Annotated in this window: 29 protein-coding genes; 19 read left to right on the forward strand and 10 right to left on the reverse strand. The window is 67.7% G+C overall.

The features are described from left to right. The coding region (locus ACEE23_RS09860; RefSeq protein ID WP_448872368.1) for an HNH endonuclease signature motif containing protein at positions 1-703 on the forward strand (703 nt) is incomplete at its 5' end. Here the strand turns inward: ACEE23_RS09860 and ACEE23_RS09865 are convergent. Beyond that, complete coding sequence (locus ACEE23_RS09865) at positions 700-2,589, reverse strand: N-acetylmuramoyl-L-alanine amidase (protein WP_448872370.1); 1,890 nt, start codon at positions 2,587-2,589, stop codon at positions 700-702. The two genes, ACEE23_RS09860 and ACEE23_RS09865, sit on opposite strands and share 4 nt — an antisense overlap. Before the next feature lie 279 nt (positions 2,590-2,868). Here ACEE23_RS09865 and glf point away from each other — a divergent pair, with 279 nt between their 5' ends. Beyond that, complete coding sequence (gene glf, locus ACEE23_RS09870) at positions 2,869-4,065, forward strand: UDP-galactopyranose mutase (RefSeq protein ID WP_368520003.1); 1,197 nt, start codon at positions 2,869-2,871, stop codon at positions 4,063-4,065. 14 nt (positions 4,066-4,079) lie between these two features. Here glf and ACEE23_RS09875 read toward each other — a convergent pair whose 3' ends face one another. After that, on the reverse strand, positions 4,080-5,486 hold the full coding sequence (locus ACEE23_RS09875) for an NAD-dependent succinate-semialdehyde dehydrogenase (RefSeq protein ID WP_368521314.1): 1,407 nt from the start codon (positions 5,484-5,486) through the stop codon (positions 4,080-4,082). Between the two features lie 55 nt (positions 5,487-5,541). Between ACEE23_RS09875 and ACEE23_RS09880 the strand changes: the two genes are divergently transcribed. The 14 genes from ACEE23_RS09880 to ACEE23_RS09945 all read left to right on the forward strand — a co-directional run bounded on the left by ACEE23_RS09880 (position 5,542) and on the right by ACEE23_RS09945 (position 28,512). Next, positions 5,542-6,396, forward strand: a complete 855-nt coding sequence (locus ACEE23_RS09880) for a pyruvate, water dikinase regulatory protein (RefSeq protein WP_368520001.1) — start codon at positions 5,542-5,544, stop codon at positions 6,394-6,396. Between the two features lie 99 nt (positions 6,397-6,495). Beyond that, positions 6,496-8,862: a phosphoenolpyruvate synthase gene (ppsA, locus tag ACEE23_RS09885; protein WP_368520000.1), complete on the forward strand. Its 2,367-nt coding sequence runs from the start codon at positions 6,496-6,498 to the stop codon at positions 8,860-8,862. Positions 8,863-9,082: 220 nt separating this feature from the next. Further along, positions 9,083-9,688 (forward strand): three-helix bundle dimerization domain-containing protein, encoded by a 606-nt coding sequence (locus ACEE23_RS09890; RefSeq protein ID WP_409338214.1) that lies wholly within the window; start codon positions 9,083-9,085, stop codon positions 9,686-9,688. Between the two features lie 201 nt (positions 9,689-9,889). After that, positions 9,890-11,830: a glycosyltransferase gene (locus ACEE23_RS09895; RefSeq protein WP_368519999.1), complete on the forward strand. Its 1,941-nt coding sequence runs from the start codon at positions 9,890-9,892 to the stop codon at positions 11,828-11,830. After that, positions 11,823-12,347, forward strand: a complete 525-nt coding sequence (locus tag ACEE23_RS09900) for a phosphatase PAP2 family protein (protein WP_368519998.1) — start codon at positions 11,823-11,825, stop codon at positions 12,345-12,347. The genes ACEE23_RS09895 and ACEE23_RS09900 overlap by 8 nt, the downstream gene beginning before the upstream one ends. Continuing rightward, positions 12,344-13,339, forward strand: a complete 996-nt coding sequence (locus ACEE23_RS09905; RefSeq protein WP_296203425.1) for a decaprenyl-phosphate phosphoribosyltransferase — start codon at positions 12,344-12,346, stop codon at positions 13,337-13,339. Before ACEE23_RS09900 ends, ACEE23_RS09905 begins: the two co-directional genes overlap by 4 nt. Positions 13,340-13,369: 30 nt before the next feature. Continuing rightward, positions 13,370-15,106: a flagellar motor control protein ZomB gene (gene zomB / locus ACEE23_RS09910; RefSeq protein WP_448872375.1), complete on the forward strand. Its 1,737-nt coding sequence runs from the start codon at positions 13,370-13,372 to the stop codon at positions 15,104-15,106. 165 nt (positions 15,107-15,271) lie between these two features. Beyond that, positions 15,272-16,300: an alpha/beta hydrolase gene (locus ACEE23_RS09915; protein ID WP_368519996.1), complete on the forward strand. Its 1,029-nt coding sequence runs from the start codon at positions 15,272-15,274 to the stop codon at positions 16,298-16,300. A 296-nt stretch (positions 16,301-16,596) separates the two neighbouring features. Beyond that, positions 16,597-18,567: an alpha/beta hydrolase-fold protein gene (locus tag ACEE23_RS09920; protein ID WP_368519995.1), complete on the forward strand. Its 1,971-nt coding sequence runs from the start codon at positions 16,597-16,599 to the stop codon at positions 18,565-18,567. 30 nt (positions 18,568-18,597) lie between these two features. Beyond that, complete coding sequence (locus tag ACEE23_RS09925) at positions 18,598-19,095, forward strand: hypothetical protein (RefSeq protein WP_368519994.1); 498 nt, start codon at positions 18,598-18,600, stop codon at positions 19,093-19,095. Between the two features lie 18 nt (positions 19,096-19,113). Continuing rightward, complete coding sequence (locus tag ACEE23_RS09930; protein WP_448872378.1) at positions 19,114-20,043, forward strand: cutinase family protein; 930 nt, start codon at positions 19,114-19,116, stop codon at positions 20,041-20,043. A gap of 119 nt (positions 20,044-20,162) precedes the next feature. Beyond that, positions 20,163-22,019, forward strand: a complete 1,857-nt coding sequence (locus tag ACEE23_RS09935) for a FadD32-like long-chain-fatty-acid--AMP ligase (protein WP_448872380.1) — start codon at positions 20,163-20,165, stop codon at positions 22,017-22,019. Positions 22,020-22,181: 162 nt separating this feature from the next. Continuing rightward, entirely contained in the window at positions 22,182-26,981 is a 4,800-nt protein-coding gene (gene pks13 / locus ACEE23_RS09940; RefSeq protein ID WP_448872384.1) for a polyketide synthase Pks13, read from the forward strand. Next, a complete protein-coding gene (locus ACEE23_RS09945) occupies positions 26,965-28,512 on the forward strand; it encodes an acyl-CoA carboxylase subunit beta (protein WP_368519990.1) in 1,548 nt (515 codons plus the stop codon). The genes pks13 and ACEE23_RS09945 overlap by 17 nt, the downstream gene beginning before the upstream one ends. A 254-nt stretch (positions 28,513-28,766) precedes the next feature. On the opposite strand, the gene ACEE23_RS09950 is transcribed toward ACEE23_RS09945, so the two are convergent. Genes ACEE23_RS09950 through trmB form a run of 5 tightly spaced genes read right to left on the reverse strand, consistent with a single transcriptional unit; the run spans position 28,767 to position 33,966 of the window. Beyond that, the gene (locus tag ACEE23_RS09950; RefSeq protein WP_368519989.1) at positions 28,767-29,186 is read right to left on the reverse strand and encodes a DUF3054 domain-containing protein; all 420 of its coding nucleotides are present in this window, start codon (positions 29,184-29,186) and stop codon (positions 28,767-28,769) included. Next, positions 29,164-30,201, reverse strand: a complete 1,038-nt coding sequence (locus tag ACEE23_RS09955; protein ID WP_448872386.1) for a lysylphosphatidylglycerol synthase transmembrane domain-containing protein — start codon at positions 30,199-30,201, stop codon at positions 29,164-29,166. Before ACEE23_RS09955 ends, ACEE23_RS09950 begins: the two co-directional genes overlap by 23 nt. A gap of 3 nt (positions 30,202-30,204) precedes the next feature. After that, positions 30,205-32,592 carry an MMPL family transporter gene (locus ACEE23_RS09960; RefSeq protein WP_448872388.1) on the reverse strand — a complete coding sequence of 796 codons (2,388 nt, stop codon included), beginning with the start codon at positions 32,590-32,592 and terminating at the stop codon, positions 30,205-30,207. 7 nt (positions 32,593-32,599) lie between these two features. Continuing rightward, positions 32,600-33,199, reverse strand: a complete 600-nt coding sequence (locus ACEE23_RS09965; RefSeq protein WP_448872390.1) for an NYN domain-containing protein — start codon at positions 33,197-33,199, stop codon at positions 32,600-32,602. Next, positions 33,199-33,966 carry a tRNA (guanosine(46)-N7)-methyltransferase TrmB gene (trmB, locus tag ACEE23_RS09970; RefSeq protein ID WP_368519985.1) on the reverse strand — a complete coding sequence of 256 codons (768 nt, stop codon included), beginning with the start codon at positions 33,964-33,966 and terminating at the stop codon, positions 33,199-33,201. Before trmB ends, ACEE23_RS09965 begins: the two co-directional genes overlap by 1 nt. Before the next feature lie 439 nt (positions 33,967-34,405). On the opposite strand from trmB, the gene ACEE23_RS09975 reads away from it, so the two are divergent. Beyond that, positions 34,406-36,235: a phosphoenolpyruvate carboxykinase (GTP) gene (locus ACEE23_RS09975; protein WP_368519984.1), complete on the forward strand. Its 1,830-nt coding sequence runs from the start codon at positions 34,406-34,408 to the stop codon at positions 36,233-36,235. Positions 36,236-36,240: 5 nt separating this feature from the next. Here ACEE23_RS09975 and ACEE23_RS09980 read toward each other — a convergent pair whose 3' ends face one another. Continuing rightward, a complete protein-coding gene (locus ACEE23_RS09980) occupies positions 36,241-37,005 on the reverse strand; it encodes a class I SAM-dependent methyltransferase (protein WP_368519983.1) in 765 nt (254 codons plus the stop codon). Positions 37,006-37,028: 23 nt separating this feature from the next. Between ACEE23_RS09980 and ACEE23_RS09985 the strand changes: the two genes are divergently transcribed. Further along, complete coding sequence (locus tag ACEE23_RS09985; RefSeq protein WP_368521306.1) at positions 37,029-38,132, forward strand: glycosyltransferase family 4 protein; 1,104 nt, start codon at positions 37,029-37,031, stop codon at positions 38,130-38,132. Here the strand turns inward: ACEE23_RS09985 and ACEE23_RS09990 are convergent. Both ACEE23_RS09990 and ACEE23_RS09995 read right to left on the reverse strand, forming a co-directional pair. Further along, positions 38,086-39,675: a hypothetical protein gene (locus tag ACEE23_RS09990; protein ID WP_448873588.1), complete on the reverse strand. Its 1,590-nt coding sequence runs from the start codon at positions 39,673-39,675 to the stop codon at positions 38,086-38,088. The genes ACEE23_RS09985 and ACEE23_RS09990 overlap by 47 nt on opposite strands. Positions 39,676-39,693: 18 nt before the next feature. Beyond that, a complete protein-coding gene (locus ACEE23_RS09995; protein WP_368519980.1) occupies positions 39,694-40,866 on the reverse strand; it encodes a porin PorA family protein in 1,173 nt (390 codons plus the stop codon). A 101-nt stretch (positions 40,867-40,967) separates the two neighbouring features. Between ACEE23_RS09995 and ACEE23_RS10000 the strand changes: the two genes are divergently transcribed. Then, positions 40,968-42,173 (forward strand): acyltransferase family protein, encoded by a 1,206-nt coding sequence (locus ACEE23_RS10000; protein ID WP_448872987.1) that lies wholly within the window; start codon positions 40,968-40,970, stop codon positions 42,171-42,173. The last annotated feature ends 135 nt before the right edge of the window (positions 42,174-42,308 follow it).

Consider the following 42,308-nt stretch of genomic DNA (forward strand, 5'->3'; position numbering starts at 1 on the left):
CGACGCCGGCCTCGTCGCCGATATCAAAGCCCAAGTACGCACCGTCGAGGATGCCCGCGCGGTCTTCACCGGCGGCGATGGTGACGGCGACGGTGCCAAGGGTGCTGGGGTGCGCGCGTCGGTGACGACCAACGTGGTGTTAAACCTTCAGGATTTCGGGCACTTGGTCGGCGGTCAGGACGCCGCGGATATTACGGTGCAGCTAACCAACGGGGCGGTGATTAGTGGTGCGGAGTTGGTGACCCGGGCGTTTGAGCAGGTCGGCTACGTCGGGGTCTTTGACCCGGTAGCAGGGCCCGTTAATTGTTACCGAGATGAGCGTTTGGCGTCGTGGAAGCAGCGGCGTTTGGCGTTGATGGAGCACCCGGTGTGTGCCTGGCCGGAGTGTTTGGCCGGTGCCGATGAGTGCCAGGTCCATCACCTGCAGTCGTGGGACTCGGGTGGTCCGACGAATGCGGCGAACCTGGCGACGTTGTGTCCGCACCATAACGGTGCCAACGAGGACGGGCCCGGCCCGGCGCAGACTCGGGGCCGGATGGCGAGGGTCGGTGGCCGGGTGGTGTGGATACCACCCTACGCGTGCCGGCCTAGCGCGCCGGCGGCCCACCCAGCGGCAGACGCGCAGCAAAGCAGCAAGAACACGCGAAGAGGCGTCCACGGAACAGACCGTGAACGCCCATTCAGCGTGCCCGCCGGAGGCTAATCGTTGGTGTGGAGCTGCACCTGCTGGGTATCCGGGTCGTAGGTGATGTAGCCGCCTTCGAAGTCCACGCGGACGGCCTTGCCACCGACCGAGTACTGGTTCGTCGTCGGCATACCCAGCTGCTGGGCGTTGTCGCCCTCGGCCCAGACCTTGGCGATTTCGCCGACCAGAGCGTAGGCCTGCGAGTTATCGCCGGAGGAGAGCACGACGCCGTTCTCGAAGAGCTGGTAGAACGTGTCCTGATCCAGCACCTCGAGTCCGCCCTGCGGCAGGCCCAGGAGAGGCCCGAAGGCGTTGAGGATGGAACCCCACGACTGCTGCAGTGCCGGGTCGCCCAGGAAGCTGACGACCTTCGAGATAATCTCGGGCACCTGGCCCAGGGTCAGGCCCTCGACGACTTCCTGGTCCTTGTTCGGCACCGTCAGGGCGCCGGCGGTAATCGCCAGGCCGGCGACGGCGGCGGCGATGGTGGCGGCGGCCTGGATGTCGGCTGTCGACATGGAGGACCCGCCCACGGAGGACTCGACCGGGGTGCCGGCGCCGCCCGTGTTTCCGGCCGTGCCGGCGTTATCGCCGTTGCCGGAATTACCCGAATCGCCGGAGTTGTCGGTGGACGGGGCCGGCGTCGACGGCTGGTAGCTGCCGCCGCTCTTGACGGCCTCGTACTTCTTGTGCGCGTTGGAGCGGATCTGGGACCAGTAATTCATGGTGTTGTTGCCCGGGCACGCGGTGTTGTGCAGATCGTTGTGGCCGTGGAAGGCCGGCACGTAGGCGGTAGAGCCCGCGGGGAACTTGGAGCCGCGGAAGCCGCCGGAGTACAGGCCAACGGACTTGCCGGTCGGATCGAAGCCGGAGATAGCAGCCTTCCAGCCGCCGATCTCGGAGACGGAGTTAAGCATCGCCTGGGTGGGCTCGGCGGTGGAGTAGTTGCCGATCATCGAAATGCCCCAGGTATTCGAGTTGAAGCCGCCGACGTGGGCGCCCTGGACGGCCTTGTCTAGTCCGCCGTAGCGGCCCTCGTAGATGGTGCCGTACTTGTCGACGAGTGCGTTGTATCCGATATCGCACCAGCCCAGCGTCTGGGCGTGGTAGCTGAAGATGCCGCGGACCTGGGCGGCTGCCTGTGCACGGGTGTAGTTGTTGCTACCCGCGGTGTGGTGCAGGGTCAGCGCCTTGACGCGATCGTCGTAGGTCGGGCCCTGGCAGCGGATGCCCTCGTTGGCGCCCCAGCCGGCGCGGGAAACCACCTGCGGCGCCCCGTTGGAGGCGAAGGCGGTCGGCTCGATGCCGCCTTCCTGCGCGTTGCCGTCGATGAAGACGGCGTTCAGATCTGCGGCATCGATGCCCGCGGACTGGTCGACGGATTCGGCGACGGGAGCGATATCGCCATAGTTGGTCGGCAGCGGGCTCGTGGTTTCCTTTGTCGGGGCCTCGGCAGAATTGTCGCGGGAGTTGTCCGCAGGCTTCTCCTCGGCCGGGGCGCCGAGGTTGACGTTGCCCACGGAGACCTGGACGGCCTGGGTCTCACCGATGAAGATGAGCTCCGTGCCGTTGGTGCCGCCGGTCTCGATGCCCAGCGGCTCGGCGTCGTACCACTCGCCCCAGGTGCCGTCGGCAAGCTGCGGGCGCACAAAGGCCGCAAGATCCTTGTCGCCGCCTTCCCAGGTCAGCGCGAACTGGGAGAAGGGCTCGTCCTGGTGGAATTCCTTCACGGCGCGGGGGCCACCTTCGCCGCCTTGGGCGGCAATGGCCGGGTCGTCGACGACGACGGTCTCGCCGTCGCCGAAGTTCGCCTGGCTGGTGGTGGTCTCGATGAGCCCGTTACCCGCAGATTGGGTATTCAGGATGTCGTTGCCGGCGAAAACTGCGGCGGCAACCACAGACACCGAAGCGATGATAGCCACCACCGGGGTGGCCCACTTCGACTGCGTGGGGACAAGTCGACGTCGTAGTTGCACTGGTAATTCTCCCTAAAATTGTGGTGCCTGCCGGGCCTAGGGGGTGGCGGCAAGCATCAGTCAGATCTGAGTCCGCAGTAAAGCATAGTAAACAATTGAGAAAAATGATACCCGAGTGACAAATGTGACGAGTGGGAACAGTGCGGCGCGCCGTTTTCCCGTGTGGCAGACCTGCCGGGCCGGCGGGGCTCCTTTAGGCTAGGAGGCATGACTGACTATGACCTCATTATCGTTGGATCCGGCTTCTTTGGCCTGACAATCGCGGAACGAGCGGCCTCGCAGCTGGGCAAGAAGGTGCTCATCGTCGAACGCCGCAACCACCTGGGCGGCAACGCCTACTCGGAGCGGGAGCCGGAGACCGGCATCGAGGTGCATAAGTACGGCGCCCACCTGTTCCACACCTCCAACAAGCGCGTGTGGGACTACGTCAACCAGTTCACCGACTTCACGGACTACCAGCACCGCGTGTTCGCCATGCACGACGGCACCGCCTACCAGTTCCCGATGGGCCTGGGCCTTATCAACCAGTTCTTCGGCCGCTACTACAGCCCGGACGAGGCCCGCCAGCTCATCCAGGACCAGGCCGGCGAGTTCGACCCGAAGGAAGCGAAGAACCTCGAGGAGAAGGCGATCTCGCTCATCGGCCGCCCGCTCTACGAGGCCTTCATCAAGAACTACACGGCCAAGCAGTGGCAGACCGACCCGAAGAATCTGCCGGCGGCGAATATCACCCGCCTGCCGGTGCGCTACACCTTCAACAACCGCTACTTCAACGACACCTACGAGGGCCTGCCGGTCGACGGCTACACCGCCTGGCTGGAGAACATGGCCTCCCACGAGCTCATCGAGGTCCGCCTGGACACCGACTGGTTTGACGTGCGCGACGAGCTGCGCGCGGCCAACCCGGACGCGCCGGTGGTCTACACCGGCCCGCTCGACCGCTACTTCGACTACGTTGAGGGCGATCTGGGCTGGCGCACCCTGGACTTCGACATGGAGGTCCTGAACACCGGCGACTTCCAGGGCACCCCGGTGATGAACTACAACGATGCCGACGTGGACTACACCCGCATCCACGAGTTCCGCCACTTCCACCCCGAGCGCGGCGATGCCTACCCCAAGGACAAGACCGTCATCATGAAGGAATACTCGCGCTTCGCCGACAAGGGCGACGAGCCCTATTACCCGATTAACACCCCCGAGGATCGGAGCAAGCTGGAGGCCTACCGCAAGCTCGCCGCGGCCGAGGCCCGCGAGAACAAGGTGCTCTTCGGCGGGCGCCTAGGCACCTACCAGTACCTGGACATGCACATGGCCATCGGCTCGGCGCTGTCGATGTTCGACAACAAAATCGCGCCCTACTTCAACGACGGCAAGCCGTTGGAGCAGGAGCGCGGCCACTAGGAGACTAGCGGCGATTAGAGGGCGGGGGACTGGCCGGCATCGTCCTGCCCGCTGACGCGGTAGAGGTGCTCGTTGACGAATTCGCCCACACCCCAGCGGGCCAGCTCGCGGCCGTAGCCGGAGCGGTTGATGCCGCCGAAGGGCAGGCCCGCGGCGGTCACGGCGTGCTCGTTGACGAAGGTCATGCCGTCGTTAAGCCGGGCGGCCACGGCGCTGGCCTGCTCCAGGTCGGTCGACCACACGGAGCTGGACAGGCCGTAGTCGGAGTCGTTGGCGATCGCGATGGCCTCTTCGATGTCGCGGGCCTTGTAGATGACGGCCACCGGGCCGAAGATCTCGTTGCAGCCGATGTCGGCGTGGCGGTCGACGTCGGTCAGCAGGGTCGGCTCCATGTAGGCGCCGTCGCGGTCGACCTTGCCACCGCCCACGCGGATGGTGGCGGTGCCGTCGGCGGCGGCCTTGTCCAGCCGCTCGACGATCTCGTCGCGGGCGCCGATGGAGCTCAGCGGCCCGATGTCGGCGTTTTCGTCGTCGTAAGGCCCGACGGTCATGGCGCCGATCTTCTCGGTCAGGTACTCGACGGCGTGGTCGTAGAAGTCCTCCAGCACGATTAGCCGCTTCGGCGCGTTGCAGGCCTGGCCGGTGTTGTACATGCGGATGATGGCGAACTGGTCGAGGACCCAGTCGAGGTTGGCATCGTCAAGCACGAGGAACGGGTCGTTGCCGCCGAGCTCGAGGACGGACTTCTTGTAGTTCTCGCCGGCGGTCTTGGCCACGGCGGCGCCGGCGGCCTCGGAACCGGTCAGAGACACGCCCTTGATGCGGTCATCGGCGACAAACGCGTCCATCTGGGAGCCGGAGGCATAGACGTTCAGGTAGACGTCCTGCGGCAGGCCGGCCTCCTCGAGCAGGTCCTGGCAGGCCTGGGAGGACAGCGGGCAGATGGAGGCGTGCTTGAGCACGATGGTGTTGCCCAGCAGCAGGTTCGGCGCGGCGAAGCGCGCGACCTGGTAGTAGGGGAAGTTCCACGGCATGATGCCCAGCAGCGGGCCGAGCGGCTCCTTGCGCACGAAGGTGTGGTGCGCGCCCTGGGCCGGCAGGTGCTCGTCGGCCAGCAGCTCGTGGGCGTGCTCGGCGTACCAGCGGTAGATATCCGCCACGATCTGGATTTCGGCCTTGGCCCAGCGGGTCAGTTTGCCCATCTCGCGGCCGATGTGCTCGGCCAGCTTATCGATGCGCTCTTCGTACAGGTCCGCAGTCCGCGCCAGGATGGCGGCGCGCTCGTCGATGCTGGTCGTGCGCCACTCGTTAAAAGCGGCGGTGGAGCGGTCGAGGATGTCGTCGCGGGCGGCATCGTCGAGGCGGGGGAATTCTTCTTCGGAACGTCCGGTGTTCGGGTTCTCTAATGCAAAAGTGCTCATATGGCCCTGTATAGCGCGGGCCGCAGGCTTCTTCAAGGGGGACTAGGATGGGATCATGGATGCGATTAATCACCCTCCCGTCAACGGCGAGGACAAGCCGGTGGTGCCCGTCTTCTTCGTTTCGGACTCGACGGGTATCACCTCGGAGGCCATGGGTAACGCGCTGCTCGTGCAGTTCCCGCACCTGACGTTTACGCGCACCACGGTGCCGTTTCTGGGCAGCCTGGAGGCCGCGCGCGAGCTGGTGGCCCGGCTGGATAGGCAGGTCGCCGCCGGGCGCACGCCGCTGGTGTTTTCGACCGCGGTCGACGACGAGATCCGCGACTGCATCTTGAGCTCGAAGGCCACGGTCATCGACCTGCTGAGCGCCTACCTGGGCAGCGTCGAGCGGGCGCTGGGCACGACCAGCGTACGGCGGGCCAAGCAGCTGCACACCCTGGCCGACAGCCAGCGCTACAACAGCCGTATGCAGGCCATCGAGTTCGCCATCGAGCACGACGACGGGCAGTCCCTGCGCGCGCTGGAGCAGGCCGACATCATCCTGCTGGCGCCGTCGCGCTGCGGCAAGACGCCGACGTCGATGTACCTGGCGCTGCAGCACGGCCTGTTCGCGGCGAACTACCCCCTGGTGGACGAGGACTTCGATTCGACCACCCTGCCGCGGCCGGTGCGCAAGTACCAGGACCGGCTCTTCGGGATCGTCACCAGCACGGAGCGCCTGTGCCAGGTGCGCAACGAGCGCCGGCCGAATTCGCGCTACGCCTCCCGCCAGCAGGTCAGCTTCGAGCTGCGCGGCGCGAAGGCGATGATGAAGGCTAATGGGATTCCTTACGTGGATTCTTCGACAAAGTCTGTTGAAGAGATGTCCGCGATGATTCTGCAGCACCTATCCATAACGAGCGGTCGCTAGTGTGATTTTTTGCCCACGCGATTTTCGCCCGCGCGGGCCCACCCGGCGACTACAATGCTTGCCATCACTTACCCCGTTTAATACTAAGGATGCCTGAATATGAGCGATAATATTCGCTGGTTCTCCGAACTCGGAATGAACGACGTCGAGCAGGTAGGCGGCAAGAACGCCTCCCTGGGAGAGATGGTCTCCAACCTCGCCCGCCTCAACGTCAACGTCCCCGACGGCTTTGCCACCACGGCGGACGCCTACCGCGCTTTCCTGACGGAAACGCACCTGGACGAGCGGATCTCGAAGCTGCTCGAGGGCCTGGACACGGAGGACACGCGCCAGCTGGAGGCCGCCGGCAAGGCGATCCGCGCGGAGATTCTGGACACCCCGCTGCCGGAGGGCATCGAGAGCGATATCCGCGCTGCCTACGACAAGCTGGCCGCCGAGTCCGGTGACAAGGCCAGCTTTGCGGTGCGCTCCTCGGCCACGGCGGAGGACCTGCCGGAGGCCAGCTTCGCGGGCCAGCAGGAGACCTTCCTGAACATCCAGGGCATCGACGCGGTCCTGGTGGCCATCCGCGAGGTTTTCGCCAGCCTCTACAACGACCGCGCGATTGCCTACCGCGTCCACCACGGCTTCGACCACGACGCGGTAGCACTCAGCGCGGGCGTGCAGAAGATGGTGCGCTCGGACATCGGTAGCTCCGGCGTCATGTTCACCATGGACACCGAGTCCGGCTTCGACCAGGTCGTCTTCGTCACCAGCGCCTACGGCCTGGGCGAGGGCGTGGTTCAGGGCGCGGTCAACCCGGACGAGTTCTACGCCTACAAGCCGGCCCTGCGCGACGGCAAGCGTGCCGTCATTTCCCGCTCGCTGGGCGCGAAGGCGACCAAGATGGTCTACACCGACGACGCCAGCGTCGGGCGCACCACCGAGTTCGTCGACGCCCCCGAGGCCGACCGCGCGCGCTTTTCCCTGCAAGACGAGCAGGTGGAGGAGCTGGCCCGTCAGGCGCTTATCATCGAGGACCACTACGGCCGCCCGATGGACATCGAGTGGGGCCTGGACGGTGAGGACGGCCAGCTCTACATCCTGCAGGCCCGCCCGGAGACCGTGCAGTCCCGCCGCGGCTCCGTGCTGCAGAGCTTCAGCCTGGACAAGCGCGGCACCGTCGTGGCGGAGGGCCGCGCCATCGGCCAGAAGATCGGCGCCGGCAAGGTGCGCGTCTTCGACTCGCTGGAGCAGATGCACGGCTTCAACCCGGGCGAGGTCCTGGTCGCGGACATGACGGACCCGGACTGGGAGCCGATCATGAAGCGCGCCTCGGCGATTGTCACCAACCGCGGCGGTCGCACCTGCCACGCGGCGATCATCGCCCGCGAGCTGGGTATCCCGGCCGTCGTCGGCACCGGCGATGCCACCGAGGTCCTGGCCGAGGGCAGCGAGGTCACCGTCTCCTGCGCGGAGGGCGATACCGGCTACGTCTACGACGGCTCCCTGGACTTCGAGGTCACCGAGACCGACGTCGACCAGGTCCCGGAGATCGGCCCGAAGATCATGATGAACGTCGGCACGCCGGAGCAGGCCTTCGCCTTCTCCCGCCTGCCCAACGACGGCGTGGGCCTGGCGCGCTTGGAGTTCATCGTCAACCGGCAGATCGGCATCCACCCGCGCGCGCTGCTGGACTACCCCAACCTGGACGAGGAACTGAAGTCCGAGGTGGAGCTTCTGACCGGCGCATATGATTCGCCGCGCGACTTCTTCGTCCAGCGCGTGGCCGAGGGCGTGGCCACCATCGCGGCGGCGTTCGCCCCGAACCCGGTCATCCTGCGCATGTCCGACTTCAAGTCCAACGAGTACGCCAACCTGCTGGGCGGCAACCTCTACGAGCCGCACGAGGAAAACCCGATGCTGGGTTACCGCGGCGCCTCCCGGTACGTCTCCGAGGAGTTCGCGGAGTGCTTCGCCATGGAGTGTGAGGCGATGAAGATCGTGCGCGAGGAGATGGGCCTGGAAAACGTCAAGATCATGATCCCGTTCGTGCGCACGCCGGATGAGGCGCGCCGGGTGACCGAGGCCCTGGCCGCCAACGGCCTGCGCCGCGGCGAGAACGGCCTGGAGCTCATCATGATGTGTGAGGTCCCGTCCAACGCGCTTATCCCGGAGCAGTTCCTGGAGTACTTCGACGGCTTCTCCATCGGCTCGAACGACCTGACCCAGCTCACGCTGGGTCTGGACCGCGACTCGGGCGTGGTCTCCCACGATTTCGACGAGCGCAACCCGGCGGTCAAGGTGCTGCTGGGCCGGGCCATCGAGGCCTGCCGGAAGCAGGGCAAGTACGTCGGCATCTGCGGCCAAGGCCCCAGCGACCACCCGGACCTGGCGGACTGGCTGGTCGAGCAGGGGATTAGCTCGCTGTCGCTGAACCCGGACACCGTGGTCGATACCTGGCTGCGCCTGGCGGACAAGAAGTAGCCGGCACGCGGCATCGTGAGCGCCGTCGTTTCCACAGAGAAGCGGCGGCGCTTTCGCGATCCCACCCCGCGCTAAACACTTGGTTCAGGCCCATCATTTGCAATTGCCCAGCGATCTGCTAAGGTTAACGGCAGGTTAACTTTGAGGGAACAAAAGGTTCACTCGAGTGGTTGAAGACAATGAAACTTCGCCGTAATAACAAGAAATCAGGTGAATAGCGATGATGAATAACAACCGAGTTTTTGACACCCTGCGCGAGGATCTGCACGCGGCTTTCGGGCATGCGCACAGCGCCGAGGCGATTGATGCCAAGCTGGACGAGGTCATCGCCAAGCACTCCGCACGCGCGGTCTTGGAAGAGTTCGTCCCAGTCCTGGTGGAGCGGGAAGTGATGGAATACTTCGGCGAGCACCGCATTCACGTGCGCTTTGCCGCCGGTACCGACCACGCCCTGGCGGAGGCCGCCGTGGAGCTGACCAAGAAGCACGCCGGCGACGCCCTGCTGGTGGATGCGGCCGTGTCCCACCCGGAAAACGAGGACGCCAGCCACATGAGCCACGTCTTGGCCGAGCGGGGCCTCACCGAGGGCCAGCCGCGCCACTTCGACGATGCCCGGACGGTCACCATGCCGGACTTCATCGTCTACCTGGGCCGCGACGTTCACCGCGACGAGGCGGGCAAGGACGTCAAGATCTGGGACATCCTGCCGGCCGAAACGGTCGAGCAGACCCGTGAGCTGGCCGACGACCTGGAAGCCCGCGTGCTCTACATGCTGGGCAAGCTGGGCATCGACCTGGTGGACGAAAAGGTTGCCGTCGAGGCCTAAGGTGCACCCGAAACCGATCAAAACCCTGCTCCATCCCGGTTATCCCGGGGTGGCGGCGGGGTTTTTGTGTGCCTGCCGCATCCGGGCGGGCGGCTGTGAATTCGGACCCATGACCGTGTGTGAGAACGTGCTGGGCGCCTGGGGGCACTACCCTTACTCGCTAGAAGAGTGTAAAAAACGTTTGGAGAAAAAGAAGCCATCGTGACTTACCCCCAGGAATATGAAGCAGTGCAACGCGTCTTGCTGCCCAAGCGCGGCGAGCCGAACGACGTGCGCATGCTCTACCTCATTGAGTCTCCGCAGAACCGCCAGCGCCTGAGCTGGCACGACCGCACCACCCTGACCATCCCGGCCGGCGAAGAGGTCTCCTTCGAGACCTACTTCAACGCCTTCCCGGCGTCCTACTGGCGCCGCTGGTCGCAGCTGGACTCCATCGTGCTGTCGCTGCACGTGAACGGCCAGGCGAACGTCTCGGTGTACCGCTCCAAGGAAAACGGGCAGCGCATCGGCGTGGCCAACCACCTGGTCGAGGACGGCGAGCACCACTTCGAGCTGCCGCTGAAGAACTTCGAGGACGGCGGCTGGCTGTGGTTCGACGTCACCGCCGAGACCGAAACCGAGCTCTCCCAGGTCGCCTGGTGCGCCCCGCACGCCCCGGGCGAGCAGGTGCTGCCCGACGGCACCACCCAGCCGGCCGCGGACAAGCGCGTGGCCGTCGGCATCCCGACCTTCAACCGCCCGACCGACGCGGTGGCAGCGCTGCAGGCGCTGGCGGAGGACCCGGTCGTCGACGGCATCATCGACTACGTGCTCATGCCGGACCAGGGCAACCAGCACCCGGCGGATGAGCCGGGCTACGACGCCGCCGTCGCCCACTTCGGCGAGCGCTTCCGCGAGTTCCGCCAGGGCAACCTGGGCGGCTCCGGCGGGTATTCCCGCATCATGTTCGAGGCCATCGAGAACACCGACTCGCCGTTCATCCTCTACATGGACGACGACATCGCCATCGAGCCGGACTCCATCCTGCGCGCGGTGCAGGCGGCCCGCTACGCCGCCCGCCCCATCATCGTCGGCGGCCAGATGCTCAACCTGCAGGAGCGCAGCCAGCTGCGCACCACCGGCGAGCAGGTCAACAAGTCCGACTTCATGTGGGGCCCGGCCCCGCACGCGGTCTACGACCACGACTTCGCCAAGTACCCGCTGTCAGCTATTGGCGATGCCCAGTCGCACAAGGACCCCAACAAATACGACTCGCGTGCCCTGCACCGCCGCGTCGACGTCGAATACAACGGCTGGTGGATGTGCCTGTTCCCGCGCGTGGTGGCCGAAAAGATGGGCCAGCCGCTGCCGCTGTTTATCAAGTGGGACGACACCGAGTACTCCCTGCGCGCCGGGCGCGCCGGCTTCCCGACCGTGACCTGGCCGGGCGCGGCAATCTGGCACATGGCCTGGGCGGACAAGGACGACGCCATCGACTGGCAGGCCTATTTCCACCTGCGCAACCGACTGATCGTGGCCGCCATCTACCACGACGGCGACCCGCGCGGGATCACCCGCTCCATCTTCAAGTCCACGCTCAAGCACACCATGTGCATGGAGTACTCCACCATGGCCATCCAGCTGGAGGCCATGCGGGACTTTTTGGCCGGCCCGGACCAGCTCTTCGACATCCTGGAGTCCTCCCTGCCGCGGATCAACAAGATCCGCTCGCAGTACTCCGACGCGCAGATCCTGCCCTCGGCGGCGGAGCTGCCGGCCCCGACGGGCGCGCCGGGCGTGCCGACCCGCAACATCGGCGGCCGCCTGGGCAAGATCAAGAAGCTGCCCTGGCTGTTTAAGAGCATCAAGCACCTGGCCAGCAAGGAAGACCCGGCCCACCACGCGGCCCCGCAGCTGAACCTGACGCCGGAGGAGGCGCGCTGGTTCACGCTCTCGCGCCTGGACTCGGCGACGGTCTCGACCGCCGGCGGCACCGGCGTGGCCTTCCGCAAGCGCGACCGCGAGCTGGCCCAGGATCTGGTGGGGCAGACCCGCGAGCTGCTCAAGGAGATTGAAAACAACTTCGACGAGCTGCGCGCCACCTACCGCGCCGCCCTGCCGACGCTGACCAGCCGCGAATCCTGGAGGAAGATCTTTGAGTAGCATTTCTCAGCTCAACGATGCCGAGTCGCACGTCCTCAAGGCCATCCAGGACGTCGCCTTCGACGTGCCCTGCGTTTTGCCGACCGCGCGGGGCCTGAGCCACTTCGGTGAGCACGCGCTCGGCTGGATGGCGCTGTCGGCGCTGGCGGCGGGCATCGATAAGCCCCGGCGCCGCCAGTGGGCCGGGGTGGGCGTGGCGGCCTTTGGCGCGCACGCGGCATCGGTAGTCATTAAGCGCGTGGTGCGCCGGCGCCGCCCGGACTACAGCTACGTGCGGGTCGGGGTGAAAACGCCCTCGCGCCTGTCCTTCCCGTCCTCGCACTCGACGTCGACGACGGCCTTCCTCGTGGCGGCCGCCCGCGTGACCGGTAACCGCAGCTTCTGGCTGGGCGTGCCGGTGATGATGGCGTCGCGTATGGTGCTGGGGGTGCATTATCCCTCTGATACTGCCGTGGGCGCCCTGTTGGGCGCCACCACGGCGCAGGTTGTAAGCCGGCTGGAAAGGAAAACCGCATGAGCGCCCATCCGCACGATGACGGCAACCAGAGCTTCTTTCACTCGGAGCCTCACACCTCCGGCGTAGACACGGGTCGGAAGCGCAAGCCGCCGAAGAACCTCGCCGACGGCATGGTCAAGGCCCTGCGCCCCAAGCAGTGGGTCAAGAACGTGCTCGTGCTGGCCGCCCCGGCCGCCGCGGGCGCGGACGCGCTGTTCCACGGCCGCGTGCTGCTGGACGTCCTGCTGGCCTTCGTGGTCTTTTGCATGGGCGCGTCGTCCATCTACCTCATCAACGACGCCCGCGACGTCGAGGCGGACCGCGCGCACCCGACCAAGCGCTTCCGGCCCATTGCCGCCGGCGTGCTGCCGGTGCAGCTGGCCTACGTCATGGCGGCGGTGCTCATCGTCGGCGCCATCGGCCTGTCGCTGCTGGCCACCGCGGGCGTGGAGCTGGCGCTGGTCATCGCGGTCTATATCGCGCTGCAGCTGGGCTACTGCTTCGGCTGGAAGCACATGCCGGTGATCGACATCGCGCTGGTCTCCTCCGGCTTCATGCTGCGTACCATGGCCGGCGGTGTGGCTGCGGGCATCGAGCTGTCCCAGTGGTTCCTGCTGGTCGCCGCGTTCGGCTCCCTGTTCATGGCCTCCGGCAAGCGCTACTCGGAGATCCTGCTGGCGGAGAGCACCGGCGCGAAGATCCGCAAGTCCCTGGAAGGCTATACACCTACCTACCTGCGTTTCGTGTGGACCCTGGCGGCCACCGCCGTTGTGATGTCCTACACGCTGTGGGGCTTCGAGCTGTCCAGCCAGGCCGAGGGCGTGGCCGGCATCTGGTACCAGGTTTCGATGGTGCCGTTTACCATCGCTATCCTGCGCTACGCTGCGGACGTCGACCGCGGCCACGGCGGGGCGCCGGACGAGATCGCGCTGGAGGACCGCGTCCTGCAGATTCTGGCGCTGCTGTGGCTGGCTTGTATTGCCATGGCGGTCTACGTTTTCCCGATGATCTAATTCGGGGGACAACTGGTAACCTGCTCTGTTATGCAAAAAATCGGTAGTCCCCGCGCGGCCCACCTCTCGGTGGTTGCCAGCAGTGTAGCTATCGGGGCGATTACCTTCTTCGCGGCGTGGCAGCGCCGGTGGATGGCCGACGACGGCCTCATCGTGCTGCGCACCGTCCGCAACCTCTTGGCCGGCAACGGCCCGGTCTTCAACGCGGGGGAGCGGGTGGAGGCCAACACCTCCACCCTGTGGCAGTACCTGATTTACCTGGGCCGTCTGGTCACCGGCGCCCAGCTGGAAGCCATCGCAATGTGGCTGGCCATCGCGCTGTCCGTGGCCGCCCTGGTGGTCGGCACGTGGGCCACCGCCCAGGTACATAACACCGGCGGCCGGCACGCCACGCGCGCGGTGGTCCTGCCCGCCGGCGCGCTGGTCTACCTGGCGTTGCCGCCGGCCCGGGACTTTTTCACCTCCGGCCTGGAGTGGGGCCTGTCCATCTTCTACCTGGCGGTCTTGTGGTGGCTGCTGACCCGCTGGGTGCGCGGGGCGAACCCCTACCTGGTGGCCTTCTGGGCCGGCCTGTCCTGGCTGGTGCGCCCGGAGCTGGCGCTCTACGGCGGGCTGACCGGCATCGTCCTGCTGGTGGCCCACCGCCGCCCGGCGCACTGGGCGGGCATCCTGGGGGCGGCCCTGCCGCTGCCGCTGGCCTACCAGGTTTTCCGCATGGGCTACTACGGCCTGCTGACCCCGCACACGGCCGTGGCCAAGTCGGCTGCCGATGCCGCCTGGGGCGCCGGCTTCAACTACCTCGGCGACTTCGTCGGCCCCTACTGGCTCTGGCTACCTCTGCTGGTGCTGGCGGCGCTGGCGGTTTGCCAGTTCCGCGGCGACGCGCACTTTTCTGCGGTGCGCAGCCAGCCCGTCGTCGTCGTGCTCATGGTTATCTGCGCGCTGATCCACCTGCTCTACGTGCTGCGGGTGGGCGGCGACTTCATGCACGGGCGCATGCTGCTGCTGCCGCTTTTCGCGCTGCTGCTGCCGGTCTTCGTGCTGCCGGTGCGGGATTACTGGGTCGCCGCCGGCGTGGCCGGGATTGCGGTCTGGGCCGCGGTGGTGGCCTGGCGCGGGCACCCGGTGGACTGGAAAATCTACGAGGGCGAGATCTCCATCGTCGACGAGCGCGACTACTGGACCTACGCCACCAAGCGGGAACCCGGCAACCCGCCGAAGGACGCGGAGGACTTTAAGAAGATGCGCCTGCTGCGCGGCTTCGATGACGCGATCGACGGGCTGGAGCGTGGAGACGCGCTGGCCATCCGCTACCTGGACGGCGACTCGATCGAGGACAACGCCTGGACGACCGCGGGGCGCGATGACAGTCGCAACGACCCGCCGACGCTATACCTCATCAATATGGGCATGTCCTCGATGCATTCGCCGCTGAACGTGCGCGTGCTGGACAACATCGGGCTGGCCACGCCGCTGGCGGCGCGGCAGCCGCGGATCGAGGACGGGCGGATCGGCCACGACAAGTCCCTGCCGCTTACCTGGCAGGCCGCGGACTCCGCGGTGGACATCGAGGAGCTGCCGGCGTGGTACGACAAGGATGAGGTCGCTGAGAACCGCCGGGCCCTCGAGCACCCGGATTTCCAGAAGCTTTTCGCGACCTACCGCGACCCGTTGGACACGGGGCGGTTCTTCGAAAACATCAAGTTCTCCCTGACCGACGGGCGGACGCTGCAGTTTACAGACAACGCTCAGGACTACCTCAAGTAGTCCCCAGGCAGCTGCCGGAATGAGACAAATTGACAGCAATCGTCTAGAATCTCAGGCACTGTTATAAATTCGTGATTGTTAACGCAACTTCGCTTGCGTTCGATACGTACTGAAGGAACCCTTCGGTAAAAACTGAAACAAAAAAGTACACAAGCAAGGAGAGACATGACACTGACGTCTTTCGCCTCCCGCGCGTCCCGCCGGGTCACCGCAGTGGTCGCGGCCATCCTCATGGTCGTCACCATGCTCGCCGTGGCTGGCCCGCAGCGGGCCGAAGCCGCCCCGCGTGACTACCTGCGTGCCGACGCCACCGGCCACTGTGACTGGGACCGTGTGGGCTGGTGGGTCCAGCGCTGCGACGTGTGGTCCCAGTCCATGGGCCGCAACATCCCGGTCCAGATCCAGCCGGCCAAGCGCGGAGGCAACGCCGGCCTCTACCTGCTGGACGGCCTGCGCGCGACCGACCGCACCAACGCCTGGGTCAACGACGTGAACGCCGCGGCCACCTACGAGCCGCACAACATCACCCTGGTCATGCCGGTCGGCGGCGAGTCCTCCTTCTACGCTGACTGGGAAGGCCCGGCCACCTACGACCTGACCAACCCGGTCAACTACAAGTGGGAGACCTTCCTGACCCAGGAGCTGCCGGGCTACCTGGAGCGCAACTTCGGCGTTGCCCGCAACAACAACTCCATCGCGGGCCTGTCCATGGGCGCCACCTCGGCCATGGTCCTAGCCAGCAAGCACCCGAACCAGTTCCGTCAGGCCATGTCCTTCTCCGGCTACCTGACCACCACGCTGCCGGGCGCCCAGACCTTCATGCGCCTGGCCATGCTGGACGCCGGCGGGTTTAACATCAACGCCATGTACGGCACCCTGATCAGCCCGCGCCGCTTCGCGAACGACCCGTTCCACCTGACCTCCGGCCTGCGCGGCAAGGACGTCTACGTCTCCGCGGCCTCCGGTATCCCGGGCCCGGGCGATGAGAAGTACCTGCCGCAGCACCAGGCATCGGGTGCGGCGCTGGAGGCCTTCGCCATGGTCTCGACCCGCCTGTACGAGCTCAAGGCCCGCGCCGACGGCGTCAACCTGACCACGGACTACCCGAACGTCGGCCTCCACAACTGGAACCAGTTCGGCCGCCAGCTGGACAAGACCAAGCCGCGCGTCCTCAACGTGATGAACGCTTGGTAAGCCGGTCCTAGACCCGCACCAGAACTAAACCAAATCCCCGCGCTAGCCCTAGCGCGGGGATTTTTCTATTTCCGGATAAGAATGTGACTTCGGGCGTGTCGGCTAGGAAAAGTCTCAAGTTGAACTTAAACTTGAGCGCACAACAACCCAGATACGTGCTCCGGAGGAGGGGAACCTTCGGATTGCGTGAGTTTCCGGGTGCGCTAGCCGTGTTTTCGGCGGGCGCTGCCTCGTTGGCTCTTTTGGCTGGGACTCCATCGCTGTCTGTCTACTAGTCGAACGTCAAGGATACCTCCATGCGCACATCCGCTCCGAAGCCCTCCCCGCGCCAGGCGCGCAACACGTACCAGACTCGTACCCGCCGCGGGCTAGCCGCCGCGGCCCTGCCCACGGCGCTGGCCGTCGGCATCGCCCTGCTGCCTAACGCCACCGCCCAGCAGGGCCTGGGGGACCTCAGCTCCTCCTCGTCCGGGTCGAGCCTGTCGGATTCCTTCGCGCCGTCGGCCCCGCCGGAGCGCACCCCGATTGACACCACCTACCCGGACGTCGAAGGCCTGCCGGAGGGCGTGGACATCGAGCGCGTGGAATACCTGACCAACCGCCACCTGATGGTCTACATCAAGTCCGCGGCCATGCCGGACAAGCTGCAGAAGGTCCAGATCCAGCTGGCGCGTGACTGGTACTCCAACCCGGAGGCCACCTTCCCGGAGGTCTGGGCCCTGGACGGCCTGCGCGCCCGCGACGACGAGTCCGGCTGGACCATCGAGACCAACATCCTGAACCAGTACGCCGACCGCAACGTCAACCTGATCATGCCGGTGGGCGGCGAGTCCTCCTTCTACGCTGACTGGCAGCGCCCGGACAACGGCACCCACTACCAGTGGGAGACCTTCCTGACCCAGGAACTGGTGCCGATCCTGGACAACGAGTACCGCTCCAACCACAAGCGCGCCGTGACGGGTATCTCCATGGGCGGTACCGCCGCGGTCAACCTGGCCGAGCGCAACCCGCACCTGTTCGACTTCGTGGGCTCCTTCTCCGGCTACCTGGACACCACCAGCAGCGGCATGCCGGCCGCAATCCGCGCCGCGCAGATGGACGCCGGCGGGTACAACTCGGACGCCATGTGGGGCCCGCCGGGCTCCCAGGACTGGATCGACCACGACCCGAAGCTGGGCATCGAAAACCTGAAGGACATGAAGGTCTACATCTCCGCCGGCTCCGGCAAGGACGACTTCGGCAACCCCGAGTCCGTCGCCAAGGGCCCGGCCAACATGGCCGGCATCGGCCTGGAGGCCATCTCGCGCATGTCCGGCGAGACCTTCATGAGCTACGCCAAGCGCGCCGGCGTGGAGCCGGAGGCGCACTTCCGCCCGTCCGGCGTCCACAGCTGGGAATACTGGCAGTTTGAGATGCAGCAGGCCTGGCCGTCCATCGCGGACGCCCTGGCTATCCCCAAGGAAGACCGCGGGGCGGACTGCCAGGCCATCGGCGCCATCGGCGCGGCCACCAAGTCCGGCACCATCGGCGAGTGCGTGAACAACGAATACGACGCCGGCGACAACGGCAAGGCACAGGACTTCAGCGCGGGCACCGCGTACTGGTCCCCGGAGACTGGTGCCAAGGCCCTGGTCGGTCGCATCAACGCCCGCTACAGCGAGATGGGTGGCCCGGGCTCCTGGCTGGGCTTCCCGCTGACCAACGAGGAAAAGACCCCGGACCAGCGCGGCCGCTTCGTCCACTTTGAGAACGGTTCCATCTACTGGACCGCCCAGACCGGCGCCTATGCCATCCCGAAGGACATGGTCGAGGCCTGGGGCAAGAACGGCTGGGAAGGCGGGGATCTCAAGTACCCGACCTCCGCGCCGCAGGAAGTCAACGGCGGCTTCCAGCAGAAGTTCGAGAACGGCATCCTGACCCGTAACCCGGACAACTCCCACCACATCGTCCACGGTGCCATCGGCGCCAAGTACAAGGAGATGGGTGGCGCGACCACCGGCCTGGGCTTCCCGACCAGCGACGAGATCAAGATCAAGGGCGGCGCCTTCCAGGAGTTCGAGCACGGCAACATCTACTGGTCCCCGAAGACCGGCGCGCACTTCATCATGCACGGCAAGATCTTCGAAGACTGGGGCAAGCGCGGCTACGAGCAGGGCGAGATGGGCTACCCGACCTCGGACACGGAGCAGATCCCGGCCGGCGGCCTGACCCAGAAGTTCCAGAAGGGCACCCTGAGCGAGATCTTCGGCCGCGTGCAGAAGTCCTAAACGCCAGCCGGAAGGAGTACCATCAGCGCCATGCGAAAATTGATTGCGGGTCTGGCCGTCGCGGCATCGTTGGGCCTGGCGGCCTGCGGTTCCGCCACCGTCGACAACGATAACGAGGCCGCGGCCCCGACCTCGGTGGCGCCGTTGGAGCGCGGCTCGGAGACCGAGTCGGCATCCGCCTCCGAGTCGGAGTCGGCCGAAAGCAGCTCGAAGCCTTCCGCCGCCGCGCCGGCCGGCGACCGCGCCCCGGAGGACCGCGGTGCCGAAGAGATCTCCGAAATCCCCTTCCCGGAGGCCGATGCCTCTGCGGGCGATGCCGACTTCCTCGGCGCGGTCGGCGAGCGCGATATCGACGCGGCCGGCGTGGAAACGCAGCTGGTCTCCGCCGCGCAGCGGGTCTGCGTGGAGGAAGAGCCCATCACCCTGAACGCGATTGCCGGCCAGCTCATCGAGCAGGGCCGCACGGAGCTGGACTACGAAGAGCTGACCCGGTTCCTGACGGACGAAGCGCGCTCCGTCTACTGCTAGACGAGACAGGCACAACACATGAAAAAGACCCTTACTGCGGTGGCAGTAGTGATCCTGCTGGTGATCCTGGGCGCCTCCGCGGTGCACTATTTCAACAGCACCTCCTCGAGCAACCTGTCGGAGCCGCCGGCCACGCAGCCCGGCGAGGACGAGCCGGCCGCCCCGGAGCAGCCGGACTGGTGCCCGCGAGTCGAGGTCATCTCCGCGCCCGGCACCTGGGAATCCAAGGCGGACGACGATCCCATCAACCCGACCGCCAACCCGCGCTCGTTCATGCTCTCGATCTCCCAGCCGCTGCAGCAGGCCTACGCCCCGCAGGACGTGAAGGTGTGGACCCTGCCGTACACCGCGCAGTTTAAGAACATTAACTCCCAGGAGGAGATGTCCTACGACGACTCCCGCCAGGAGGGCACCTCCACCCTGGAGGGCGAGCTGCGCTATATGCACGAGGCCTGCCCGGCGACGAAGTTCGTCATGGCCGGTTTCTCGCAGGGCGCGGTCATCCTGGGCGACGTCGCCGACCAGATCGGCGCGGGCACGGGCGCGGTCCCGGCCGAGTCGGTGGCCGGCGTGGCGCTTATCGCCGACGGCCGCCGCGAGCCCGGCGTGGGCATCAACCCGGGCGTCGAGGTTCACGGCATCGGCGCGGAGATCGCCCTGGAGCCGATCAGCAAGCTGGTTCAGCCCATCGTGCCGGGCGCGACCATGCGCGGCGCGCGCCCCAACGGCTTCGGCGAGCTGGCGGACCGCACCTTCCAGATCTGCGCGCCGGACGACTCCATCTGCGACGCGCCGCGCGATGCCGCCAACGGCCTGGATCGCGCCCGCGATCTCATCGCCGCCAACGGCGTGCACGCCCAGTACGCCTCCAACCCGCACGTGGTGGAGGGGACCACCGCCAACGACTGGGTGGTCGGCTGGGCCCGCGGAATCATCGACGGCATCTAAGAACGGCCCGCGGCAATGCTGCGGGCAACCGGCCGCCTTTGGTGTAACACGGCGGCCGCCTAGTCTGATAATTTTAGTAGCAAAATAAACCGAATCGGATTTCAAGGAGCGTTACTGTCATGGATTTGCACGCCGCCATGGGCCAGTTCTTCAACGACCAAGGGGAGATCACCCTCGCGCCGCAGCTGACCCTCGTCGGGCTCGCGGAATTGCTCTACCAGGGCGATCTGCAGACCGGCGGCGGTGACCGGAAGGTCCTGCGCTTCTGGGACTACTCCGAGAGCCGGGAGGGCCAGCTGGTGACCTACTCGCGCCAGGAGGTCAACACCCGCATCAAGTCCGTGGCGGCCCGCCTGCAGCAGGTCGGCAAGCTGGGCGACCGGGTGGCCATCCTGGCCGGCAACTCCCCGGAGTACCTCTTCGGCTTCCTGGGCGGCCTGTACGCCGGCATGACGCCCATTCCGCTCTACGATCCGAACGAGCCGGGCCACGCGGACCACCTGAAGGCGGTCTTCGCCGACGCCCAGCCGAAGCTGGTGCTGACCAACCGGGCATCGGCGGCCGCGGTGCGCAAGCACTTCGCCGACCTGCCCTCCCGGGAGCGCCCGCGCGTGCTCTCCGTCGACTCCCTGCCGGACAGCCTGGCGGCGTCCTACCAGAACCCGGCGTCGACCCTGGAGGGCCAGCAGCAGCTGGCGATGTCCACGGTCATGCCCCTGGACCAGCCCGCCTTCCTGCAGTACACCTCCGGCTCCACCCGCACCCCGGCCGGCGTGATCCTGACCAACCGCTCCATTCTGACCAACGTGCTGCAGATCTTCCGCGCCGCGCAGCTGAAGATGCCGCTGCGCCTGGTCACCTGGCTGCCGCTGCACCACGACATGGGCATTATCCTCACGGTGTTTGTGACCATCCTGGGCCTGCCTTTCGAGCTGATGTCCCCGCGCGATTTCATCCAGCAGCCGAAGCGCTGGGTGGGCCAGCTCAACCGCAAGCCGATCGATGACAAGCTGCAGGCCACCTACGGCGTGGTCCCGAACTTCGCGCTCGAGCTGGCCGCGCGCTACGGCGCCCCGGCCGACGGCGAGGAGCTGGACCTGTCCCACATCGACGGCCTCATCGTCGGCTCCGAGCCGGTCACCGAGTCCGCCGTGGACAACTTCCTGAACACCTTCGAGCCCTACGGCTTCAAGCGCACCGCGCTGCGCCCGTCCTACGGCCTGGCGGAGGCCTCCCTCCTGGTGAGCACCCCGCAGACCGACGAGCGCCCGCTGATTACCCACTTCGACCGCGCCGCGCTGGCCGAGGGCCGCGCCGAGGTGGCGGAGGCTTCCGAGAACACCGTGGCCTTCGCTTCCGTCGGCCAGGTGGTGCAGCCGCAGTACCTGACCATCGTCGACCCGGAGACCCGGGCCGAGGTCGCCGACGGCGTCATCGGCGAGCTGTGGGCTCACGGCGAGAACATGGCCGCCGGCTACCTGGAGCGCGACGAGGACACCGCCGCGACCTTCCGCAACACCCTGGGCGAGCGCCTGGCGGATAGCCGCGTGGCCGGCGCCCCGGACGACGATCGCTGGATGGCCTCCGGCGACCTGGGCACCATCCTGGACGGCCACCTCTACATCACCGGCCGCCTGAAGGACCTTATCGTCGTGGCCGGCCGCAACCACTACCCGCAGGACATCGAGTCCACCGTCCAGGAGGCCAGCGAGCACGTGCGCCCGGACTCCGTGGCGGCGTTCTCCGTCGAAGGCGCGGACACCGAGCAGCTGGTGCTGCTGGTCGAGCGCGCCGATACGGCTGAGCCCTCCGGCGACGCCGCCGCGGCCGAGGCCATCCGCTCGGCGGTCTCCGCCCACCACGGCCTGACCCCGGACGACATCGTCTTCAAGCAGGCCCACGAGATCAACCGGACCTCCTCGGGCAAGATCGCCCGCCGCGTGGCCAAGAAGCACTACCTGGCCCAGCGCGGTTAATCCCCGGCAGGGCTTGGCCAAAGTCCTGCACATCCGCCTGGCCGGCGCTTGCTACTAACGTTTTGGGGTCCGAGTTCGATAGCCTAAGGTGGAGCATTTTCACCAAAGACGATTATTCTTTGTGATCCCCTTAATGAACGTAAGCGAAAGAAAGCATGGCGTATGACCGTAGAGCAGTTGCGTGATTGGATCCGTCATTGGGTAGCCCAGACCACGGGCGTTCCCGCGGAGGAAATTACCGACTCTAAGCCGCTGGAAAACTTCGGCCTGTCCTCCCGCGACGCCGTGGTGCTGTCAGGCGAGCTGGAAAACCTGGTGGGCGTGGATCTTGACCCCACGGTCGCCTACGAATACCCGACCATCGCCCAGCTGGCTGACCGCCTGATTAACGGCCCGGCCCAGCAGTCGGCGCCGGCGTCCGCCCCGCGCCGGATCACCCCGGCCGGCGGCCACGAGGACATCGCCGTCATCGGCCTGGCCGGCCGCTTCCCGGGCGCCAACAACGCGGACGAGTTCTGGGACATGCTGGTCGAAGGCCGCGGCGCGACGGGGCCGCTGCCCATTGGCCGCTGGTCCGACTACGCCGCCGATCCGGTGATGCCCCAGAAGATGGCCGAGCAGAACCTCGCCGGCGGCTACCTGGACGACATCGCCAGCTTCGACGCGGAATTCTTCGGCCTGTCCCCGGTGGAGGCCACCAACATGGACCCGCAGCAGCGCATCCTGCTGGAGCTGGTCTGGGAGGCGCTCGAGGACGCCCACCTGCCGGCCAACGAGCTGCGCGGGACCGCCACCGGCGTCTACATGGGCTCGTCGAACAACGACTACGGGATGCTGATCACCGCCGACCCGGCGGAGGCGCACCCGTACGCGCTGACCGGCACCTCCTCGGCGATCATCTCCAACCGGATCTCCTACGCGCTGGACCTGCGCGGACCCTCGGTCAACGTGGACACCGCCTGCTCGTCCTCGCTGGTCTCCGTCCACCAGGCCGTACGCGGCCTGCGCGAGGGCGACGCCGACGTCGCCGTGGCCGGCGGCATCAACATCATGGCCTCCCCGTTCGTGTCCACCGCCTTCGGCGAACTCGGCGTCATCTCGCCCACGGGCTGCATCCACGCCTTCTCCGACGACGCGGACGGCTTCGTGCGCGCGGACGCCGGCGGCGTGCTGGTGCTCAAGCGGCTCAGCGACGCCGAGGCCGCCGGCGATAACATCCTCGCCGTCATCAAGGGCTCGGCCATCAACTCCGACGGCCACTCCAACGGCCTGACCGCCCCCAACCCGGAGGCGCAGGTCGACGTGCTGCACCGCGCCTACGCCGACGCCGAGGTCGATCCGGCCACGGTCGACTACGTCGAGGCCCACGGCACGGGCACCATCCTGGGAGATCCCATCGAGGCCACCGCCCTGGGTGAGGTCCTAGGGGCCAACCGCGGCGCGGAAAACCCGACGCTGCTGGGCTCGGCCAAGTCCAATATCGGCCACTCCGAGTCCGCCGCCGGCGTGGTGGGCCTTATCAAGGTCATCCAGGCCATGCGCCACGACACCCTGCCGCCGAGCATCAACTTCTCCGCGCCGAACCGCTACATCGACTTCGACGCGGAAAAGCTCGAGGTCGTCGAGGATCCCCGCGAGTGGCCCGAGTACTCCGGCCACAAGCTGGCCGGCGTGTCCGGCTTCGGCTTCGGCGGCACCAACGCCCACGTCGTGCTCAGCGACTACCAGGGCACCACCCACGCCCGCGCCGCCCAGGTCGCCACCGACACCACCACCGACACCGCTGACGATGCCACCGCTGCCACCGTCAGCCTGCCGGTCTCTGGCCTGCTGCCGTCGCGCCGGGCCCAGGCGGCCGCCACGCTGGCCGATTTCATCGAGGACCAGCAGCTGGGAACCGCGGATCTCTTCGCGCTGGCCCGCTCCCTGGCCGGGCGCAACCACGCCCGCTCCCGCGCGGTGGTCAACGCCACCAACCCGGAGGAGGCCATCTCCCGCCTGCGGCAGGTCGCCGCCGGCAAGATCTCGGTCGGGGTCACCGCCGCGGATTCCCCGTCGGTGCCGGGCCCGGTCTTCGTCTACTCCGGCTTCGGCTCCCAGCACCGCAAGATGGTCAAGGACCTCATCGCCGTCTCCCCGGATTTCCTGGCCCGCCTGGAGGAGCTGGACCAGATCGTGGACTTCGAGTCCGGCTGGTCCATCCTAGACATCGTCCGCGACGACGAGCAGACCTACAACACCGAGACCGCCCAGGTGGCCATCACCGCGATCCAGATCGCGCTGACGGATCTGCTGGCCAGCTTCGGCGCCCGCCCGGCCGGCGTTATTGGCATGTCGATGGGCGAAATCGCCGCGGCTTATGCCGCCGGCGGCATCAGCGCTGACGACGCCATGCTGATCGCCTGCCACCGCGCCCGCCTCATGGGCGAGGGCGAGGCCCAGCTGACCGAGGAAACCCAGGGCGCGATGGCCGTCGTCGAGCTGACCGCGGACGACATCGCGGCCCTGGACGGCAACATCGAGCCGGCCGTCTACACCGGCCCGGGCATGACCACCGTGGGTGGGCCGCGCCAGGAGGTCCTGGACCTGGTGGAGAAGCTCGAGGGCGAGGGCAAGTTCGCCCGCGCGCTCAACGTCAAGGGCGCCGGGCACACCTCGGCCGTGGACCCGATCCTCGGCGAGCTCGCCGGCGACATCGCGGGCATTACCGCCCGCCCGCTGCACACCACGCTGTTTAGCTCCGTCGACCGCGGCGAGGTCTACCGCCCGGGCGCCACCGTCCACGACGAGGACTACTGGCTGCGCATGACCCGCCAGCCGGTCTTCCTGGAGGACGCCACCCGCGCGGCCTTTGCCGCCGGCCACACCCAGCTGGTGGAGATCGCCCCGAACCCGGTGGCGCTGATGGGCATGATGTCCACCGCCTTCGCCGTCGGCAAGGCGGACGCGCAGCTGCTCTACGCGCTCAAGCGCAAGGTCGATCCGAGCGTGTCCCTGCTGGACCTGCTGGCCAAGCTCTACGTCGCCGGCGCGCCGGTGGACTACCGCGCCGTCTTCGGCGACGGGCCCGTGCGCGACGCGCCGCACACCCACTTCAAGCGCCAGCGCTACTGGACCCACGCCCGCCCGTCCTCCGGGGTTACCGGCCTGCCGGGCACGCGCGTGAACCTGCCGGAGGGCAAGACCGCCTTTTCCACCAACGCCGACCAGGCCCCGAGCGCCCTGGCGCTGCTGGAAGCGGCTATCGATGCCGTGTCCCCGGGCGCCCACCTCGTCGCCGTGGAAGAACCCGGCACGCTGCCCGCCCAGGGTGAGGTCACCACCGTGGTGACCAAGTCGCTCGGCGGCGTGGCCGTCGCCGCCTATGCCGTCAGCGACGGCGCGACGACCCTGGTCGCGGAAGGCTTCGCCACCTCCCTGGACCTAGGGACCAAGGCCGTGCCCGGCGTGGCCGACCTGCCGGACTCCGCCTCGCTGAAGGCGACCCCGGACCAGTCCGCCGACGCGGACATTGAGGCCGTGCGCTGGGACTCGGCCACGGAGACCGTGGAGGACCGCCTGGCGGCTATCGTCTCGGAATCTATGGGCTACGACGTGACCGACCTGCCGCGTGAGCTGCCGCTAATCGATCTCGGCCTGGACTCGCTGATGGGCATGCGCATCAAGAACCGCGTGGAAAACGACTTCCAGATCCCGCCGCTGCAGGTCCAGGCGCTGCGCGATGCCTCCCTGGCCGACGTCATCGACATGGTCACCGCCGCCGTGGAAGGCCGCGAGACCGACGGCGTGGAGACCGCCGCAGCCGCAACCGGCAACGCCGAAAAGACGGAAAAGAACGCTGAGGCCGACGAGGCCGCAGACGCCGAGGCCACCACTGGCACCGGCGTGGGCGTGGCCCCGCGCGACGCCTCCGAGCGCATGGTCTTCGGCACCTGGGCCTCGATCACCGGGAAGGCGGCGGCTGGCGTGACCAGCCCGCTGCCGGAGCTGACCGAGGAACAGGCCACCCAGATTGCCGAGCGGCTTTCCGAGCGCGCCGGCGTCGAGGTCACCACCGCGGCCGTGCGCGAGGCAGAAACGCTGGAGCCGCTGGCGGACCTGGTCCGCGAGGGCCTGGAGACCGAGGTCGAGGGCAACATCCGCGTGCTACGGGAGGCCGACGGCCCGGCCGTGTTTATGTTCCACCCGGCCGGCGGGACCACGGTGGTCTACCAGCCGCTGGTGCGCCGCCTGCCCGAGGACGTCGCCGTCTACGGCGTCGAGCGCCTCGAGGGCAGCCTGGAAGACCGCGCGCAGGCCTACATCGACGACATCGTCAAGCACGCCCGCGGCCGCAAGGTCGTCCTCGGCGGCTGGTCGTTCGGCGGTGCGCTGGCCTACGAGGTCGCGCACCAGCTGCGTGACAAGGACCTCGAGGTCGCGTTCATCGCGCTGCTGGATACCACCCAGCCCTCCGATCCGGCGCCGGACACCCTGGAAGAGACCAAGGCCCGCTGGGAGCGCTACGCCGCTTTTGCGGAAAAGACCTACGGGCTGGAGTTCCCGGTGCCCTACGAGCTGCTGGAGACCGCCGGCGAGGACGCAGTGATGGATATGCTCGCGCAGTTCCTGGCCACCACGGACGCCTCGGAGCACGGCCTGGCGGCCGGCGTGCTGGAGCACCAGCGCGCCTCCTTCGTGGACAACCAGATCCTGGGCAAGCTGGACATGCGCCGCTGGGCGGACGTCGACGTGCCGGTGCTGCTGTTCCGCTCGGAGCGCATGCACGACGGCGCGATCGAGCTCGAGCCGCGCTACGCGGAGATTGACCCGGACGGCGGTTGGGGCGCTATCGTGGAGGATCTAGAGATCGTCCAGCTGCCCGGCGACCACCTGGCCGTGCCGGACGAGCCCGCAATCGGCATTGTGGGCAAGCACATCGAGGATTGGATCGAGGTAAAGATTCGTGGCAACCACCGCTGAGAAACTCGCGGATCTGCGCGCCCGGCTGGACAAGGCCCAGGACCCGGGCAGCGAACGCTCCCGCGCCCGCCGCGATGAGGCCGGCCGCACCACCCCGCGCCAGCGCATCGAGGAACTGCTCGACGACGGCTCCTTCGTGGAGACCGGCGCCCTGGGCAAAACCCCGGGGGATCCGAAGGCCATCTACTCCGACGGCGTGGTCACCGGCTACGGCCGCATCAACGGCCGGCAGGTGTGCATCTACGCGCACGACAAGACCGTCTACGGCGGCTCGGTGGGCGTGACCTTCGGTAAGAAGGTCACCGAGGTCATGGACATGGCCATCAAGATCGGCTGCCCGGTCATCGGCATCCAGGACTCGGGCGGCGCCCGCATCCAGGACGCGGTGACCTCCCTGGCCATGTACTCGGAGATCGCCCGCCGCCAGCTGCCGCTGTCCGGCCGCAGCCCGCAGATCTCCATCATGCTGGGCAAGTCCGCCGGCGGCGCGGTCTACGCCCCGGTGACCACCGACTTCGTCATCGCCGTCGACGGCGAGGCGGAAATGTATGTCACCGGCCCCAACGTCATCCGGGAGGTCACCGGTGAGGACGTGACCTCCGCGGAGCTGGGCAGCGCCCGCCAGCAGGAGCAAAACGGCAACGTCTCCGCCGTGGTCGAGTCGGAGGACGAGGCCTTCGACCTGGTCCGCGACCTGCTGGACCACCTGCCGCTGACCTGCTACGACCCGGCGCCCGTCTTCGCCGCCCCCAGCGACGAGGAGGTCGCCGAGGACGACGAGCTCAACGCATTTATGCCCGATGACACGAACGCCGGCTACGACATGGAGGAGCTCCTGCGCCAGCTGGGCGACGATGACGAGCTCATCGAGCTGCAGGAGAACTTCGCGCCGAACATGATCACCGCCTTCGGGCGGATCGACGGCCAGGCCGTCGGGTTCGTGGCGAACAACCCCATGCACTTGGCCGGCTGCATCGACGCCGATGCCGCGGACAAGGGCGCGCGTTTCATCCGCATCTGCGACGCCTACAACATCCCGCTGGTCTTCGTGGTCGACACCCCCGGCTACCTGCCGGGCGTGGACCAGGAAAAGGCCGGGCTGATTCACCGCGGCGCGAAGTTCGCCTTCGCCGTGGTGGAGGCAACCGTCCCGAAGGTCTCGCTGATTGTCCGCAAGGCCTACGGCGGCGCCTACGCCGTCATGGGCTCGAAGAACCTGACCGGCGATATCAACCTGGCGTGGCCGACCGCGCAGATCGCCGTGATGGGTTCGGCCGCGGCCGTGGTCATGATCGCCGGCAAGCAGCTGGAGGCCGCCGAGACCCCGGAGCAGCGCGCGATGACCAAGAAGATGTTCATGGACTTCTACGACGAGACCATGACCGCGCCTTACGTGGCCGCCGAACGCGGCTACCTGGACGCGATGATCCAGCCGAACCAGTCGCGGCTGGCCCTGCGCCAGGCCCTGCGCCAGCTGGCCACCAAGGACGTGCGGGACCTGCCGAAGAAGCACACCATCGCCCCGATGTAACGAAACCGGGCGCCGGGGACGATATGTCTAAAGTAATCTCCGGCACCCGTGGCCGGCTCGCCGAGTAATAGTGGAGGAAACATGCTTCTGAGCAGCGCTTTGGACATCGTCAGCGAGATCGTCGGTCTGGTCATTGCCATCGGCAACCAGCTGGCGCACATCTTCGGCTAATTTCCCGCCGAAAGGCCAAAGGCCGGCGCTGCGCCCTTCCCAGGGTTCGCAGCGCCGGCCTATTTTTTCGTATTAACGCCCGGTTAGCGACGCGGCGGGCGGGTGGCGGTCCGGGTGCGGGCGCGCTGTGCTCGCTGGGCGTTGATCTCGGCGACCTCGGCGCGGCGGGCGCGGAAGGCGGCGATGGCGCGCCAACCGAACATCAGCAGGGCGGACATGATGGAGGCGACCAGCAGGAAGCTGTAGTGCGGCAGCTGGCTGTTGACGATGGACCACAGGATCATGCCGCCGACGATGGTGGAGCACCACACGATGGCACCCTCGATCCAGCGGCCGGGCGAGGCCTTGATGCTGGTGATGAAGACCCAGCCCAGCAGCGCGCCCACGGCCCAGGGCCAGAAGGCGGCCAGCAGCCCGGTGAAGGTGAAAGGCGGGTGGGCGATTCGCGCGAAGAGCGCGAAGAGCATGATGGCGACGATATCAAGCAGCGGTGCGGGACGCATCGGCGTGATCCTTTCGGTTGAGGGCGGCATAGGTCAGTCCATTTCGAGCATAGTGCCAGAAGTAGACGATCCAGCCGATGACGGTGATGAGGGCAAAAGAAATCAGGCGGTAGACGACGGCGGCGCCGGTGGCATCGATAGCCGTCATGCCGGTGGCCACCAGCGTGGCGATGATGGCGGCCTCGACCGTGCCAAGTCCGGCCGGGGTGACCTGTGCGGAGCCGGCCAGCTTGGCGGTCAGGTAGGCCAGGGCGATGCCGGCCAGGGTGGTCTGGTCCTCCCCGGCGTGCAGGGCCGGGACGTCCCCGGTGATAGCCCACACGCACGCCCACAGGGAGGCCATGTCCAGCAGCCGGTTGGCCAGGGAATACCCGGCGACCTGCGCGAACTGCCAGCGGTTCAGGTGGACCTCGGAGAGGTTGCGCACCTGCTTGATGAGCGCGTCGCGCTTGCCGCCGCGCAGGAGTTTCTGCCGGGACAGCCAGCGCTCAATCGCGCGCGGGTGGTTGGATACCCAGAAGACCAGACCGCACAGCGCCACCACCGCGGTAAGGGTCAGCAGCAGGGAGAGCACCTGCATCTGGGCGTTGAGGAAGACCACCCCGCCCAGGCCGATGAGCACCAGCCACATGGTGGACACGGCCGAGGAGAGCACGAAGAACCAGCCGGCCAGGGCCAACGAGGTGCCCCAGCCGCGCTGGACGTGGAAGGTGAGGATGGCGGAAAACGCCGGCCCGGCCGGCAGGGTAGTGGACCAGGCGTTGGAGGCCAGCGTGATGGCGGTGGTCTCCTTCAGCGGGACGGGCACGCCGCCGGCCCGGATGAGCAGGCGCATGACTTCCGCCATGGCGACGATGGCGCCGAGGGAGGCGACTACCACCAGCCCCGCGGCAAGAGGATCGGCGGTGCGCAGCCGCCGGAACCCGTCCTGGAGGAAGTCCAGCTCATCGCGAAAGACCCAGATGAGCACCGCGAGAATCACAAGCGCGGCGACCCACTGCAGCCATTTTTTCAACGCCTAGTCCCTTCCCTGGTCCTTGTTTAGTCTTTTCATTAGCTCGCTAAACGGTACCAGGGAATCATCGGTGGACGTGTTGCGGTTGCCCCGCGCCGGGTAATCGCGGTCATCTTCCACGGCCGGCTGGGTCGTGGGCTCCTCCTGCGGTGCGGACTCGCGCGCGGATTCGCGCTCGTAGTCGGTGGAGTCATCGGCATCGGTAGCCAGGACGGCCTCGGACTGGGCCGGCATCTCCTCCCAGTGGCCTTCCTCCCGCGTGGCGCGCTGCGGGGCAGCTGCGGGTGCAGCGGCCGGCTCCTTGCCGTGGCCGAGCTTCTCGTAGGCGCGGTGGATGAACTGCGGGGCCCACCAGTTGTCCTCGCGCAGCAGGTGCATGACGGCCGGCACCAGGAGCATGCGCACGATGGTCGCGTCGATGAACAGGGCGAAGATCATGCCGAAGGCGATGTACTTCATCATCACGATGTCGGAGAAGCCGAACGCGCCGGCCACCACGATCATGATCAGCGCGGCGGCGGTGATGATGCCGCCGGTGTGCGCGGTGCCGTAGGAGATGGCCTCGTCCGTGGTTGCGCCCTTCTTGCGGGCCTCGACCATGCGGGAGACCAGGAAGACCTCGTAGTCGGTGGACAGGCCGTAGATGATGGCGATGATGAGCACCAGGATCGGGCTCATCAGCGGGCCCGGCGTGAAGTTGAGCAGGTCCGCGCCGACGCCGCTGACGAACATGGCCGTCAGGATGCCCAGGGTCGCGCCCAGGGTCAGCAGCGTCATGATGATGGCCTTGGCGGGCAGGACCACCGAGCCGAAGACCAGCGCCATGAGGATGAAGGTGGCCACGACGATGTAGATGGCCATCCACGGCAGCTTGTCGAAGAGGGCGTCGAGGGACTCGACCTCCATCGCCGGTGTGCCGCCGACGTAAAGGTTCACGCCCTCCGGGGCGTCGACGGCCTCGAGCTGGTGGACGATGTCCGCATAGTCGTCGCGGTCCTGGATGCCGGCGGAGAGCACCGTGATGCCGTCCTTGGTGGCCGTGGACGGGCTCATCGGCTCGGTCAGGCCGTCCATGTCGCGCACCTGGAGGTAGACGTCGGCCAGCTGCTGGTTATCGGCGCCCTCCACCACCAGCTTGACCGGCTCGGTGCGGAAGGTGGGGAATTCCTCGTTGAAGGTGTCCTGGGCGACGCGGGTGTCCTGGCTGGGCGGCAGGTAGGTCTCGTTGATGCCGCCGAAGGCGATGTTGATCAGCGGGATGGTCAGCGCGATGAGCAGGGCGCAGATACCCACGGTCATCAGCTTGGCCCGGCCCATGGCCCACGCCGGCAGCTTGTACCACCAGGTGTCTTCCAGGCGGCGGGCGGTGCGCTTGGTGCGCCGGATGGACCACTTGTCGATGTTCTTGCCCAGCAGGCCGAACAGCGACGGCAGCACGGTCACGGACAGCAGCGCGGCCAGGCCCACGGCGGAAATCGAGCCGTAGGCCACGGATTTCAGGAAGGCCTGCGGGAAGATGAAGAGGCCGGACAGGGCCACGGCCACCATGGCCGCGGAGAAGACCACCGTCTGGCCGGCGGTGGCGGTGGTAATCGCCACGGCGTCTTGGGTGCTGCGGCCGCGGTCGAGCTCCTCGCGGAAGCGGGAGACCATAAACAGGCCGTAGTCGATGGCCAGGCCCAGGCCCAGCAGCGTGACGACGGCCTGGGCGAAGACGTTGACCTGCAGGAAACCGGCCAGGATCGACAAAATGCCCAGCGAGCCGAGGATGGACAGGCCGCCGACGATAAGCGGCATGAACGCTGCCACGACGGAGCCGAAGACCACCAGCAGCAACAGGCCGACCAGCGGCAGGGCGGCCTTCTCCGCGCGGGAGATGTCGTTGGACATGCCGTCGTCCAGGGCATCGGCCACCGCGGTCGCGCCGGCGACCTGCACGGGCAGGTCGGTTTCGTGCAGCGCCGGCTCGATGGTGCGGAAGTCCTTGAGCGTTTGCTCCGCGTCGCCTTTGAGCCCGATGGCTGTGAAGGCGTAGGTCCCGTCCTCGTTGATGAAATTCGGGTTCTTCTTGTCGAAGTAGCCGTTGAGGTGGGAAATCTGGTCCGGGTACTGCGCCTTGATGTCGGCGAAGTACTGCTGGGCGGCGTCGAAGTTCTCGTCCGGGTTTTCCACCATGACGATGACGTCGCCGTTGTTGTCGCGCCCGAAGGTGGTTTGCTCGAGCTCGGCGGCCACGGTGGAGGCCGCGCCCGGATCCTCCCAGCCTTCCTGGCTCATGCGGTCTTCCAGGCGGGTGCCGAAGATAGCGAACAGAGCCAGGATCAGCGCGATCAGGATAACGGGGATGAGCTTGCGGTGGGCATAAGAAAAACGGCCCCAGCTATAAAACATGCGGCTCCTAGCGTTCGTCGAGCAAGGCAGAAAGCGGGCGGAAAGGCTGCAGCCAGGCGCCGCCGTCGGGCAGGTTGTCCAGGTTGACTCGGGGCAGCGGCTCGCGGAAGACGCCGTCGATGTCCTCCAAGTCCACGAAGTCGATGACCGGGTGGGTCACGGCCCAGGAGGCGTGCTCCTGGAAGCCGACCACCGTGACCGGCACGCCCTCGTTTGCCAGGTCCTCCAGGGTCTCCTGGAAATTCTGGCCGTCGGCGGAGGCGACCACCAGCCCGGCGAGCTCGTCGCGGTTTGCGGCGATGTAGTCGAGCATGTCCGGGTCCACGTCCGTGTCGTCGTGGACCTTGGGCTTGGCGAAGACGGCGAAACCGACGTTGCGGATGGCCTCGACCCAGGGGCGGATGACGTCCGCCCCGCCCGGGGTGACGTTGGTAAAGACCGCGGCGTGCGGCTGGGCGTCTAGGTCCCAGGCCTCGCGCACGGTCCAGCGGCCGATGGCGTCGAAGCGCGGGCGGAAGGCGGCGGTCGGGCGCCCGCCCAGGATGGCGCCCAGGCCCATGTCCATGTTGGGCGCGTCCCAGACGAGCAGCAGCTTGCGGGTAGTCATTACTGCGGCCTCTTTTCCCAGAGGTATTCCTTAATAACGTGGTCCTTATCCAGGCCCTTGCCCTCGAACTTGGTGATGACCTGGCGGTCGGTCAGCTGCGGGCATTCGGGCCACGGCCAGCCGCGGTAGCGCAGGATGGGCTCGACCTCGACGAGCTCGTCGATCCACTCGGCGTAGCCGGCGTGGTCCGTGGCCACGTGCAGCACGCCGCCCGGCTTGAGGCGGGAGGCGAACAGGTTGAGCGGCCCGGACTGGATGATCCGGCGCTTGTGGTGGCGGGCCTTGGGCCACGGATCCGGGAAGAAGACGCGGATGCCGTCCAGGGACTCCGGCGCGAACATGCGGGCGAGCACCTCGATGCCGTCGCCGCGCACCATGCGGATGTTGTCGATGTCCTGGCGCACCACCTGGCCCAGCAACTTGGCCAGGCCCGGCTTGTAGAGCTCCACGGCGACGATGTTGGTGTCCTGCTCCAGCGGGGCCATCGCCGCGGTCGAGGTGCCGGTGCCCGAGCCGATCTCCACCACGGTCTTGGCGCCGCTGCGCCCGAACCATTCCTCTATATCAATCCGTTCGTCCGCCAGCACCCGGCCCAGGCGGGGCCAGTGCTCGGCGAAAAGTGCCTGCTGGTTGTCGGTCAGGCTGCCACGACGGAAGGTCACGTTACCCAGGCGCGGGTAGTCCAGGCCGTCGTTAAACTCGGTCTGCAGCGGGCGGCCCGGCGGCATCTCGCCCACGGCGGTAGGGGTGTTACTAGAGTTATCCATCGTGGTCTATTGTTCACTTAGCCAGCGCAGTTGGCAATTTGCCGCGCCGCCGACGGCAGCAATGCCGGCCGCAGAGCCGGCAGTGGGGAAAGAACATAAGGAATAGGCCGCAAGTTCTGACCGAACTCGGGCGCGGAGGGGTGCCGGTTATGACCAGCCGGGCGAAGGCGGGCTGCTTGGGGGTGGCGCCGTGAGTAGGGCGGCGGCTTGGCCCGCCGGGTCGATCCCCCGGACGGGGGTACGAAAACTATGAGATTGCCGGTGACGGTATGGCGTACCCTCGGTTAAGTTGTGGTAAACAGTGTGGATATATCCAGTGCCCGGCGAATTGTCGGTACTTGCGCCGGCCGGCGCGTTACGCTGGAGGTGGAATGCCCTCTAAGACATAAGTCATGGCTTAAGTCTGACAACGTGAAGAATTAACCCCAGGAGACTTTAGATGACCGCCGAAATTAAAGGCCTTGTTGGACAACTTCCGACTGACAACCCGGAGCTTATCGCGTGGATCAATGAGAACGTGGAGCTCTTTCAGCCGGACCAAGTGGTCTTTGTAGACGGCTCTCAGGAAGAAGCCGACCGGCTCGCCGGCGAGCTGGTGGAGAAGGGGACCCTGCTCAAGCTCAACGAGGAAAAGCGCCCGAACTCCTACCTGGCCCGCTCCAACCCCTCGGACGTCGCCCGCGTCGAGTCCCGCACCTTCATCTGCTCGGAGAACGAGGAAGACGCCGGCCCGACCAACAACTGGGCCCCGCCGGCCGCGATGAAGGAAGAGATGACCGACGCCTTCCGCGGCGCCATGCGCGGCCGCACGATGTACGTCGTGCCTTTCTGCATGGGCCCCATTAGCGACCTGGACCCGAAGCTCGGCGTGCAGCTGACCGACTCGGCCTACGTGGTCCTGTCCATGCGCATCATGACCCGCATGGGCGCGGAAGCGCTGGAGAAGATCGGCACCGATGGAGCCTTCGTGCAGGCCCTGCACTCCGTCGGCGCCCCGCTGGCCGAGGGCGAGGAGGACGTCGCCTGGCCGTGCAACGAGACCAAGTACATCACCCACTTCCCGGAGACCAAGGAGATCTGGTCCTACGGCTCCGGCTACGGCGGCAACGCCATCCTGGCGAAGAAGTGCTACGCGCTGCGTATCGCCTCCGTCATGGCCCGCGAAGAGGGCTGGATGGCCGAGCACATGCTCATCCTGAAGCTGACCAACCCGGAAGGCAAGAACTACCACATCGCGGCCGCCTTCCCGTCGGCCTGCGGTAAGACCAACCTCGCGATGATCACGCCCACCATCCCGGGCTGGAGCGCCGAGGTCGTCGGCGACGACATCGCCTGGCTGCACCTGCGCGAGGACGGCCTGTACGCCGTGAACCCGGAGAACGGCTTCTTCGGCGTGGCCCCGGGCACCAACTACGCCTCCAACCCGATTGCCATGAAGACCATGGAGCCGGGCAACACCCTGTTCACCAACGTCGCGCTCACCGACGACGGCGACGTCTGGTGGGAGGGCATGGACGGCGACGCCCCAGCCCACCTCATCGACTGGACCGGCGAGGACTGGACCCCGGACTCGGCCACCAAGGCCGCCCACCCGAACTCTCGCTACTGCGTGCCGATCTCCCAGTGCCCGACCGCCGCGCCGGAGTACGACGACTGGCAGGGCGTGAAGATCGACGCCATCCTCTTCGGCGGCCGCCGCGCCGACACCGTCCCGCTGGTCACCCAGGCCTTCGACTGGAACCACGGCACGATGATCGGCTCCCTGCTGGCCTCCGGCCAGACCGCCGCGGCCGAGGGTAAGGTCGGCGCCCTGCGCCACGACCCGATGGCCATGCTGCCGTTCATCGGCTACAACGCTGGCGACTACCTGCAGCACTGGGTCAACATGGGCGAAAAGGGCGGCGACCGCATGCCGGCCATCTTCCTGGTCAACTGGTTCCGCAAGGGCGACGACGGCAAGATGCTGTGGCCGGGCTTCGGCGAAAACTCCCGCGTGCTCAAGTGGATCATCGACCGCATCGAGGGCAACGTCGGCGCCGAGGAGACCATCATCGGTTCCACCGCGCGCGCCGAGGACCTGGACCTGCACGGCCTGGACGTGGAGATCGACAAGGTCAAGCAGGCCCTGGCCGTCCACGCCGAGGACTGGTCCGGCGACATCCAGGACAACTCCGACTACCTGAACTTCCTGGGCTCCCGCGTCCCGCAGGAGGTCTGGGACCAGTTCGACGCCCTGAAGTCGCGCGTGGAGGAGCACCAGAGCGCCTAAAGGGTCTAGGCGCTGGCGCGTAGCACCAGCACCAGGTTGCTGACCAGAAACTCCCGCAACCCGGGAACGCGGGTCAGCCACCACGCCCACCGCGGGTGATAGCGCGGGAACGCCAACAACAGCTCGGCGTCCCCGCGCTTTTGCGCGTTTTCGGCCCACCGCAGCCCGCGCGCGCAGCTGACCGCGAAGAGCGAGGTGCCGTAGACGTTCTTGGGCGGGTGGCCGTGGCGGCGAGTGTAGTAATCCCGGGCAAAGGCCCCGCCCACGTAGTGCTGCCACAGGCCGGTCTCGTGCCCGCCGAAAGGCCCCAGCCACACGGTGTAGCTGAGCACCACCAGGCCGCCGGGGCGGGTCACCCGTAGCATCTCCTCGGCCAGCGCTTCCGGGTCGGGGACGTGCTCGGCCACGTTGGAGGAATAGACCACGTCGAAGGTCCCGTCGGCAAAGGGCATCCGGGTGCCGTCGCCGCGCACGCTGTTGGCCAGCGTGAGTCCCGCCGCGGACATCTCCCCGGCGTCGGGCTCCAGCCCGATGTAGCGGGCGCCGCGGCGGTCGAAGGCGGCGGCGAAATAGCCCGGGCCGCCGCCGACGTCGAGGACTAAGGAGCCGCGGAGGGCGAGCCCGGCATCGTGAGCCAGCCGCCCGATGAGCTCGGCGGTGTCCTCGGCCAGGGGTCCGTAGAAGGCGGCGGGGTGGGTCTGCTCCTGCGGGAAGGCCCGCAGGAGTTGCCAGGATCTCCTCAGCGTGGCCAGGGCTCGGGTGTAGCGCATAGCCACTAGGCTAGTAGCTCGACATGAAAATACTTCTACTCTGTTGGCGCGATTCCACCCACCCCCAGGGCGGCGGCTCCGAACGCTACCTGGAGCGGGTCGGCGAATACCTCGCCGCTCACGGCCACCAGGTCATCTACTGGACCTCCCGGCACATGAACGGCGCCCGCCACGACAAGCGCGACGGCGTGAACTACTGGCGCGTGGGCGGCAAGTACAGCGTCTACCCTTATGCCCTGGCCGCCATCCTGGCCGGCCGGGTGGGGCTGGGCCCGCTGCGCGGCATCGACGTGGTGGTGGATACCCAGAACGGCATCCCGTTTTTCGCCCGTCCCGTCGCCGGCGTGCCGACGGTCCTTTTGACCCACCACCTCCACAAGGAGCAGTGGCCCGTGGCCGGCCCGGTGCTGGCCCGCCTGGGCTGGTGGTTGGAGTCCCGCGTGGCGCCGGCGGTCTACCGCGGCGCGCCGTACGTGACCGTCTCGCCGGCGTCCCGCCAGGACTTGGAGACCCTGGGCGTGCAGGGGGCCGAGATCATCGAAAACGGCGTGGATCCAATCCCGCCGCACGTGCCGCGCCTGGAGCGCGAGGCCGCCATCCACCTGGTGACCCTGTCGCGCCTGGTGCCGCACAAGCAGATCGAGCACGCCATGGACACCGTCGCGCAGATCCCGGAGGCGGTCTTGGACATCGTCGGCTCCGGTTGGTGGGAACACAGCCTGCGCGAGTACGCCGAAAAGCTGGGGCTGGGCGAGCGCGTGCGTTTCCGCGGCCAGGTAACCGAGGACTACAAGCACGCCCTGCTGGCCCAGGCGGACCTGCACCTTATGCCCTCCCGCAAGGAAGGATGGGGACTAGCAGTCATGGAGGCGGCCCAACATAGGGTGCCCACAGTGGGGTATTCCTTCGGCCTGCGCGACAGCGTCCACGACCAGGCCACCGGCCGGCTGGTGGAGACCCCGGCGCAGCTACTCCAGGCCACCCGCGAGCTTATCGCCGACCCGGCCGAGCGCGACCGCCTCGGTGCCGGGGCGCAAGAATTCGCCGCCCAGTTTTCCTGGGAGACCACCGGCCGCCGGTTTATGGATTTGCTCGCGCGCGTGACCGGGAAAACCAGCGCGCGATAAGCCCGGCCGCCAGCGGGGTGAGCAGCCAGGCCACGACCAGGCCCCAGGGCCGCGGCTGCGGGCCGGCGCCGGTCTCGGCAACAACCTGGCCGCCCTCGACGACCGCGCCCACGCCGAGGTGCTCCAACCGTCCCAAGTCCCGCTCCTGCCACGCGCGCTGGGCGGCCACCCAGCGCGGCGCCGGGTAGTCCAGGAGAGCGCCGTCGACGCGCAAGGCGCCGGATTGGACCTTCGCCGCAACCTTGGAATACGGATCCACGGCCACGCCGCCGGGGGCCTCCACCAGCTCCGGCCGGTCGACGAAGAGGGCGTCCCGGCCGCCCAGCTGGTGGACCAGGGCGCTGTCCGTGCCCGCCGGCCGCGGCTGCAGCGGCGCCACCGCCCGGGCGGCATCGGGAACCAAGAGTGCCACGGCCACCAGCCCGGCCGTGGCACTCGGGCCGCGCACCGCGCCCAGGCCCACCGCGTAGGCGGGCACGGCCAGGGCCAGGAATTTCTGGCTGTCGCGCAGCAGCCCGCCGCCCGGCACCGTGTCCACGACCCAGGCCAGCGCGCCGGGGAATAACGCAGCCAGCAGAACCCCGCCCAGCCCGAGCGCGGCCAGGACAAGTAGCGCCCCGGCGCCGGCCGGCCAGCGCACGGAGCCCGCGCCCCGGCCCGCACCGAAAAGCCGGGCCCAGCCGAGCGTCACCACGGCGATAAGCAGCACGCCGACCAGGGCGAAACCGGCCTGGCGGGAGGCGGGCACGGCGTCCGCGTTCCAAATGCCGCCCAGACCGAGCACGGTGACCAGCAGCCCGGCGTGGGCCTCAGCGCGCGGCGCGAAGGCCGCCACGGCGGCGGCCGCATCCATCCCCGGCGCGGTGCCGCGCACGACCCCCAGCAGGCCGGGCAGGGCCCATGGCAGGCACAGCGCCAGGCCGTAGCAGGCCGTGGCTAGCCGCTGCCGCGCGGTGGCGATGCCCGTCAGCGCGCCCAACAGCGCGCCGGTCGGCGTCAGCGAGGAGACGAACATGGCCGCCCACTGCCCGGGCCGCCGCCCCGCCAGGCCCGCCGCGGCGATGGCAGGGCCCAGCCAGGCGGCCGCCGCGATGGACCACTGGCCCTGCAGGAGCCGCTCGATCACCAAGGGGTTGGCCACGCACAAGGCGATGGCCGCGGCCGGGCCCAGCAGGTGCCGGTCCGCCACAACTTCCGGAGATTGCCCTGCCGCCGGCGCGCACAACCTGGTCAGCCGCCAGCCGCCCCAGGCGGCGGCGACTGCCGAGCCGATGACCAGCGCGCGCACGAGCCAGTGCGCCGGCACGAGCTGGGCGGCTAGGGCGAGCAGCCCGTCCTGGGGAACAGCCCGGGCGGGCAGGTCCCCGCCGCCGAAATTGGCGGGGCTGAACGCCATATCCGCGGGCACGACCATGTCCCGCCAGACAAGCTCGCCCGGCAGGACAAAAGGCCAGGTAACGCTAGCGATGCACGCGGCGGCGACCGCGATCAAGCAGGCCGCGCGCACCGCGGCGGGGCGGCTGGCGGGAAGAAGGCGCGGCATGGGCGGACCTGCGGGCGGTTAGTTCGCCTCGCCGGCGCGGCGGCGCATGTACATCCGCGCGGCAATGATGAGCAGGACCACGCCCAGGGCCTTGCCGCCCCAGCCGAGAATCGACATCGCCTTGGTCATGTTGACCGTGCTGGCGACCTTGTCCAGGGCGCGCTGCTGGCTGTCCGGGCTCCACTCGAGGCGCGCGTTGACCACGGCCCGCTCGCGCGCCGGGTCGGTGGCGTCGAGCTGGGCGGCTTCCTGCGGGGAGGTCGCAAAGCTGATGTCCACGTGGGTCACGGCGTTAACGATGGTGCCCGTGGTGGACTCGACCCAGACCGTGCGGCTGACCGAGTAATACGGCTCCAGCACGACCGTGTCCTCCGGGTGGTAGCCGAAGCGTTCCATGTCGGCCTGCGAATAGAAGTTCCCCGCCGGGCCGACGACCTCGGTGGCCTCTTCCGCGTCCGCGCTCGCGCCGGCGAGGGAGGAAAACAGCAGCTTTTCCACCTCCGGGTCGAGCTCACGGCCGTGCAGGTCCTGCTGGAAGGTGTAGGTGGGGATGCCGTCTACCTTCTCGGTGCCGGAGAAATCCAGCGGCTCCGAGCCGTGCAGGAGCGGGTCGTAGAGCGGGTAGGAGCGCTGTTCGGTGTCGGCGGGGAAGAAGTATTGCAGCCCGTCGCGCTCGAAGCCGGGGTCCGTGATCTCGTCGCCGCCCTCACCCAGCGACAGCGTCAGCGCGGTCGAAGGCCCGGAGGCCGGGAAGGTCGACTCCCGGTTCAGCACCGAAGACTCGCTCACGCGCGCGGCCAGGTGGTCGTCGATGAGGGTGGTGACCTCGGATTCGGAGCTGGCCAGCGTGGAGTCGTCCGCCTTGCCGGTCTGGGTGTGGCGCTCGACCTCCATCGGCACGTCCCGGATGAAGCAGGCCAGCGGGTACTGCGTCTGGCCGTTGGCTAGCTTTGCCGGCTCGCACGCGGGGCTGGCGGAGCGCTGCGAGTTCGGCTTCCCGGCGCGGAAGGCCTGGTAGTCCAGCACCATCGACTCCCGGGAGGTAGCCGTTACCTGGTAGTCGATGTCGCGGGAAAGCTGGCGCGTCTGGTTCTCATACATCGCGGGGACCATCGCGCCGATAATAAGCGCGCAGGCTGCCGCCACCACGGTCCAGAACAGGCGGCCGCGGAGCCGGAGGAAGCGCTTCATTGCAGTATCATGTCCAATCACGGAAAGTTACAGGTTCTGGTTGCACGGACGCTTGCGGTGAAGCCCCAAGCGACCATGCCCCGGCGAGGGAAGGAGGCAGCGTGCCGCACGCTCACGCGAAGCACCGCCAGCCCGCCGCGCCCCACACCGGCGTGCATAACACCTTACCGCAGCGGCTCGACGCCCTAGACGGTCTGCGGGCGGTCGCGTCGCTGGGCATCATCGTCACCCACGTCAGCTTCCAGACCGGCACCGGCTGGGGCTGGGCCGAGCGCTTCGATTATTTCGTGGCGGTTTTCTTCGCGCTCAGCGCCTTCGTCCTGTGGCGCCGGCGGGAGCGCTACGCCGCCCGCGGCTGGTCGCGCTACTACCGCAGCCGCACCGCCCGCATCGCGCCGGCTTACCTGGCCTGCGTGATCGCGGTCTTGGCCTTCCTGCCCTCGGCCGCCGGGGTGAGCCTCCAGCAGGTTGTAGCCAACCTCACCTCGACCCAGATCTTCTGGCCAGACGGCCTGGCCCCCGGGCTGACCCACCTGTGGTCGCTGTGCGTGGAGATCGCCTTCTACTTAACGATGCCCCTGCTGGCCATCGCCGCCCAACTCCTCCCGGGCGGGCGCCGAGTGCGCTGCCTGGTGATTGCGGCTTCGGCCGCGCTGAGCCTGGGCTGGGCGTTGTTGCCCTTCGTGGCGAACGCGGACCCGGACGGGATTAATACCCAGATCTGGCCGCCGGCCTATACCTTGTGGTTCGCCGTGGGCATGCTGGCCGCCGAGGCCGAAGGCCGCGTTCCGGCCTGGGTCCAGCGGGTGGCTTCGTGGCGCTGGATGTGGCTGGGCCTGGCCGCCGGGTGCATCTGGCTGGCTAGCCGGGAGTGGTTCGGCCCGCGCGGGCTGACCCACCCGGACCCGGACGAGTTTGCCCGCCGCATCCTGGTCGGCGGGGTCTTCGCCGCCTGCGTGGTGTTGCCCTTCATCTTCGCACCGCGCTCGCGGGTGCTGGAATCCGCGCCCCTGCAGGCGGCCGGAGTCTGGTCTTATGGCATCTTCCTCTGGCACGTGGCGGTGCTGGACCTGGTCTTCCCGCTGCTGGGGATCGATCTGTTTAGCGGCGGGGCCATAAACTTCGTCCTCGTGTGGCTGGCCACGGTGGCCGGCACGGTAGTGGTCAGCGCCGCCGGCTACGAATGGGTGGAACGCCCCGGCGCGCGCGTGGTGCGGACGCTGTGGCCGGTGCGGGAAGAAGCGGCGAACACGCACGCGACCGCCCCGGCGCACAGGGCGGTGACCAGCGCCGAATCGCCGGCATAGCCCGCACTCGGCCAGGGCGCGCGGGCCAGCATTGCCCCGGCGGCCGCCAGCAGCGCGGCGGAGACCGAGACCGAGGCAGCCCCGGCACCGGCAAGCACGACCGATGCCCCGGCTCCGGCCGACGGCGCGGAGACA

Source organism: Corynebacterium sp. 32222D000AT (assembly GCF_053546955.1).

Coding starts and splice junctions, on each gene's coding strand:
- ACEE23_RS09950 (WP_368519989.1), bottom strand. CDS start 29,186: ATGCGTCCCGCACCGCTGCTTGATATCGTCGCCATCATGCTCTTCGCG.
- pks13 (WP_448872384.1), top strand. CDS start 22,182: ATGACCGTAGAGCAGTTGCGTGATTGGATCCGTCATTGGGTAGCCCAG.
- ACEE23_RS09930 (WP_448872378.1), top strand. CDS start 19,114: ATGAAAAAGACCCTTACTGCGGTGGCAGTAGTGATCCTGCTGGTGATC.
- ppsA (WP_368520000.1), top strand. CDS start 6,496: ATGAGCGATAATATTCGCTGGTTCTCCGAACTCGGAATGAACGACGTC.
- ACEE23_RS09925 (WP_368519994.1), top strand. CDS start 18,598: ATGCGAAAATTGATTGCGGGTCTGGCCGTCGCGGCATCGTTGGGCCTG.
- ACEE23_RS09995 (WP_368519980.1), bottom strand. CDS start 40,866: ATGAAGCGCTTCCTCCGGCTCCGCGGCCGCCTGTTCTGGACCGTGGTG.
- ACEE23_RS09905 (WP_296203425.1), top strand. CDS start 12,344: ATGAGCGCCCATCCGCACGATGACGGCAACCAGAGCTTCTTTCACTCG.
- ACEE23_RS09880 (WP_368520001.1), top strand. CDS start 5,542: ATGGATGCGATTAATCACCCTCCCGTCAACGGCGAGGACAAGCCGGTG.
- glf (WP_368520003.1), top strand. CDS start 2,869: ATGACTGACTATGACCTCATTATCGTTGGATCCGGCTTCTTTGGCCTG.
- ACEE23_RS09920 (WP_368519995.1), top strand. CDS start 16,597: ATGCGCACATCCGCTCCGAAGCCCTCCCCGCGCCAGGCGCGCAACACG.
- ACEE23_RS09985 (WP_368521306.1), top strand. CDS start 37,029: ATGAAAATACTTCTACTCTGTTGGCGCGATTCCACCCACCCCCAGGGC.
- ACEE23_RS09980 (WP_368519983.1), bottom strand. CDS start 37,005: ATGCGCTACACCCGAGCCCTGGCCACGCTGAGGAGATCCTGGCAACTC.
- ACEE23_RS09915 (WP_368519996.1), top strand. CDS start 15,272: ATGACACTGACGTCTTTCGCCTCCCGCGCGTCCCGCCGGGTCACCGCA.
- ACEE23_RS09875 (WP_368521314.1), bottom strand. CDS start 5,486: ATGAGCACTTTTGCATTAGAGAACCCGAACACCGGACGTTCCGAAGAA.
- trmB (WP_368519985.1), bottom strand. CDS start 33,966: ATGGATAACTCTAGTAACACCCCTACCGCCGTGGGCGAGATGCCGCCG.
- ACEE23_RS09935 (WP_448872380.1), top strand. CDS start 20,163: ATGGATTTGCACGCCGCCATGGGCCAGTTCTTCAACGACCAAGGGGAG.
- ACEE23_RS09965 (WP_448872390.1), bottom strand. CDS start 33,199: ATGACTACCCGCAAGCTGCTGCTCGTCTGGGACGCGCCCAACATGGAC.
- ACEE23_RS09960 (WP_448872388.1), bottom strand. CDS start 32,592: ATGTTTTATAGCTGGGGCCGTTTTTCTTATGCCCACCGCAAGCTCATC.
- zomB (WP_448872375.1), top strand. CDS start 13,370: ATGCAAAAAATCGGTAGTCCCCGCGCGGCCCACCTCTCGGTGGTTGCC.
- ACEE23_RS09890 (WP_409338214.1), top strand. CDS start 9,083: ATGATGAATAACAACCGAGTTTTTGACACCCTGCGCGAGGATCTGCAC.
- ACEE23_RS09975 (WP_368519984.1), top strand. CDS start 34,406: ATGACCGCCGAAATTAAAGGCCTTGTTGGACAACTTCCGACTGACAAC.
- ACEE23_RS09990 (WP_448873588.1), bottom strand. CDS start 39,675: ATGCCGCGCCTTCTTCCCGCCAGCCGCCCCGCCGCGGTGCGCGCGGCC.